The organism is Paucibacter soli, from assembly GCF_037482845.1.
Lineage (GTDB): Bacteria > Pseudomonadota > Gammaproteobacteria > Burkholderiales > Burkholderiaceae_C > Paucibacter_B > Paucibacter_B soli.
Map to the genome: position 1 here is coordinate 226,372 of NZ_JBBHJW010000009.1, position 56,225 is coordinate 282,596.

The 56,225-nt window shown below is 59.8% G+C and carries 58 protein-coding genes (1 of these 58 running past the window's edge); 47 read left to right on the forward strand and 11 right to left on the reverse strand.

Annotation, left to right across the window (positions count from 1 at the left end):
- Positions 1-4: 4 nt before the first annotated feature.
- Complete coding sequence (locus tag WG898_RS19075; RefSeq protein WP_339604366.1) at positions 5-847, reverse strand: hypothetical protein; 843 nt, start codon at positions 845-847, stop codon at positions 5-7.
- Between the two features lie 47 nt (positions 848-894).
- Positions 895-1,368: a hypothetical protein gene (locus WG898_RS19080; RefSeq protein ID WP_339604367.1), complete on the reverse strand. Its 474-nt coding sequence runs from the start codon at positions 1,366-1,368 to the stop codon at positions 895-897.
- Positions 1,369-1,547: 179 nt separating this feature from the next.
- On the opposite strand from WG898_RS19080, the gene WG898_RS19085 reads away from it, so the two are divergent.
- The 19 genes from WG898_RS19085 to WG898_RS19175 all read left to right on the forward strand — a co-directional run bounded on the left by WG898_RS19085 (position 1,548) and on the right by WG898_RS19175 (position 23,107).
- Complete coding sequence (locus WG898_RS19085; RefSeq protein WP_339604368.1) at positions 1,548-1,826, forward strand: hypothetical protein; 279 nt, start codon at positions 1,548-1,550, stop codon at positions 1,824-1,826.
- A 58-nt stretch (positions 1,827-1,884) separates the two neighbouring features.
- A complete protein-coding gene (locus WG898_RS19090) occupies positions 1,885-3,114 on the forward strand; it encodes a hypothetical protein (protein WP_339604369.1) in 1,230 nt (409 codons plus the stop codon).
- Between the two features lie 128 nt (positions 3,115-3,242).
- Positions 3,243-6,011 (forward strand): hypothetical protein, encoded by a 2,769-nt coding sequence (locus WG898_RS19095; protein ID WP_339604370.1) that lies wholly within the window; start codon positions 3,243-3,245, stop codon positions 6,009-6,011.
- Between the two features lie 17 nt (positions 6,012-6,028).
- Positions 6,029-6,991 (forward strand): deoxynucleotide monophosphate kinase family protein, encoded by a 963-nt coding sequence (locus tag WG898_RS19100; protein WP_339604371.1) that lies wholly within the window; start codon positions 6,029-6,031, stop codon positions 6,989-6,991.
- A gap of 607 nt (positions 6,992-7,598) precedes the next feature.
- A complete protein-coding gene (locus WG898_RS19105; RefSeq protein ID WP_339604372.1) occupies positions 7,599-9,512 on the forward strand; it encodes a P-loop NTPase family protein in 1,914 nt (637 codons plus the stop codon).
- A 122-nt stretch (positions 9,513-9,634) separates the two neighbouring features.
- On the forward strand, positions 9,635-11,005 hold the full coding sequence (locus WG898_RS19110) for a sigma-70 family RNA polymerase sigma factor (RefSeq protein ID WP_339604373.1): 1,371 nt from the start codon (positions 9,635-9,637) through the stop codon (positions 11,003-11,005).
- A gap of 192 nt (positions 11,006-11,197) precedes the next feature.
- Positions 11,198-11,626 carry a TcpQ domain-containing protein gene (locus tag WG898_RS19115; protein ID WP_339604374.1) on the forward strand — a complete coding sequence of 143 codons (429 nt, stop codon included), beginning with the start codon at positions 11,198-11,200 and terminating at the stop codon, positions 11,624-11,626.
- Positions 11,613-13,175 carry a secretin GspD/PilQ domain-containing protein gene (locus WG898_RS19120; protein ID WP_339604375.1) on the forward strand — a complete coding sequence of 521 codons (1,563 nt, stop codon included), beginning with the start codon at positions 11,613-11,615 and terminating at the stop codon, positions 13,173-13,175. Before WG898_RS19115 ends, WG898_RS19120 begins: the two co-directional genes overlap by 14 nt.
- 11 nt (positions 13,176-13,186) lie before the next feature.
- Entirely contained in the window at positions 13,187-13,699 is a 513-nt protein-coding gene (locus WG898_RS19125) for a hypothetical protein (protein WP_339604376.1), read from the forward strand.
- On the forward strand, positions 13,696-14,943 hold the full coding sequence (locus WG898_RS19130) for a hypothetical protein (protein ID WP_339604377.1): 1,248 nt from the start codon (positions 13,696-13,698) through the stop codon (positions 14,941-14,943). The genes WG898_RS19125 and WG898_RS19130 overlap by 4 nt, the downstream gene beginning before the upstream one ends.
- Positions 14,944-14,958: 15 nt before the next feature.
- Positions 14,959-16,608: a GspE/PulE family protein gene (locus tag WG898_RS19135; protein WP_339604378.1), complete on the forward strand. Its 1,650-nt coding sequence runs from the start codon at positions 14,959-14,961 to the stop codon at positions 16,606-16,608.
- A 2-nt stretch (positions 16,609-16,610) separates the two neighbouring features.
- Positions 16,611-17,690 (forward strand): type II secretion system F family protein, encoded by a 1,080-nt coding sequence (locus tag WG898_RS19140; RefSeq protein WP_339604379.1) that lies wholly within the window; start codon positions 16,611-16,613, stop codon positions 17,688-17,690.
- 107 nt (positions 17,691-17,797) lie between these two features.
- Entirely contained in the window at positions 17,798-18,376 is a 579-nt protein-coding gene (locus WG898_RS19145; RefSeq protein ID WP_339604380.1) for a type 4 pilus major pilin, read from the forward strand.
- Between the two features lie 12 nt (positions 18,377-18,388).
- Positions 18,389-18,787 carry a hypothetical protein gene (locus WG898_RS19150; protein ID WP_339604381.1) on the forward strand — a complete coding sequence of 133 codons (399 nt, stop codon included), beginning with the start codon at positions 18,389-18,391 and terminating at the stop codon, positions 18,785-18,787.
- 22 nt (positions 18,788-18,809) lie between these two features.
- Complete coding sequence (locus tag WG898_RS19155) at positions 18,810-19,451, forward strand: hypothetical protein (RefSeq protein ID WP_339604382.1); 642 nt, start codon at positions 18,810-18,812, stop codon at positions 19,449-19,451.
- A gap of 94 nt (positions 19,452-19,545) precedes the next feature.
- Positions 19,546-20,709, forward strand: a complete 1,164-nt coding sequence (locus WG898_RS19160) for a hypothetical protein (protein ID WP_339604383.1) — start codon at positions 19,546-19,548, stop codon at positions 20,707-20,709.
- Positions 20,710-21,799: 1,090 nt separating this feature from the next.
- A complete protein-coding gene (locus WG898_RS19165; RefSeq protein WP_339604384.1) occupies positions 21,800-22,069 on the forward strand; it encodes a hypothetical protein in 270 nt (89 codons plus the stop codon).
- 52 nt (positions 22,070-22,121) lie between these two features.
- A complete protein-coding gene (locus WG898_RS19170; RefSeq protein ID WP_339604385.1) occupies positions 22,122-22,334 on the forward strand; it encodes a hypothetical protein in 213 nt (70 codons plus the stop codon).
- Positions 22,335-22,423: 89 nt separating this feature from the next.
- Positions 22,424-23,107 (forward strand): lytic transglycosylase domain-containing protein, encoded by a 684-nt coding sequence (locus WG898_RS19175; protein ID WP_339604386.1) that lies wholly within the window; start codon positions 22,424-22,426, stop codon positions 23,105-23,107.
- Positions 23,108-23,116: 9 nt separating this feature from the next.
- Here the strand turns inward: WG898_RS19175 and WG898_RS19180 are convergent, their stop codons facing one another.
- The gene (locus tag WG898_RS19180) at positions 23,117-24,769 is read right to left on the reverse strand and encodes a type II toxin-antitoxin system HipA family toxin (protein ID WP_339604387.1); all 1,653 of its coding nucleotides are present in this window, start codon (positions 24,767-24,769) and stop codon (positions 23,117-23,119) included.
- A gap of 132 nt (positions 24,770-24,901) precedes the next feature.
- On the opposite strand from WG898_RS19180, the gene WG898_RS19185 reads away from it, so the two are divergent.
- The 4 genes from WG898_RS19185 to WG898_RS19200 all read left to right on the forward strand — a co-directional run bounded on the left by WG898_RS19185 (position 24,902) and on the right by WG898_RS19200 (position 27,634).
- Positions 24,902-25,210 carry a hypothetical protein gene (locus tag WG898_RS19185; RefSeq protein ID WP_339604388.1) on the forward strand — a complete coding sequence of 103 codons (309 nt, stop codon included), beginning with the start codon at positions 24,902-24,904 and terminating at the stop codon, positions 25,208-25,210.
- A 58-nt stretch (positions 25,211-25,268) separates the two neighbouring features.
- Positions 25,269-25,652: a hypothetical protein gene (locus WG898_RS19190; protein WP_339604389.1), complete on the forward strand. Its 384-nt coding sequence runs from the start codon at positions 25,269-25,271 to the stop codon at positions 25,650-25,652.
- A 97-nt stretch (positions 25,653-25,749) separates the two neighbouring features.
- Positions 25,750-26,109: a hypothetical protein gene (locus tag WG898_RS19195; protein ID WP_339604390.1), complete on the forward strand. Its 360-nt coding sequence runs from the start codon at positions 25,750-25,752 to the stop codon at positions 26,107-26,109.
- A 184-nt stretch (positions 26,110-26,293) separates the two neighbouring features.
- Complete coding sequence (locus tag WG898_RS19200; RefSeq protein ID WP_339604391.1) at positions 26,294-27,634, forward strand: RNA-guided endonuclease InsQ/TnpB family protein; 1,341 nt, start codon at positions 26,294-26,296, stop codon at positions 27,632-27,634.
- A 27-nt stretch (positions 27,635-27,661) separates the two neighbouring features.
- Here WG898_RS19200 and WG898_RS19205 read toward each other — a convergent pair whose 3' ends face one another.
- Entirely contained in the window at positions 27,662-27,910 is a 249-nt protein-coding gene (locus WG898_RS19205; protein ID WP_339604392.1) for a hypothetical protein, read from the reverse strand.
- Here WG898_RS19205 and WG898_RS19210 point away from each other — a divergent pair.
- Positions 27,899-28,285 (forward strand): hypothetical protein, encoded by a 387-nt coding sequence (locus WG898_RS19210; RefSeq protein WP_339604393.1) that lies wholly within the window; start codon positions 27,899-27,901, stop codon positions 28,283-28,285. The genes WG898_RS19205 and WG898_RS19210 overlap by 12 nt on opposite strands.
- Positions 28,286-28,339: 54 nt before the next feature.
- Here WG898_RS19210 and WG898_RS19215 read toward each other — a convergent pair whose 3' ends face one another.
- Entirely contained in the window at positions 28,340-28,846 is a 507-nt protein-coding gene (locus tag WG898_RS19215; RefSeq protein WP_339604394.1) for a hypothetical protein, read from the reverse strand.
- Between the two features lie 197 nt (positions 28,847-29,043).
- Between WG898_RS19215 and WG898_RS19220 the strand changes: the two genes are divergently transcribed.
- From WG898_RS19220 to WG898_RS19285, 14 genes are all read left to right on the forward strand, one after another.
- Positions 29,044-30,045 (forward strand): hypothetical protein, encoded by a 1,002-nt coding sequence (locus WG898_RS19220; protein ID WP_339604395.1) that lies wholly within the window; start codon positions 29,044-29,046, stop codon positions 30,043-30,045.
- Complete coding sequence (locus WG898_RS19225) at positions 30,045-30,593, forward strand: hypothetical protein (protein ID WP_339604396.1); 549 nt, start codon at positions 30,045-30,047, stop codon at positions 30,591-30,593. Before WG898_RS19220 ends, WG898_RS19225 begins: the two co-directional genes overlap by 1 nt.
- Before the next feature lie 247 nt (positions 30,594-30,840).
- Positions 30,841-31,755, forward strand: coding sequence for a DNA cytosine methyltransferase (locus tag WG898_RS19230; protein WP_339604397.1), 915 nt, complete (start codon positions 30,841-30,843; stop codon positions 31,753-31,755).
- Positions 31,756-31,792: 37 nt separating this feature from the next.
- Positions 31,793-32,179, forward strand: a complete 387-nt coding sequence (locus tag WG898_RS19235) for a hypothetical protein (RefSeq protein ID WP_339604398.1) — start codon at positions 31,793-31,795, stop codon at positions 32,177-32,179.
- 48 nt (positions 32,180-32,227) lie between these two features.
- Complete coding sequence (locus WG898_RS19240) at positions 32,228-32,749, forward strand: LURP-one-related family protein (RefSeq protein ID WP_339604399.1); 522 nt, start codon at positions 32,228-32,230, stop codon at positions 32,747-32,749.
- Positions 32,750-32,893: 144 nt separating this feature from the next.
- Positions 32,894-34,882 (forward strand): single-stranded-DNA-specific exonuclease RecJ, encoded by a 1,989-nt coding sequence (gene recJ / locus WG898_RS19245; protein ID WP_339604400.1) that lies wholly within the window; start codon positions 32,894-32,896, stop codon positions 34,880-34,882.
- 7 nt (positions 34,883-34,889) lie between these two features.
- Complete coding sequence (locus WG898_RS19250) at positions 34,890-35,531, forward strand: hypothetical protein (RefSeq protein WP_339604401.1); 642 nt, start codon at positions 34,890-34,892, stop codon at positions 35,529-35,531.
- Positions 35,532-35,714: 183 nt separating this feature from the next.
- Positions 35,715-36,473, forward strand: coding sequence for a hypothetical protein (locus WG898_RS19255; protein ID WP_339604402.1), 759 nt, complete (start codon positions 35,715-35,717; stop codon positions 36,471-36,473).
- Positions 36,474-36,484: 11 nt separating this feature from the next.
- Positions 36,485-37,441, forward strand: a complete 957-nt coding sequence (locus tag WG898_RS19260; protein ID WP_339604403.1) for a hypothetical protein — start codon at positions 36,485-36,487, stop codon at positions 37,439-37,441.
- Between the two features lie 10 nt (positions 37,442-37,451).
- The gene (locus WG898_RS19265; protein WP_339604404.1) at positions 37,452-38,642 is read left to right on the forward strand and encodes a hypothetical protein; all 1,191 of its coding nucleotides are present in this window, start codon (positions 37,452-37,454) and stop codon (positions 38,640-38,642) included.
- 9 nt (positions 38,643-38,651) lie between these two features.
- A complete protein-coding gene (locus tag WG898_RS19270) occupies positions 38,652-39,443 on the forward strand; it encodes a hypothetical protein (RefSeq protein ID WP_339604405.1) in 792 nt (263 codons plus the stop codon).
- An 11-nt stretch (positions 39,444-39,454) separates the two neighbouring features.
- On the forward strand, positions 39,455-40,021 hold the full coding sequence (locus WG898_RS19275; protein WP_339604406.1) for a restriction endonuclease: 567 nt from the start codon (positions 39,455-39,457) through the stop codon (positions 40,019-40,021).
- On the forward strand, positions 40,018-41,715 hold the full coding sequence (locus WG898_RS19280) for a 3'-5' exonuclease (RefSeq protein WP_339604407.1): 1,698 nt from the start codon (positions 40,018-40,020) through the stop codon (positions 41,713-41,715). The genes WG898_RS19275 and WG898_RS19280 overlap by 4 nt, the downstream gene beginning before the upstream one ends.
- On the forward strand, positions 41,712-42,395 hold the full coding sequence (locus WG898_RS19285; RefSeq protein WP_339604408.1) for a GNAT family N-acetyltransferase: 684 nt from the start codon (positions 41,712-41,714) through the stop codon (positions 42,393-42,395). The genes WG898_RS19280 and WG898_RS19285 overlap by 4 nt, the downstream gene beginning before the upstream one ends.
- Before the next feature lies 1 nt (position 42,396).
- On the opposite strand, the gene WG898_RS19290 is transcribed toward WG898_RS19285, so the two are convergent.
- The 5 genes from WG898_RS19290 to WG898_RS19310 form a co-directional block, all read right to left on the reverse strand.
- Positions 42,397-42,849, reverse strand: coding sequence for a hypothetical protein (locus WG898_RS19290; RefSeq protein WP_339604409.1), 453 nt, complete (start codon positions 42,847-42,849; stop codon positions 42,397-42,399).
- The gene (locus WG898_RS19295) at positions 42,846-43,634 is read right to left on the reverse strand and encodes a hypothetical protein (protein WP_339604410.1); all 789 of its coding nucleotides are present in this window, start codon (positions 43,632-43,634) and stop codon (positions 42,846-42,848) included. The genes WG898_RS19290 and WG898_RS19295 overlap by 4 nt, the downstream gene beginning before the upstream one ends.
- A complete protein-coding gene (locus WG898_RS19300) occupies positions 43,631-44,119 on the reverse strand; it encodes a hypothetical protein (protein ID WP_339604411.1) in 489 nt (162 codons plus the stop codon). The genes WG898_RS19295 and WG898_RS19300 overlap by 4 nt, the downstream gene beginning before the upstream one ends.
- A complete protein-coding gene (locus tag WG898_RS19305) occupies positions 44,119-44,763 on the reverse strand; it encodes a hypothetical protein (RefSeq protein ID WP_339604412.1) in 645 nt (214 codons plus the stop codon). The genes WG898_RS19300 and WG898_RS19305 overlap by 1 nt, the downstream gene beginning before the upstream one ends.
- A gap of 495 nt (positions 44,764-45,258) precedes the next feature.
- Positions 45,259-45,927 carry a thermonuclease family protein gene (locus WG898_RS19310; RefSeq protein WP_339604413.1) on the reverse strand — a complete coding sequence of 223 codons (669 nt, stop codon included), beginning with the start codon at positions 45,925-45,927 and terminating at the stop codon, positions 45,259-45,261.
- 109 nt (positions 45,928-46,036) lie between these two features.
- On the opposite strand from WG898_RS19310, the gene WG898_RS19315 reads away from it, so the two are divergent.
- Genes WG898_RS19315 through WG898_RS19325 form a run of 3 tightly spaced genes read left to right on the forward strand, consistent with a single transcriptional unit; the run spans position 46,037 to position 48,398 of the window.
- Entirely contained in the window at positions 46,037-46,558 is a 522-nt protein-coding gene (locus WG898_RS19315) for a hypothetical protein (RefSeq protein WP_339604414.1), read from the forward strand.
- A gap of 5 nt (positions 46,559-46,563) precedes the next feature.
- Complete coding sequence (locus WG898_RS19320; protein ID WP_339604415.1) at positions 46,564-47,586, forward strand: HAD domain-containing protein; 1,023 nt, start codon at positions 46,564-46,566, stop codon at positions 47,584-47,586.
- A gap of 2 nt (positions 47,587-47,588) precedes the next feature.
- On the forward strand, positions 47,589-48,398 hold the full coding sequence (locus WG898_RS19325) for a hypothetical protein (protein ID WP_339604416.1): 810 nt from the start codon (positions 47,589-47,591) through the stop codon (positions 48,396-48,398).
- A gap of 237 nt (positions 48,399-48,635) precedes the next feature.
- On the opposite strand, the gene WG898_RS19330 is transcribed toward WG898_RS19325, so the two are convergent.
- The gene (locus WG898_RS19330; RefSeq protein WP_339604417.1) at positions 48,636-49,118 is read right to left on the reverse strand and encodes an HD domain-containing protein; all 483 of its coding nucleotides are present in this window, start codon (positions 49,116-49,118) and stop codon (positions 48,636-48,638) included.
- 324 nt (positions 49,119-49,442) lie between these two features.
- Between WG898_RS19330 and recA the strand changes: the two genes are divergently transcribed.
- From recA to parC, 6 genes are all read left to right on the forward strand, one after another.
- Positions 49,443-50,486, forward strand: coding sequence for a recombinase RecA (gene recA / locus WG898_RS19335; protein ID WP_339604418.1), 1,044 nt, complete (start codon positions 49,443-49,445; stop codon positions 50,484-50,486).
- A 160-nt stretch (positions 50,487-50,646) separates the two neighbouring features.
- Positions 50,647-50,934: an MbcA/ParS/Xre antitoxin family protein gene (locus WG898_RS19340; RefSeq protein WP_339604419.1), complete on the forward strand. Its 288-nt coding sequence runs from the start codon at positions 50,647-50,649 to the stop codon at positions 50,932-50,934.
- Positions 50,935-51,106: 172 nt separating this feature from the next.
- Complete coding sequence (locus tag WG898_RS19345) at positions 51,107-52,552, forward strand: PKD domain-containing protein (protein ID WP_339604420.1); 1,446 nt, start codon at positions 51,107-51,109, stop codon at positions 52,550-52,552.
- A gap of 109 nt (positions 52,553-52,661) precedes the next feature.
- Entirely contained in the window at positions 52,662-54,626 is a 1,965-nt protein-coding gene (locus tag WG898_RS19350) for a DNA topoisomerase IV subunit B (RefSeq protein WP_339604421.1), read from the forward strand.
- The gene (locus WG898_RS19355) at positions 54,626-54,988 is read left to right on the forward strand and encodes a hypothetical protein (protein WP_339604422.1); all 363 of its coding nucleotides are present in this window, start codon (positions 54,626-54,628) and stop codon (positions 54,986-54,988) included. The genes WG898_RS19350 and WG898_RS19355 overlap by 1 nt, the downstream gene beginning before the upstream one ends.
- Before the next feature lie 36 nt (positions 54,989-55,024).
- Positions 55,025-56,225, forward strand: the 5' portion of a protein-coding gene (parC, locus tag WG898_RS19360) for a DNA topoisomerase IV subunit A (RefSeq protein WP_339604423.1). Its footprint extends 1,109 nt past the window's final position; 1,201 of the gene's 2,310 nt are visible here — the first part of the coding sequence; it begins with the start codon at positions 55,025-55,027; its stop codon lies off the right edge, out of view.

Sequence of the window (56,225 nt, forward strand, 5' to 3'; positions counted from 1 at the left end):
TTAATCAGTAGCCGTTGCTTTGTCGCATGTTGCCCACTCGATTCGCTTCGGCGGTGTAGGCCTGACTCTGAGCCTTCAGTTGGTTATCCCGCGCTTCCAGCATCTGGAATGAGACCCGGTTGTCGGTCGACAGTTCGAGCATAGCGCCCGAGATCTCGACGTAGCGACCAACGGCCCGCGCTTCGATGCCCTCGGCTCCATTGTTCAACTTGGCCACGGTTGTGGCGAAGACGGCGCGGCGCTGCTCGAAGTCGCGACGGGCCTGGGCCTCATTCTCAAGAGCGGACTGAAGTCCAGGGTTGTTGCGATTCCCATTGGCGCGCTGGCCAGCTTGGTCGACCTGCCACAGCGCTTTCTTCCATTCGTACTTGGCATCCAGGGCCCCCTTGGACATGCCGTCCAGGGTTTCTCGTTCACTGAACGACAACGGCGCCTTGGCGGATTGACGTTCGACGGCGTAGCCACCGGGCTGGTTGCTACCGTAGCCGTAGTTCGCGGCCTGCGCATAGCTCGAATCTTGCGACCGCGCAGGCTTGGGGCTGCAAAGCCAGTTACCGGCCGCTGCACCACCGAGCGCCCCGAGAGCCCCACGCACAATCTGCTGCACGTTGGTCTTTCCTGAAGCTGCACCCAGGACACCACCAATGGTCGTGCCAACCATGGCGCAGTTGCTAGGGGTGAGGGGGCCTTGCTGTTGAGCGTGAGCGCCTTGCGATGCGAGTGCTACGGCAACCAAGACACCAAAGGCGACCAGGGTCTTGGCGCGCGCGACAAACTTCGAGGATACCTCCTCGATTTCGACGGCCTGAAAGAGCACCGTGTTCTGAAGACGGCTGAGGGCTTTCATTGACTATTTCCTTTCGGACTATCTGACTGGATGTTGGGACTGAAATGTCAATGGGCTCGCTGCATCACCTGGTCCATGAAGGCCAGGAGGAGGCGGAGCCGGCGCTCGAGAATGTCTGTAGGGATCAGGTCGTAGAGAACTGCGTCTTCGGCCATCTCGCCGGCTTCTGCCTTTGTGATGCTCTTCAGATCGCACTCGACCATGGCGCGTGCAAAGATGCCGATAGCACCCTCATGGCCCTTGAGATCGATGTCATGAACCAAGCCTGCCGAGTCGGAGAACTCCTCATCGGACTCGAAGCACTTAGCCAGTGTGAGTACGACACCCACATCGACAGTCACGCGCATGATGGATGCCGCGAAAGCCTTGTTGGTTTTCAACTGTCGACGAAACAGCTCGGCCACATGCGGTGGCTGAGCCGCCAGGACCTCGTTGACACACTCGACAATGATCCTCTCGCTCATCACGAGAGAATCACGTACCTGTGCGGCCAGGTTGGATGCTTGGGCTTGTTGAGTCATAAATATCCCTGCTGCGCGAGTGCGCGAAATCGCGCAAAATACGTGTTGCAGTGTGCAGTATATCTTGTGTGCTGCTGTCGTCAAGCAATCAACGCGGCAGAAAGGCGCCCTTGAAGACTTTGATGGCATGTGATATCTGCCCTCAACGCCCCTAAATGGCGCAAACCAAAGGAATCATCATGCTGAACTTGAAAACATGCGCATTCGACGGCGGTGTAGCGACCGCAGTCTACATGGCGGACGCTGGCCCCTTGATCGAAGGTGGAGAGCGACTGATGGTCCCGATCAAACTCATCGCCGGCGCCGACGGCGCCACTGCTAGCGCAGAGTTTGGCGCGCTGGCAGCCTCGGCAGACGAAGATGGCGCACTCGAGGACCTAGCCAATTTGCTTGAGAAGACCGCCGCGGCAATCCGGGCACGTGGCGAAGCGAAGTTTGGTATTCCGATCTACGGCTAAGACCTCTTTGCCAGCTTGCCAGCGCGAAGCGTGGACAACCTACTGCACCAGCACCAGAATGACCCAACAACAAGCTATCCAGGCCTCCGGCCGCACCACCTCCATGGAACAAAGCGCAATGCGTGTCGGATACAGCGTTCTCTGGGCCGGCCCGCCTGGCGACCTCGAGGTTTGCCTCGTCATGCCTACCATCGAGGCTCCTCTTGGCGCTCATTTTTTGCGAGATCAGCGGGAGCTTGTCATCGAGGGCGCTTGTGTCGCGTTGGCTTTGCCAAGTTTGCCGGCGGATGTAGCAAGGCTCATCTCGGTTGACTTGACGCGAGTTTTGCTGGTGGGCGTCGACACTCTTTCTAGCGTCCGCTTTTCTTCTCGCTTTGATCGCCTGGTATCAGGTTTGGCGGGTGGTGAGCAGCAGACTCCAGCAAGCCTATTCAATGACTTCATGACCCGCGCCGTCCGCGGTGGCGATTTGAGGGTTGAACATCGCCGAGTTCGAACCCGGCAGCCTGAGAATGAGGCCTTCGTTCGCAAGGCCTTGGCAGCAGTTGAGCGCCTAACGTCCGGTACCGAGATCAGCGCGAGCATCGCCGAGTTGACGCTTGGGCAGGCTACTCCGGGTCGCTCCAATTTGGCCTCGGCTGCGGCGGCGTATCTAGCTTCTCATCCGGTGCTGGCTCAGTATCTTGGCGAGCCCGCGGACAGCGTAGGCGGGTCAAATTCCGTGATATTGCCGTTGGAGCTATTTTCGCTGCTGCATGCGTACGCCTTCCACGAGATCGGACAAGGGCTCAAGGCTATCCCGGACTTTGGAGCCTCAGCTTCTGTCGTTGCTGCAGCCTTGTCGGGCCAAAGTGGTGTCATCCGCCCCCGAGTCCTGGGTGCTGCAGACTCCGTATTTGCCCAGAGCTTTGCTGATGTGCATGCCATTTCGATGGCGGCCGCTGTTGATGGGCTGGAGTCGGCCAAGACCATGCTCGCAGAAGTTCGTCGGCGCCGCGCCGCTAGCGGCGACTTCGCGGCTTTCTCACTGGCCCCGCTGTCTCACGATACGTCAATGGCCCTCGACATCCTCTCCGGTGAGTTGAACCGGAACCAGGACTTCAAGTGCATTTCACGCGATCAACTGTGGGGTCAGAGTCTCTGGATGGCTGCGGAGGGGCTCGGGGCCTGGATGGTGCGCCATGGCGCCAGTTCCAAAACTGCTGCCGCAGTAGTCCAAGCCCTCGAGATTGCTGGTCAGATTGTCGCCAGCGCCTCGGGCGGGGTCGAGCGAAAACCCACAGCCTGAGCGGTCTAAGCACGTCAAGGGCGCTATAGCGCCCTTTTCTGTTCATGCTTTGATGATATACTGTACACAGCGGCACACATTGTCGCTTAGCGCCGGCAGTTGTTTTCCGAACTACCGTGGTCCAGCCCATGAGCAGCCAATCCTCTCAGGCCGGCGCTGAAGATATCGACGCAGCCACCATCGACGGTGATGTGGTCGGAATTAGCCCTGGGCACGGGGAGCTTGCAGCTCTTCTCAGTTGGCATCACGCCTTCAAGCGAGACCAACTGACCGCAGGTGTTTCATTTGAGCCCGTGGGCCTGGATTTGGAGCCATCCGCAGTGATGGGCTCGCTCATGCAATACGCGCGCGAGCATCGAATGCAGCTCAGCGGCTCCGGTTTGATTCTCGATCTGGAAGCGCAGGCGCCAGCCCCCGCATTCCCAACCCTCATCGATCTCCACGACAAGTCGAGACACGATGCGACGTCGTACGCACCTAAAGACTATGCCGATGGGAGCTCTGCAGGCCGCCATATCGGCGAGATCGTTGAAGCCTTCCCGAACTCGCGCCAGGCCTGTTGGCTCCTGAATGCCACGATGGTTCGAGCTAGTCTTCAGATGGCGACGTTTGCCTATGGCGACCCCGAGGTCAAGCTCAATCAGGGCGACCGACCGCATCAGGTGCTCTTCACTTCTTCGGATCGAGTCGAGGCGGTGACCATTGACAAGTCCACGAGCCCACTTTCATTTCATCGCGAGGTGCGCAAGGCGATCCAGGGAATATGGCGCAGCCGCTTGGCTGCAACCGCCAACCAGGTCTCGAATGAGTTTGCGGATTCGCTCGCAGAGGCTGGGCTCCAACAGGCGCACGTAGCAAGGCTTCGGTCGTACGTCTTGGACTTCCTCAATGATGCCGAGCCCTATGCAAAGCTGAGGAGCTCTTCGGCCGCATTCATCAACATCCGGCGTATCTCCGAGGCCTGCGTGCCTGTGGTGGAGTCCCTGGATAGAGTGGCCATCCGCAATGCCCTTAGGCATGGCGCCTCGGGCTTGACTTGGAACGGTTACGAGATCCACCAGGCGCCGGCAATCAAGGAAGAGATCGCCGCGTTCGAAAACCTTGGCGCCTTGGCCTACTCCCGCTATTCGGCGGGTCTTCTTGAGTTGCTGAGTGCGGCCAGCTCACGACACGTCGGCTTCGGATTTGGCTTCGCCGGCGACCCTGCCGACTCCGCGAGGGCGGAGGCCCGCTTCACTGGCGAATTCATGAAGTCTCTTTCAGAGGGATGCTCTGAACAAGTCCTGGAGACCCTTGCTGCTTCGTCCCCTCGATATTTTTGCGGGATTGCTACCAGCCACCAGGGGCGCCCCTCACTGGCAGAGCATGTTTCGGGACCGCGGGGCCTCGACAACCAGGACTACTTCGCAACCGCTCAGGTGGCCGGGGCTCGCCTGGCGAATGCCTTGAACCAGGTCGCCGCTTCTTCTCGGGCTCGGGCCTTTCTGCCATGGACTCGAGTCCTGATGTCCGAGTCGGCTTATGAGCTCATGACTGACCCGTGCAGTGACGAGGCAGCGAGTCGCGGACTCTCCGGGCTGATTCAGTACGCAAACACCAGGCGCTCGAAGGGGGATGTATCCGATCAGGTCATTTTCCAGCTGCCCTCCAGGGATGAGCTGCTGGACGCCCCGGATGGATGCCTTGTCGCTTCGATTCAGGCGATGCGCTTCGACAACCTGGCGCGCTCTGCTGCCGCTGGTACGCGGTCCGCCCTGAAGCTTGTCACCGACTTCCTTGCGGCGATGGCGTCTAGTGAGTCGGCGCGCATTCGAAAGACGCCAACGGAGACCTCATCAAAGTGGACGCCCAAGCTTGCGGCGCTGCGCTTGCTCAATGACATGGAGCCCAACCTCGAAAGCGGCTTCAGGCTCGGCCTCCTTCATCCCCAGGGTCGCGTCAATCTTTGGTCACAGGCAACGGTACTTGGTAGAACCAACGAAGGCTTTTCTCGCGGCCGGCTGGAGCACGCAACTGACAGCTACTTTGCTTTTGCTGTGCGCGGCAAAGGAACTCCCGAGGGTGTAGCTCCACTGGTCTTTCAGATCCATGTGCCAGCCGATATGCGATTCAAACCGCTGGCCAAGTCGTCTTCCAAGAAGGATCCAGCATTCAACCTCGAGCTGACTGACATCGCCGGAACAGGTATCACCAAGGCCATGATGCGAGTGGGCCCCTCCCCTCTGAGCGAGGCCCTGCACAGCTCGCTCGCCGATGAGCAAAAGCTTGAGCTGGCTCGGATGGCCAAGAACCTCAAGGCGACGATTGCCCGGTTCCCACTGCAGGCTGCTTGCCTGTTCCCTGCCGCGGCCGTATTCGTGCTCGCTGGTGGTCGACTCAATGACTCAGGTCGCCTACCCGTTCTTGGCGGGTCAACCGCCCTGAGGCTCGCCAGGTGCACTCTCGGTACTGGCAACCCGGCGGCCATGGAACTCATTTGCCGGAATGCAGGCCGCCCTGCGGCCGTGAGCGCCTCTGGTGTTGGTCTGCTGGATATCGCGTTGGAATGCCCAGACGCGAGTCACGCCGAATCGGCGCTGCGGGGCCTAAAGGCCAACGGCAAGCTAGCAAGCGGTGAGTTGGCTCAGCTGGTGCAGCGCAGTCTTGGAAAACTGACCGAACGCCACCCGACCCTACTTTCCGCCGCTCTCGAGCTTGGGGCAATCGCTGACCCCCAGATGCTTAAGGCCTGGACGAGTTTGCATCCGCATCGCAAGACGCCAGAGCTGTCAGCTCAAGTAGATGCTGCCTCCATGGCAGCCGTCATCGCCACTCGCCTGTCCGCCGCCAATGACACCGGTGACGGCACCAATCAATCACCCCAGCCAACTGCGCGCCGGCGCGCGCGGGCCCTCTAAATTTCCGAAAGGACCGTATGCAAGCCCCCGACCAGACCCAACCCACGAGCCCGAAGCGACTTCTCACGACCGCGCAGGGTGCAAAAGTCATCCTTGGCGGCACGAGCCCGGAGGCCTACTGGGGATTCAGCTTCGACTACTTCGTCACGCGCCTCCAGGAGGTCATGATGAAGAACATCGGCAACCCGGCCGAGGCGCCCTGGCGCCGCCACATCGACTTCACCACCCAGGACTTCCTGGAGCTGGAAAACCTGGTCAATGGCATGGACTTCGTAACCAACCCCGCTCACCTCCTGGACCAACCGCTGGCCACCAGTTTCGTGCGCCGCTGCGACCTGGTGGGGATGCACGGGGGCGTCAACGGCATCGGCGTAGGCAAGGACACGGTCGCCAACGCGATCAAGCCGGATGGTTTCATCCCCATGTCATTTGCGGACACGCTCAAAGCCTCCCTGAGCATGACCTACGGGCTGCCGATGAGGTTTGTGACTGACCGTCACCTCAAGGAAGTTCCGCTGCCAGGGACAAAATTCACTCCCCGCCGATTGATGCAGCTCTGGGGAACGGAAATCGGCCGGTCGATCCAGCACGATCTTTGGCTGAAGCGCCACCAACTGCGGGTCGCCTCGGCCATGCATGACCTGCCACGCATCGCCCAAGAGCACCCGGAGCGGATCTCTTCGACAAATGGCATCCGCGTTTCGGTCCCCGATGTCCGGTTTGCTGACGAGGCTGCCTACGTTCGCGACCTGGGCGGATTCATTGCCTGGATCTCGCGCCCGAGTTTGGCTACCGTTGCAGCCAAGCTCTCCAATGGCCACGTGTCCGAGGCGGGCATCCCAACCCACCCGACTGACATGAGCCTGGTCAACGAGGGAGCGATGGAGGCTTTCCAGGCCCGGGCCAGGGCGGAGATCCTGGATCGCTTCACGCCCGCGCCGTCTGTAGCACCGCGCCGCCCAGCCCCTCGGGTCCGTTGAGAAAGCCCCCGAAGCGAGGCCTAAAGCTTGCGGCGGAGTCTAGCTGGGGGCTTGGGCGTCTCAGCCGGGGGGCTCACCTGGCCGATGATGCTTTGCATCGAAAGGCGCCGAACACTGGCACCGATTTCGTTTGACATCCGATCCTCGAGCTCGCCATTGCCAAAACGCCTGGCGTACCAACTGGCCGAGTGACCGCTGGCGTCTGGTTGGTCGTAGTCGGAGCCTGCGTTCACAAGTGCTGAGGCAGCACGTGACTTACCCCACCAGTAGGCCAGCATCAACGGGGTCCGCTGATACACATCGCCTGGCTCAGACGACTTCAGCAATTCGCTGAGAACTCCGGACGAGTCCATGGACTCGATGAGCTTGCCGTCGTCATTGCGGATTGCACTCAAGAGTGCATCCCAGTTTTGTGCGTGAGGGTGTTGCATTGCTATGGTGTATTAGATATACTGTACCACGTTGATTCTTATACGTCACCCGGCCGAGGCCCTTGCCTACGTGCCAACCAGGTGCGCATTGACATTCACTCTACCCCTCGCGGACCGGTTCACCGAGTCCATTGAGATGGGCCCCGTCAACCTAGCTGCGCACCCTTGGAGATCCCATGTCGGATATGACCTCGAATAACGCCGATGCCCAGAGCCCGTTCGTCAACTTCACGTCGGACCAGGCTCGCCAGCACTTGCTGCTGGACATTGCGCGAACCTTCAAAGGTGTCGACACCATCGTCGATGCCAAGATCGATGCTCATGCGGCCCAGATCGCTGGCCATCCCGATGTGAAGCGCATCCCGGCTCGCATGAAGGGAGAGCCGCGTGTGCCGTTGTATATGGAAGGCGAACCTGGCGTCGGCAAGACGACCCTGATTCGTGCAGCCATCATCGACTTCTGCAAGATCGTGGGCCTGAACTTCGTCGAGAACCCTCCCGACGACTACCAGTTCACGCCGAACGACTTCTACTACGCGACGGTCAATCTGTCCGGCAAGACCAACACCATGGATATCGGCGGACTCCCGTCCAAAGGTGAACTTCGCCCCCAGGTTGGACAGGACGCGCGGCGTCGCTCTTCTGACGCTGGTAGCTGGGTCCTCGAGCAAGTGTCTGCGCGCTCCAAGATGGGCGCCGGCATGGGTGGCCTGCAGATCGCTGAAAGCGACGAGTACAACAACGGTCCCTTGCGGGTTCGTGACGTCACTTTGAAGGGTGAAGCCGACAAGGTCTCTCTGGTGGTGAACTCGCTGATCCGTCAGTTGATGGCTGAATCGAAGACCAAAGGCGCCAGCCTGAACTTGCTGCAGAAAGAAGACTCGCCTCTCAGCGACCGTCTGTCTATTCAAGTGAGCGTTGGCACCGCCGGGACCCGCATTACGACGATGGTGCCGCAAGAGGTGGATGCTGAAGCCGAATACGTGGCCGAGATGCTGCCGAACCGTCGCTTTGCGATGGCAAACAAGGCGCGTTTTTGCCTGTTCAACTTCGACGACGTGGCCAATGCGTCCGAGGCGGTGCGCAACGTGCTTCTCGAAGTGGCTCAGAGCAACCGCTACTCAGGTGTCATGGACATCGGCAACGCGCTTGTCACCTTCACCGGCAACATGGGCGCAGAAGACGGTACCAACACCCAGTCCGAGCAGTCTGACGCCGAAGTGACCCGCGTCTTCAAAGTTCGCGTTCGCGATACACCCAAGGATTGGGCGCGTCGTGTTGCAACGAAGTATGCCGAGGTCGGTGATTGCCTGTTCTCGGCATTCATCCATAAGCACGGAAATGAGGCGGGTGTCTTCCGCGACGCTATCGGCGACAACCGCACTGAGCGCGGCATCCCGAAACCCAACTCTCGCTCGCTTGAGAACGCTCTGGCCAAGGTCCTGCCATTCTTCATCATGGCTCGCGAAGGCGGTGTTAGCCCGACGGTCTTCCAGAACGAAATCGAAGTCATGGTCAAGGGTACGGCTGGCGCCCATGTGGCCAAGAAGTACAAGGCCTTCGTGATGGGCATGCTGACCGAGGCCATCCCTCTGGCTGACCAGATGATGGAGACAGGGAAGCTCGATGAGGCGAAATTTGGCAAGTATTGCGGCGCAAACGCCAAGGCCTCCGAGCAAGACTTCACTTTCCGTTTTGGCACTGCCGTGGCTGACGCATTCGTCCATCGCATCGCGTTCTCTGACGAGGCGCGTGCCACTGGTAGCGACAAAAAGGCTCTGGCCTCTTTGATCGACCAATCCACTGCCCGCATGTGCGTCGGTTTGGCTGCCATTGAGCCTGGTCAGATGACCTACACCCTATCGCGTGTGATGTCGCGCCTTGGTGGCATCGCGAAGCTGGGCTCTCATGACGGTGTCGAAGTGAAGCTGGAGCAGGACACGATCAACGCAATGGCGAACGGTTTCGCTCGCAGCGTGCAGGCCGGCAACTGGCATGCCGACATGGTTGAGTCAGCCAAGTCGGATTTCATCTCGACAGTTTCTGGCTCCAACACCACGAAGAAGGCAAAGAAGGCCTCCCAGCCTTGATCGGACAAATCCAGGGGAGTTGCGCTCCCCTGGTCTAGCGCTTTCTGCGCCTGAACGAGATTTCAATTCAAGCCGCACCCATCGCGGCATCGACTACTGACTGTCCTCGTACAGGAACTCCGATGAAAGCCTCTGCCATCGAACAGCCCAAGACTCGCGCCAAGCAAAAGACAAAGCCGGCATCTGCCGGTTGGTCGCAGCTGGCCCTTTTTGGCGACGACAGCATTGATGTTGTCAACATGATTGACCAGCTGGACACGGCTGAGGGTGAGGTGTTGGTGGCCATTGAGGCTGATCCGACTATTCTGGCGGGAGCATCAGGCGAGGCCGCGGTCGGGATCAAGGACGCGCTGACCCTGGCTCGATTCATGAAGTCGGCTGGCAATCCCGAAGGCGTCGTTCGCGAGGCCCTGGAAGTCTCGAACGCCGGCTCTTCTGTGGTTCTTGCACAGATGGCCAAGGTTGAGGCCATAGTCGATGAGGCACCAATCGATCTGGACACCGACGATGAGTTCGAAGAGATCGTCGATGGCGAGCATGATCTGGGTGACGACGTTGTATTGAATGCTGACCCCGAAGGCGCTGACGGTGAGCGTCAAGAACGAAAGTTCGACCACGCAAGCGAGGCATCTTCAAGCGCGCTTGCCTTGCTGATGAAGCGAGTCCGGTTGGACCGATATGCACCCCTCACGGCCGAAGAGGAGGCTGCTCTGGCCGTCAAGATCCAGGCTGGCGACATCGAGGCGCGCAACGAGCTCGCGCAGCACAACATACGTTATCTGATCTCTCACGCTCGACGTTTCTTGTACACCGGCCGTTCGCTGGAATGGCTTGTAGCCGCTGGTCAGGTCGGCCTGATTACGGCCGCTCAGAAGTTCGATCCAGCTCGCGGCCGATTCGTTGCCTGCGCCCAGCAATGGATTCGCCAATCAATCCAACGCGAGCTCGGCGGCGACAATTTGATGAAGACTCCGGCCTACATGCAGCCGAAGGCAAACCGACTGCGTCGTGAAGCCGCTGTTGCCACTTCCGACATTGATCGAGCAAAGCTGATTACGCAGGCCGAAAGCCTCGAGCGGGAGATTAAGGCGCGTCGTTCGACTCAGGTCAGTATGGATGCCAGTATTGGCGGGGATTCCGACTCGGACTCGGGCAGCATGCACAACTACCTCGAGGCGGAATGCGAGGGTCCCGAAGAGGAAATGGAAAAGCGCCGCCTAGTCAGCCAACTGATGAAGTTCGCCGGCGAGCTGCCAGACGCGCGCCTCAAGGACATCTTCCTCATGCGTATCGGCCTGCATCCGGAGCACTTTGGTGATCCTCGCACGCTACAGGATGTTGGCCAGCACTTCGATGTCTCTCGTGAGCGGATTCGCCAGTTGTACGTCGATGCGGCTGAGAAGGTCGTCCAGAAGGTCGTCAATTGGGCCAAGGGCGAGGACAACTTGCCCGAAGGCTTCCGCAAGGGAATCATGAATCCCGGCCGCGGCTGATCTCCCCACTTCCCATAAAGGGCGCACAAAGTGCGCCCTATTTTATTGGTAGAGCGACATCACATTCGATTCGGTTTGACAAATCGTGTCACACTGTGTATGGTATATCTTGTACGCGCTTGGAATGCGCACAGGACCCGGGGCGATAGACCCTTTGGTCGCTCACGACGGTCACTTCTAACTCTCAAACACATGCACTCTCCTTTGCGAATCATCATTGCATTTGCCGTCGCGGCAACAGCAATGGCGGGAGCCTCCGCGGAACCTATCACCATCATTGCTCCTGCGCCTCTGGCGGCGGCATCCGGCGTTTCATCGCAACCATCGGCTGTTCCTGATGTGGTTGGAGCGCAGGCCGCACCTAAGTCGGTGCCCTGGTCCATTGAGCGTGGCGAACGTATCGATCTGGCCCTGCAGCGCTGGGCGGCCACCGCTGGCTGGAGCCTCAACTGGGTCCCTCTCGTGAGTTGGGAGTGCCCGGCTCGCGTTGAATTCAACGGCGACTTCACCTCTGTCGCCATTCAGGTCATCGAGGCACTGAATCAGGATGGCAAGCGCCTGCGCTTGCGGATCTTCGATAGCGGCCGTTACATGGAAGTCGTGTCTGATGCTGCCAACTAAGTCCCTTCTCTGCGCGGCCCTGTCCGCGTCGCTGCTGCTCTCGGCTTGTTCGACCGCACCCTACCTTCGGCCGGGCGAGCGTCCGCCAGAAGAGGCTGTGAACCTGGCTCAGACTCAGATGGTTAAGGCCGCTGCTGGCTCACGAGGTGCGGTGGACCGCTTCTCTGGTCCGAAGCTGGCTGGCAAGGAGGTGCGCATCACTGCTGCGGCCGCGCCTGCCGCCAAGTGGCTAGATGAGCCCTTCATCTACGTGTCAGACGCTCAGAACCTTGTGGAAGTGCTGCAAAGCGTTTCCGAGCAGGTTGAGCATCGTGTTCGCGTTGGTTCGATGGATGATGACTGGGCCGATGGACAGAAGCTCAAGCTTCCATTTGCGGTTGACTGGCGCAAGGGAACATTGAGCTCGTTCCTGTTGCATATCGCCGGTCGCCTCAACGCAAGCTGGCGCGTCGTCGATGGTGACATCGAGTTTTTCCAGAATGAAACGCGCTCGTTCCAGGTTTCTTTGCCTCCTGGTTCACGGACTATGAATAGCTCCTTGACGCTGGGGTCAGCCGGTGGGGGCTCGTCTGGAGGCGGTAGTGGGGGTGGCGGCGGAGGTGGAAGTGGCGGCGGCTCTCAGTCGACTGTCAGCAGCTCACTCACCATCAACACCTTTGAAGCGGTGCTCAATGGAGTGAAATCGCTTGTCAGCGGTGAAGCAGGTGGCGATCAAAAGAAGTCTGGCAAGTCCAGCCAGGTGGTTGGCAATCCGGAGTTGGGGCTCATCACCGTAACGGGCCGTCCAGCCATGCTGGAACGTATTGCGCGCCATATCGAGTCGATCAACGACCGCGTCGCCCAGAACGTTTTTGTGCAGATCAAGGTGATGTCGGTCTCGATCAATAAAGACGACTACGTTGGACTGGGCCTGGATGGCATCCTGACCCGCGGGCTGAGCAAGGTGTCCCTGGAATCTCCCGCTGCGAAACCATCGGGCAGTGGCGCGCCGGGCTTCCTGACCTTGTCACGCACCGGTGGCGGCCTGGCCGGCTCGGAGGTCGTATTCGGCCTTCTTAAGCAGGCGGGCGAGGTCGCCATCGTTCGCAGTGGTCAGGTGATCGCGGCCAACGGACAGCCGGCAGGGATTCAGGTCGCCGACGAGGTGAACTACCTGGCGCAGGTGTCTACCTCTGTCGTTGCTAATGCAGGTGCGCAGACTTCGCTGACGCCGGGCAGCCGCACTGTTGGGTTCACTGCCTCGGTGCTGCCGCTCATCATGGCAGACAGTCGCCTGCTGCTGCAGTACACGCTGAACCTTTCCAGCCTGTTGGGGCTGACGCAGAACTCGTCTGGTGGTCAGACGATCCAGACGCCACAAATCTCGTCGCAAACCCTGCAGCAGCAGGCCTACGTTCGCGATGGCGAGTCCATCGTCCTGTTCGGTTTCGAGCAAGACCGCTCGGCCGCTGACCGCTCTTTGGGTATCGCTGGTGGCGGGTCCAACACCTCACGCAATCGTCAAGCCATCGTTATTGTCATGGACGTCGCACGAGTGGGGAATCGGTGATGAAAAAAAGCATGAACAAATTCTTCCTGATCCTTGCCAGCCTGCCCATGGTGGCCTCGGCCGCCGACACGGTCGGTAGCCGGCTGGATGCAATGTTGGACTTGAAGGCTCGCACAGAGCTGACTCGTCAAGAGAATGCACTGCGTGAAGAAATGATGCGCACCGGCGGATTGACACTGCCTAGTATCGTTTCAATTTCCGGTTCGTCATCCAACCTGGTGGCCCGTCTTCAGGTCAGTACCGGATCGCAGCGCGTCTTCAGTGTCGGTGACCATGTTGGCAACGGCTACAACATTGTGTTCATCAAGCCAGATGAGGTGCTGGTGGCCAAGCAGGCCTCCAAGGGAGCGCCCCTGAAGCTGATCTCTCTGTCCTTCGCGCAACCAGATACGACATTAGCTTCTGGCCGCCCATCAGTTCCTCCGCAGGCGCAATTCCCGGGCGTAGGCCCCGCTGCTGCAATTCCGCCTCTACCGACAGTGTTCAGCGTCGCACCTCCTGCTCCCGCAGCTCCGGCCAAATGAGCAGCGCAGTTGCCACCCAGTCTCTGGACATCGCTGGACGCCAGCTGCTGATCGGTGGCGCATGGCGCCTGGCCGACAGTCCTGCGGACGTTAAGGCTGTGCGCTCCCGGTTGCAGCCCGGCGGACTCGTCTTCGAGCTGCTGCACACGAGCGACCGCAGCGTTGTTGTCTATGCACGACCCAAGCGGCTGAAGAAGAATGCGGCAAGCGGCGGCGCCATCGTTGCCACTTTGGTGCCAAACGTCTTTGTTTGCCACCACCTGGATGCGGCAACTGTTTGGGTTTTTGCTGCTGTCAATGGCCATCCTCTTCCTGGCTTTGACAAGGTCGTGCGTCAGTCTGAGGTGGTGCAGATACTGGCTGAGGCTCGTCTCAGCGGTCAAGAACTCAAGCTGATTGGCGACGATCCGGCCGCGGACATGACCCTGGCCAACCTGCTTGGCGGCGCCGATGCGGCCTCGTGGTCTTCAGCCTCGTTAAAGACTCGCAATCCATGGATTTCCCCGGCTTTGGGCGCACTCAGTTGCGGCGTTGTCGTCGCGATCTACTTCTACCTTAGTGGTCGAGCACCTGAACAAGTAGCCGTAGTTGCGCCGGTTGTACCGGCCCCTGCAGTTGTTCGACCCCCACTTGCGCCCGCATCGGTGCCTGCTTCTGCTGTAGAAGTACCACCTGCTGAGCCGGTTCGCTTCTCTGCCTCCAGCGCAATTCGCGAGGCATTGTCTACGGTCCGCGAGCTTCCAGTCTCCGTGAAGGGCTGGGTCCCCACTTCAGCTGTCTGCAGGGTTAGCACCTCCGAGTGCGTCATTTCATGGACATCAACGCCCGGCTCTTTGCCAGAGAGTGCCAAATTCATTCCTGGCGTTGAGCTGAGTTTGGAGTCGGCCCTTGGGAAGCAAGTCAAGAGTCACCTGCGAATTGACTTCAAGCCATCAGGCCGCATCGTCATGCTGGATGAAGGTCGCCTTCTGAGTTTTTACTCCCTGGACACGAATCTTTTGTCCTCACCGGTGCCGTATACGGTTTCGGTCAGGCGAGCCGAGCGGTCGAATGGACCGCGTGGTCAGCAGGTCGTCGGTATCGACGCTTATGGACCACTTTGGGCTTGGGAAAAAATCGTAGAAGCCTTGGACATATCGACCGTCACCCTCGATGAGGTGACATTGAGTCAGATCACTACAAGTGATCCGCAACTGCGCCTCGCAGGCACCGCTTATGCCCTTCCGGCTTCACAGCAGCACTGATTGAGAAGATCTCCAATGAACTCTCCCGTACAAGCTCTCGAGCATTTGGCAGTCGCTGCCGCTGCCGCAACTCCCGTCGCTGTGGATCGGACTTTGGATCTCATCACCCGCCTCGAAGATGTGCCAACTGGGGCATTGCTAACGCAGGAAGATGGCGAGCTCGAGTTGAACGAGCTTCGTCGCCTGGATGTGGTTGTGATTGGTGTGTCACAGGGCTTCTCCATTGGTCTCTTCTCGGAAGATGTCTTTGGCCAAGCCCTGATGTATGACGTCATTGCTCAGGCCAAGGCAAATGAAATCGCCGTACAGCCGCGAATCGCTACCAAAGAGGTGATTCGCCTTGTCTATGAAGGCTCGGAAAAGGCATCAACTCTCGCCCCTTCTGACAGCACCAGTATTGAGCTACTGATCCGTAGCTTGATCGACGATGCATCAAATCGCAAGGCCTCGGATATCCACATCGAGACCCGCGACAACCGAGCTGATGTGCTGTTTCGAATCCACGGCGAACGCATCAAGATTTCGAGCTGGCCTTACGACACAGCAAAGGCAATGGGGCAAGTTCTGTACGGCGTTCACGCCGACGTCCAGTCCAAGAAGGTTGGCTGGGATATCTATGAAGTTTCCGAGGGCTCAATTGATTGGGTCACCGGCCGCAATGAGCGCTTGCAGCTTCGATTCTCGTCATCGCCGATCTTTCCGACCGGCAACTTCCACATCGTCATTCGTCTCATGTCGACCAGAGCGCAGCCGCGCAGTCTGGGTGCCCTGGGCTACGCTGACTCCCAGCTCAAGCCATTGAACACGTTTACCAACGGGTCTGGTGGCATGGTGTTGATGGTCGGCCCTACCAACAGCGGCAAGTCGACCACGATGCAAAGCATGATCGAGAACCTATACCAGGTACGTGGTCGTGAGACCAAGGTCATCACCGTCGAGGATCCGGTCGAATTAGTGATCCCTGGTGCTTGCCAAATTTCTGTTGGCCGCCAGCGTGTTCAGCAAGGCGAAGGCGACGAGTCGGCATTTACCTCCTTTTTGCGCGGGACTCTCCGGCAGGACCCTGACGTTGTCTTGGTCGGTGAAATCCGAGACCCTGACAGCGCAAGCATCGCCTGCAATCTGGCCCTGGCTGGACGCAAGGTGTTTGCAACCCTGCACACCAACTCAGCACTTTGGGCGTTCTCTCGTCTGCGTGAGATGGGGGTCCGCCAAGAGTTACTGACGATGCCTGGCTTCATTGCTGGCATCTGCTATCAGAAGCTTGTGCCGGTGCTCTGCCAGCACTGCGCTGTATCAGATGCGCCGATCAAGGGCCAGGATCAGCTCCAGGACTTCCTGCTGCAGCACATCGGACCCAAGACTCATGTCAAGCGACGAGGAGCCGGCTGCGAGCATTGTGGCAATCTGGGCATTACCGGGCGAACACTTGTTGCTGAGATTGTGACACCCAATCGGAATCTCTTGTCCGCTTTTGCGGACGGCGACTCGGCCAAAGCAGAATCCCTGTGGAGATCCGGACAGGGCAACCCGTCGGTAAGTGAGGGGATGGTGACCTCGCACGATCATCTGGTCTCAAAGATCCTGGCTGGCCTGGTCTCGATTGCCGACGCCAAAAACTACATCGGCGTCGCCGACGAATACCATTACACGCGAGGTGCCTGAGAGTGTTCAGCGGCAACTTCTTCCTGAGGATGCGCTTCGGATTCACGGCGCGCATCTTGTTCTACGAAACCTTGCGAGACTTTGTCCGCGAGGACGTGGCTGTCTACGAGGTCATCAAGCGCATTGAACTCGCGGCGAACCTGTTCAAGGTGTTCCCGGTCAAGGTGCTTCAGATGATGATGAGCTCGATGCGTGGTTCGCAGCGTCACCAGGATGCCTCACTGGGTGCTGCGATCCGGCCATGGGCGCCAGCGATGGAGGCTTCGTTGATCTCCGCCGGCGAGCGAATGGGGCGAGTTGATGTAGCACTTCACGAAGCTGTTCAGCTGATGAAGGCTCGGCAGCGAGTCCGTGGCCTACTCCTGGCCAAACTGCCCTACCCCATCATGCTGCTACTGATGGTGGCCGCTGTGCTGGCCGGCCTGAGCCATTTCATGGTCCCGCTACTTGAGCAAATGCTGGATCGCGGTCATTGGCCCGCGACAGCGAAGCTGATCGGCTTCTTGGCTGACAACAGCGGTTCCATCACAACGGTTTTGGGCGTCTCAATGTCCGTCTTCTCGTTGATATTTGTTCTATCGGCGCCGCGCTGGACAGGCCCTGTGCGTGACTTCTTCGACCGATACATACCGCCCTGGTCGCTCTACCGCGAGCTACAAGGGTCTATGGCTCTTATGGTCATCTCGATGCTGACCGCGTCTGGTGTGCCAATGGGCGCAGCGTTTGAGCTGCTTCGCGAGAATGCCTCGCCTTGGGTTGCCGATCACATGTCCCGCATCATGATGCGCATGCGCTCCGGAAAATCCGAAGCCTATGCACTTGCTGGCAATGGCGGTCATGGAACGATGTTCAACGCCTACACAGCGTGGCAGATCAGCCTGTACTCGGCGAACGCCTCGATGGCCAGCAAGCTGCGGAGCCTCTCCGAGTCCAGTTCTCAGCGAGTTGAAGGCTCGATTTCCAAGTTTGCGAACATTGTCAAAGCCGTGATGATGGTTTTGGTTGCAACCCTTCTCGTCCTGACATACGTGAGCTACATGACCGTCTCCTCGAACGCCGGCAATGGCATGGGAGGGCTCTGATGACGTGAATTATTCACACCCCTCAACTGAGTGATTCGACAAACCGCTGCGTATCTGATATACTCTACAACGCTGCTTTACATTCCTCTTATTGAAAGTACAGGTAAATGGACAAGTTCAACATCCGTCGCAACGAACGCGGCATCACCCTTCTGGAAACCCTGCTGGCCCTGGCCGTCGGCTCTGCCGTTGCCGTCGGTGCGGCAGTCTTCTTCACCAAGGCCAATGGCGACGTTCGTGCTCAGCAAACCGCTGACGGCGTGAACCAGATCATCACCGGCATCAAGGACCGCTACGGCGCCCTGGGCGGCTATGCTGGCATCAGCAATGCCAGCGTGATTGCCAACACCCTGGTTCCGAAGACCTTCGCCGTCAGCGGCGCGGTCATCACCTCGCCCTACGGCGGCACGAGCACCATCACGGTTGCCCCAACCGATACCAACTCGACCTTCACCGTGACCGTTACCGGCCTGCCGACCAGCGCTTGCTCGGTCCTGGTTTCGCGTGTTGACTCGGCCACCACCGGTATTGGCGGCGGCGCCACCGCTCCGGCCGACACTACGCTGACGAGCGCTACTACTGCGACGACCATCAAGGCCATTGGCGGCAACCTGGATGTGGCCAAGACCATGACCCAGTGCTCCGACGGCGGCGCACTGGTGCAGGTGATCGCTAAGTCGCAGTAAGCGAAGCCGGCAATGTCCTACCTCTGGATTGCCTCAGCAGCATCTGCAGCAGCAGTGCTGGGCATTGCCGCCTCACAGTCAATGTCGAAACCGATGCCGTCGCATGTGAAACCGATGGCGTCGGGATTCCAGAGTGAGCGCATTCTGGATAAGAATTTGATCGACAAGGCGTTGATCTTCGCGGTCACGGCCAAAGGCGCGGGCAACTTTGCCGGTACGGCAGCATTCCCTGCGCTCGCCGCATCTGCGAGTTCCCCATCTGGCCTTCTGGCGGGTGGCTACTCCTCGCAGTGGACCGCTAAGTACAGCGGTTCCGTCTTGACGGTTTGCTACCTCGGCGCCTCGAATGCTGTTGTTGATGCTGTCTCAACCAAGGTGAGCGGCGTGACCGCTAAAAATAGTGGCTGCTAAATCGTCAATGCGTGGCGGCGCGATGGTTGAGGTCGTCCTTGCGACCTTCGTCATTGGTGCTGTAGGGGTGATCTGGGCCGATCAGTCCAGCAAGAACAACAAAGCGGTCGACGCCCGAAATGTTGGCGAGTACATGGCCGCATTCCAGTCGGCGGCCGTGTCCTATGCGACAGAAAATAACGCCGCAATCCTGGCGGCGGCGGCCGACGGCACTGGAGCTGCCACGGCGTGCGTTGGCAACTATGTCAACGGCACGACTTTCGACACTTTGAACAACGCCACGAAGCACACGTGCGCCGTCGATGTCAGTTGGCTGATCTTCAAGGGCTACCTGCCACCGTCGTTCAAGACGACCAACAAGCTTGGCCAGGCTCCGGCCGCTGTATACCGACGCGTCTACAACGGAGCAACGGCAACACCGAATCTCGAACTGATTGTCGTCGCGGCCTCTGGCGTGGGCACTGCCACCTACGCGAAGTCCAAGTCCTTCACCAACATGCAAGAAGCGTACGCTGCAGCGAACTTGCTTGGCACCAACATGGGTGTTGTTCCTGCCGATGCCAATCTAGCTGGATGCGTTTGGGATCCAGCAGTCGCGACGAATCGCTATGCCTGCGGCACGCAGGGCGCATGGAACGTCAAGCTCTCCGACTTCGTCAACTGAAACAGTGGATCAGTTCAAAGAATAATTTGGCGCCTATGGCGCCATTTTTACTCGAATTACTAGTAACCGACGTGTTCTGGTTGGGACAATAAATATGAAGCATCTGCAATTCTTTTTTACCCTTCTTGCAGCGGGATTTAGTTTCGCCAGCAATGCAGCGCCCGTCGTTGTTCAGAAGGGCAGTATTTCAGGATACGTGTTTATTCCCGGCACATCTGTTCAGGCCGCAGGTGGTTCATCGAGTTCTTCATCCTCTGGGAATTGCTACTTCTCACCAACAACAGACCAGACGTTTTCATTCTCTTCGCTTCCGGCTGAACTGTTTCCGCTGGCTGTTGACTACAAGATGGTCGGCGGCGGCGGGGGCGGCTCAGAGAACAATGCATGGGGCGCAGGCGGGGGCGGCGGTAGCTCCGCTATCTTGGTAGACGGCGCCCCAATTGCCGTGGCCAATGGCGGAAATGGCGCGGACCAAGGACAGGGGGCAGGAACGTCTGGAACAGTAGTATCTGGCCGGATGCAAATCAATTCAGCCAATACGGTTAGATTTATTGTTGGAGGAGGCGGTGGGACTGTTATTGCCAATACCGGCTACTATTACTACGAAAACTATAGCAATAATCAACGTCAATATTACTACGGTGGATCTGGCGGGGGTGCTGGTTACTTTGGAGGGGGCGGCGGCGGTAGTGGCCAAAGCTCGGCCGCAACCAACAGAGGAAAGGGCGGAATCGGCGGAGGAAGTTCGGGCGGCGCTGGTGGCGCCGCTGGCGCCTGGATTTCCGGGAGTAGCTGCTTAACTGATCCGAACTGGAGTTGCACTAAAAATCCTGGACTGGCGGGAACTTCAGGAGTTGGTGGTGCGGGTGGGAATAACGGTTCAGGCGGGTCCCCAGGGGGATCCCAGGTCGCTGGCGGAGTTGCAAACGGTTCGAATAATTATAACTCGTACAGTTCAACCTATAGCGGTTTTCTTCCTTCTGGGCCTGGCGGTGGCTTAGGTTCTGGAGGAGGAGTCAGTGTTTATTATCCATCATCGACAACCTCCACGAATTATACGATCCGCGCCGGATCCAACGGACTTCCAAGCCAGACCAATTTCTCCTCGTTCGGCTCCAATACATTTACCAACGGCGGAATCTCCGGATTATCCCTTGCAGGCCTTGCAGGAGCCGGAGGAGATCCAGCGAAGCAGTTGGGTTCGTCTGGTGGGCAAATTGTTCTTCGCTACTCCGCCCCGCTTTGCAATGCATTCTGAATTCGGCGCAAACAACCTTGGTGAATCAATGACCAATATCAATCTGTTAACCCGAGCAATGCTGAGTTTCGTGGTAGCTTTGTTTGCATATCCAAGCGAAGCCGCCCCCGTTATTGTTCAAAAAGGTAGCATTTCTGGGTACGTCTACATACCAGGAACATCCATTTCCGGCTCCAGCGGATCCGGAACTGGTTCTGGCTCATCCGCGGGTCAGACTTGCTATGTTGACTTCAACAATATCTCACCTGACTACACAGTCTCATATCCAAATAATCCAACGGGACCTACGTTAACTCTCAACTACCTGCTTGTCGGTGGAGGCGGTGGTGCTGGCGGAAACGTCTACTCATATCTAATTGGTACACACTACTACTTGGGAGGGAATGGCAGCCCTGGCTATCAAGCCACCGGAACTGTCACCTTCGCACCTGGTGATACCCTAAGATTAATGGTGGGCGGTGGAGGCGGCGCAGGCTCGAGTGCCACGAACGGAAGCTCAGAACAGTACAACACCTATACAGCCGGAGGGAGCGGCGGCGCTGGCTATTACGGTGGTGCTGGAGGTATTGGCGCAAGCCTTGCGCCACTTGATCCATATAGTTCAGCCTCATACAACTCGCAGGTCGCCCTTAAAACGCCGAGCGGCGGCGGTGGAAGCACTGCGCTCATCAAGAACGGCGCGCTTGTGGCAGCAGCACCAGGCGGGCAAGGCGGTCCAGGAGCAGTTCTTGGAGCCGCTGTGACTGGGCCGGCATTTCAAGGCGGCGGTGGAGGTGGCGATTCGAGCGGAGGAGTTGCTCCGGCTCCTAACCCAACAAATTGGACATCGACATACACAAACAGTGCTGCATATCAAGGTCAATCCGGTTCTCTAGGCGCTGGTGGACGGGGCGGAGCGCCTTACGCGAATGCATGCCCGGCAGGCAGCGGACTTGGGGCTGCTTCTTTCGCATGTAGCAGCAACAATTCCCCTTACTACCGGTACGGCGGAGGCGGCGGTAGCCTAGGATCTGCCGGCGGTAGCACCTCCACGTGGTGGTCTTCAATTGGCTCTACTGGCACTTGGGGTACCATGGGCCCAATGGGAGGAATGTACAATAGCAATCCTCCCCAATCAGATGGCAACTGTTCCGCTACATATATTGGAGCTGGGGCTCAATCTCAGTATCAGGTAAACAAATATAACTCCTACACAAATTCTTGTGGCAGTGGGGTCGGAGCATATTCAGGCGCTGCAATTCAAAACAACAGAGCTTCATCCTGGGCAGGTGTTGGTGGTGTCGCAACTCAACAGTTTTCCACTGGTGGAAATTCTGGCGTCATCATCATTACCTATCAAGCAGGGACGTGTATTTTCTGACGTCGTATAAATGCCTACAAAGCCGACAAGTGTTCGTAAGAAACAACCGGGAGTGGAATCTCCCGTTGTCTCCGGCCGACCAGGCACAAAGACGACAGCCTGGCGCAATCTTGACAAGCCTGGCGCCAAGGCGAATTTCCATGTTGTCGTCCATTTGCGCGGCCAGACAGAGCATGACTTGCTTGCGCTGACTCCGGAGCGCATAAAGGCCCTTGGTGAACAGTTCCTTGAGATCCACCGGAAAATTACCGATCCCGAAAAATAGTAGAAGGCCTCTATAGGCCCGTAGCAGCGGTGTATGTGATATACTGTCCGCTGTCATAATCTTGCTGGGGGATGCCCGGCGAAACTTGCATGGCACTCATTGCCCCTCGCGTGTCCCTTGATTCGGCGCGCTCATTTCGTATCCGCCCTACTCTCCTTTGGGGCCTGATTCTTACGGTAGCAGTGGGCTCGGCCTCCAGCATGCTCAACGCCCAAGCCGCGGCATCCTACGAAAACAAGGATCCAGTCATCCAGAGCCCGGAGGATGATGCGCATCAAAAGAAGCTGGCAGAACGCCTTGCGTTGTCCTCCTACATCTCAGAGCGATGGAATGTGAAAGAGGAATCTGCCAGACGGGTGGTTGACATCGTCAACTACGCCGCCTTAGCTCACGAACTTGACCCTCTGTTGGTCCTTGCCGTCGTTGCGAGGGAGTCGGCCTTCCAGTTCACTGGCAACCATTTTGACCACAGGCTCTCGATCCCTCAACAAGAGATCGATCCTGATACGGCCCATGGTCTCATGCAGGTTGCCGGCCGGTTCCATCCTGAGAAGATGCCTATCGACCAAGAAGGCCGACGGCGCCTCACGACGGACGAGGAGAACGTGTTGATTGGCTCACAGATCCTGAGCGAATACCTGGCTCTCGAGCGAGGAAACGTCGAGCGAGCACTGCAGCGCTACAACGGCAACCTGGTCGACACCAAGCGCCGCTTTGCTTCGTATGTCCTGCGCGTAAAGAGTGACTTCGAGCGCGCCATCTCGCAGGCCTAAATTCTTGATTCAGCGTGGCGCCGCCCGCCTCGGAGAATCCTCTGCAGCTTTGGGTTGCTGTTTGCCATTTAATACGGCCTGCAAGTTTGAGCTGACTGCTTCGAGTTCAATCCAGTTTCCAGAGTCGTGGCGTCCTCCTTCGAGGATTGCATTCGCCGCGGCCGAAAGCGGCGCCGTCATAACGAGCTCCGCTGAATTCTCGTAGCCTGCGCCACGAAGCAAATGCGCCAGGCGAGCAGCGTCGACGCTCATTTTGACCAGGCCCCGGGAAAGCTTCGTGAGCTCATCAGGCGTTGTTGGCTGGCCGGCCAGGATTCCCATGGCCCGCTCGGCCACAGCACTTAGTAGGGACAGCTCAGACTTGGTCTTTGAGTCCAACGGCGTCAAAGCCTTTGACCGCTCTGGAAACGGAATGCCGCAACCCACTTCGGCCGCCATCAAAGCGAACATCTGGTTGAATCGATTGAGTCCGATGGATTCGACCATTGCGGGCCAGTGCTCTTCAATAGTCTTTGCCACCTGTTCAACAAGACCGAATACATGCTCCTTCGTCACTCCGAGTTCGGAAGCTATTCGCTCCCACAGCTGAGCTGATTTCGGATCTTTCAGATTGATGTTGGCGCGCGCCTGACCAAAGATTGCGGCTTGATGCGGAGCTGATCCCGAGACTGGCACCATGTCGTAGGCCGGAGTCAGCGCCCATGAGCCAGACGCTTCAAGTCGTAGTTCGTGGTTTCGTAGGTGATCGTCGGTGACATTGAGACCGATGTTGAAGGCCATGCGGCGTAGCAACTCATCTCGCTGAGCTGGCCAGGCTACCGGATCCACAACCCTCTCCAGCACCTTGAACATGTCCCGGTAGTCCCCTTGGCCAGCTTCCTTCGCGCCGGTCAGCGTCATCATGGACGCCTTGTGATGTCGCCCGTCGCTGCACCGGTCGTACCTCTCAGTCAGGAATACGAATCCCCCCTGGGTGTCCGGGATCACGCGCGTGACCGGAACTTGAATGCCACATCGCGCAGCAAGGACCGAGGCCGCATGTTCCAACACTGTGAACTGGATCCCCTCTCCAGGGCGATCAAACTTAGCGATCCAGTGGCGTCCCTGGGCATCCTCGTACGAGGCCTTTGGCATCACGCCACCGTGCGAAGCAACCGCTGGGTTCCGGACACCACCCAATCCCATTTTCTCGAGCTTGGACATGAACTCCATGCACTTTGCGCGCACGACCTCGAGCTCGTCTAGACCCCTGCATGGGCGCTCGTCTTCTCGGGCCTGGATGAAGAAGCTCAGCGCGCCAGTGGTTCGGGCACCCATCCAGAACAGGCGCTCAACCTCACGCATTTGGCGAATTTCCGGATATTCAGCTTGAAGCACCGCCATGCCCCACTGGCCAGGCATAGCGTCAGAAAAGACTTGGTGCATAAGTCCGGGCGAAACCTGCGGATCCAGGACGAACACGCGCTCACCGCGCCGGCGCCGATCTTGAGGATCGACCGGCAGTCGATAGTTCAAGTTGATGGGATCGAGTGGGGGACCGTCGTATCCCGGCAGATAGATAAAGTAGCCGAAAACCTGATCGGTATCGAAGCGAATCACACCCACCGGAAGAGTTTTCCCGGCGTGATCCAAGGATACATAGATTTGCTTCATGGTCGACATCTCTGGGAACCCCTTGGGTCCGCCTGAAGGCGTTGCGCTTGCTGAGGAATGTCGATTTGCCGCCACTTGCGGATTCTAGGCTATACGATCATAGAGCTTGACCATCCAGGTTCATGTACTATACTTGATATCATGCACACCATCAACCCAATTCTTCAAGAGCAGGCTACTGCTTCGCTCAAGCAGATCGGGCTTCACATACAACGCGCCCGCAAAGAGGCGTTCCGTGAGTCCCGAGAGGCTTTCTCGCAACGACTCGGCTGTGCGCCCATGACGCTTGACCGCCTTGAGCGTGGCGAGCCTGGAGTGGCCGCGATCTACCTGGTTGCGGCCCTGCAGGCCATGCAGGTCCTTCACGATGCTGTTGCGGCCACGTCGCCGGCGCTGCTCATTGCCACAACAATTCCACCCCAATTCCCCCCGGGCTTCGCAGGAGGTTAGATTGCACGCAACACATGCCCTCCCAGGTAGCGACCTGACTGCGAAGGTAGCCAAGGCCTTGCGCCTGATCGATCTGGCTGTCGAGGAGGCCAAGGGTCTGCTTTCTGGCCAGGCGGACAATCCTGAGATCACTCGCGTCGGTGGCGGCGGTTCCTTCACTGTGGGTGCCGCGGCGCTCTCTGCTGCCAACAATTGGAGTGTGGCTCGCCATGATTGGCTGGCCCAGTACCAGGTTGCCCGGGAGTTGCTGACTCAGCACCGCTTTGCGGCACTGCGTGACGTGCTGGCTGGCAAGGGGTGTGAGACTGATTCGTTGGGGAAGGTTTCATTTGCTCCCGAGGTCGTTGCCGTCATTCGGAGGGTGACGGGGTCGCTCGATCTCAAGACCTTTTTGGACCCTGGCTCTGAGGGCTCGTCTCCGATGAGAAAGCTCCGATTCTGAAATCTGGTGGTTGCAGGTGGAGCGTGTATGTAATATCTTCATTGCATGCCAATGCGAATTTCGCGGGTGGCCTGAAGTTGACACCATAGGAGTCAGAATGCACAGCAAGCGCAACAAGCACCAGCCCCGCCAGCTTCATCAGCAGACGGCCGACGCGCGCCCTGCCCCGATCAGCACTCAAGTCCAGGCCCGGCGCCGTCCTCAATTCAAGGCGCTGGTGAGTCAGCCTGTTGCCCACAGCCCCGCGTCAAACAACAGCAAAGTCGCCGGCGAGTCTCCGAGCCATCCGCCGGTTGGCTACGCCCTGGTCGATGACGCCTTCTACGAAATCGCTCCTCGCGACATGGTCTACTTTGGTGGCCGCCACCCGTACTGGATGTCCGCGCGTCGCGCCGGGGAGATCGGCTCCATGCGGCGCTTTTCCATGGCTATCGCGGTCGCACGACACTTCGCATGACAAGTTCAGCAGGGGCGGTCTAACCACCAACCTGCGCCTGGAGACTCCTTCCAAGCGCTTCGGCCGCATGCGGCCTGGAGGCGAAGCCGCAGAGCTTGGTGGGAGAGGAATGGCGCCGCGCCTGGCGCCCTGCCAGGCGTGCACTTGCGTGAATCCTGCAATGTGATATCTCGAATACGTGACCTTGGAAACCCTGCCCTCTCTCGATGACGCCGGCGATTCGCCTCGGCGCAAGCGCGAGCCGCGCTCGCGTGTCGGCGTCTCGGTTCGTGTGCTGCGACTTCGGGTGAAGGACAAGCACTGCGGGTTCTTCGCTCAATGCGCTCGCGAGGTGAACCAGGTCTTCAACTTCGTCAACGATCTGGGCCAGAAAGTTCTTGAGCGCGAAGGCCGGTGGATGTCCGGCTTCGACTACTGGCCCTACCTCAAGGGCGTCACCCGCGATGGCGCCTGTGGCGGAGCTGGTGCGGCGCTGATCCTGCCCGTACAGACGGTGCAGGAGGTCGCGGAAGAACAAGCTCGGCGCCGGCGCCAGCACGGCAAGCGACGTCTGGCCTGGCGCAAGAGCCGCGGCGCCAGGCGCTCGCTCGGCTGGGTGCCCTTCAAGGTGAAGACGCTGGAGCTGCGTCATGGCCAGGTCCGCTTCGCGGGTCAGTGGATCTCGCTGTTCGACAGCTACGGCCTGAAGGGACTGGCGTCCGGGTCGCTGGAGCTCCGCGCCGGCTCCTTCTCAGAAGATGCCCGCGGCCGCTGGTATCTGAATGTCTCCATCGAAGTGCCGAACAACGAGTCGTTCGTGGGGCCACCGGCGCCGCGCGCCGCCGGCACTGTCGACGGCATCGGCATCGATTTGGGCCTAAAGGATCTGGCCGCCTGCAGCGACGGCCGCAAGGAAGAGGCTCGGCGGTTCTACCGCGACCTGGAGCCGGCTCTGGCTGCGGCTCAACGCGCCGGCAAGAAGGATCGCGTCAAGGCGATTCACGCCAAGATCGCGAACCGCCGCAAGGACGCCTTGCACAAGTTTTCCACCGCGCTGGTGAAAGATCACCAGCGCATCTTCGTTGGCAACGTGAACGCGTCCGCCCTGGCCAAAACGAGCATGGCGAAGTCCGTGCTCGACGCCGGGTGGTCGACGCTCAGAACCATGCTGCAGTACAAGTGCGATGACGCAGGCGTGTGGTTCGAGGAAGTCAACGAAGCCTATTCCACCCAGACGTGCAGCGCCTGTGGCGAGCGCACAGGCCCGAAGGGCCAGGCCGAGCTCCACATCCGGCGGTGGACTTGCCTGGCCTGCGGCGAGCAGCATGATCGCGACGTGAACGCGGCGCGCAACATCTTGCTCGCAGGACTGGCGGCCGTTGCCGCGCGGGCTGCACCTGGTGTGGCGGAACAACCCGCCCCGTGCCGGCCTGGTCGAAAGACGAAAGTCTCTAAGCCAGCCGAAGCACGGGTGTCGAATGAGGCCGGGCTCTGCCCGGCTGGGGCCGGGCATGGCCCTCTTGCAGAAGGAATCCCCCTCCAATGAGCAAAGCTCTTTGGTGGCGGGAGGATGTCAAGTTTGGCTTTGGAGGCCCAGGCTGGTATCGAGGCGGAAATGGCGAGGGCGCGTGAAGGGCGGTTCGTCCCATTGGGCATAGACGAGCCATGCACGCCCGAAGAATACTTTGCAGACGAGCACGATTGCTTTCGAGAGCGCACTCGGGATGCCTACTTCGGCGTAGCAGACCTTGATCTGCGCGCCCAACTGATTTTGGCACAGCGCCAGCGCGAGGCGCACACTCTGCAGTCCATGGATGACCATGTCGCCCGCAACAGGCTTGAATTGGCAAACGCCAAGAGGGAAGCCGGACGACAGCCGGTTCTTTGGCCGACGCTAAAGGCCCTTGGGGCTCTCGCTATTGGCTACTCTCAGTGGGGAAGCCTTGGTGGCCTCGCTGGAGCTAGTGGCGGAATCTACTTTGGCATTCTCATTCGAGACGACGCAAAGGCCAAGGCAAAGGCTGCAATGAGAGTTGCGGAAGCGTGTCTGAAGGCTGCCGAGTCAGATCGGGAGAACCTTCGTCTAATGCCTGAACTCTTCTCGAGGGATGAGCAACTTACAGGTATTCGCGATGCTCGATTGGACCGCGAATCCGGCTTCGCAAATCTACTCCTCAAGAAGAATGGCCAACTGTAGGAACCCTTGATCTCAGATTCAAGCGTCCCTCTTGAACTCGGCCGATATGTGAAGTTACGGAGTCACCTCAATCCCTTCGGGCGACCAATCCAGCATCGAGCTCACGTAAGGCTCGTCGTTCTCATCGACTGACATGCCCATCGCGTCCTGACGGAACTGGATGCGCGCACGGTGTGCAACTCCCACGGGCAGACTCGAGTCAAAGCCCCATGTTACTGCGTCAAGACGCCATTGTCGAATGCACCGTGCGAGTTCCATCTCGCCAGCCTGCGTGTTTGCCATGACGAATCCGCGGATCGAGGCGATGTCCTCTTCGCTGTAGCCATAGAACGCAGAGACCGAAGGAAGCAAAGCCTCCCACTCCCTGACCTGACCAGCTCGCTCACGCAGCACGACCGCAGGGCGTGCAAAGCCGAACTGGGGCACCCAGTCGGAATGATCGTCGATGCTCCGCTTGGCGGCCTGAACTGGCGGCTCCTCAACTGCGCCCAAGCCTGCGATTACTCGAGCCTGGCGGCGCTTGGTTGCAGCCATCCGATCACGAAGCGATGTTTGTTCCATGTTTTGCAGATATCACCTACGCTACAAAAGAACAAGTGCAATTCTGGCCGACGCACCATTGAGAACTGTCTTCCGCTCACATCAATTTAGCAACTGCACTGCGTATGCTATAGTGTATTCACCGCTGTGGATAGTGCTCTGCGGACACATTGAGATTTTTGCTTGCGCCTTGTGAGCTCCTTCCTCAAGGACCGTAGATGTCTTCGCAGACTGTCGACCCTATCACCAGACCGGATCTTCTGCTCAACTTGAGCAGCGCCTTGCCTCATCCTGTCCCGTTCTTCGTTGGTGACCAACGCAAAAAGGCGGTCTCCTTCCTTGTTTCCGCCATCTCAGAGCAGCGCTTGCTCTCGGTGATGCAGCTGGTTAACAAGGATCCGAGCCTCGCCTTTGAAGTCCTGCCCATGCCGATTCAGGCTGGCACTCTCCAGACGGCTCCGGTTGAGTTCCCTCTGGCGTGCCTCAAGGCCGGCCTGTCTGCAGGGTATGTCTTCGCGATCTCCAAAGGTTTCGATGTCGATCAGCTGCTGCAGCATGAGACGACGAACCTCCTCCAAACAGCGATCTCACTCGGCAGTACCGGCCGCGGAAACCCTGATCCCGACCTGAGTTTGCTACTCAGTCTAGGTGCGAACCCGGCGGCAATGCCATCCAAGGATGCGTTGTACACAGCCGTGTCCAACGCATTCCCCGCGAAGTCCAGTGTGTTCAATCCCGGTGCCGTCGCAATGCTCCTGGATGCCAAGGCTGACTTCGGATACTCGAGTGATATCCAGTGCCCTTTTTCCATCATGGTGATGTCAGGGGCCTGGGAATCTGACGCCGGCGCCGCGGCGATCACAAAGCTAATGGCCAAGCTCGTGAATGCGAAGCTGGACCCAAATCGTCAGACCGGAGTCCCGCCTATGTCTCCGCTGATGCGCGCGCTGGGTCAAAAGTCCACACCCGCGGTCATCGCGCTGCTTCGCATTGGGGCCAGCACGGAACCTGAGCACCTCAAGGGCAAGGAGTTCTTCAAACTGCTGGAGGCGAATGGTCTCCGCGACCTGGCGCCCCAAGTTCAGGCGGCCATGATGGAAGCGCAGATCAGCAGATCAACTGCCACGAGTAAGGCGGCCGCTGCCGCCTCAGCTGAGCCCGCCGAGGGCGCTGCAACCCAAGCGCTCAGATCTCGCCGCGCGCGAGTTGGGGCCGTTTGATGGTCCAGGTCGATCTCTCTAGCGAGTCGCACCGAGCTGTGGCCCATTCCGATCCTGCCAAGAAGGAGGTAGGTACGGAGACGTCGCCGCCAACTCTGGCCCAGGTCTTTGGACTCGATATCTACTCCCGTACCGTCGAGTTGCTGAGCGCCTACGGATACAAAGCCGAAGTGAGGCTGTTTCGACTGTCGGCCGAGATCGAAGAGCGCACTGTGGCCGTCTACGTCCAGCGCGGCGATGAGCGCCTGGATTGGCATGTACAGGGAGCCAGTGCTGTTCCATTGGCATTCCGATACCGCACTGAGACCCGATCTCTTGGCGATATCAGCCTGTTTTCCGGATCCGGCGTGCCTGAAGTGTTCGCATTCCTTGCTGCATTGACCACGACCGACGGCCGCCGAACCTACCTCTGCCCAAACCCACTCAAAGAGTGGGACCCTCATTCAACATGGGCTGGTGAAGAGGCCTATTTGAAAAGCCACTTTGAATTGATCGATGAACTCGGTCGCAAGGCCCTGCCACAGATCCGCAACAGGACTTTCAAGTGAACTCACTACCCATTGCAATGAACTCATTGCAATCCGTATTGAATCGAGTCCGAACTCAAATAGTCAAAATCTAAAGTCGCTTCCAGAAGAAGCTCAGATCCAGGTTGCGCATCAACCCGGTCAGGAAGTTATGGATGAATTCTCCGTCTTGCGTAAATCAAAGGATCGCCGACACCAAGCTCGCCGGGGTATCGCCGCAGAACGCGTCGACCTTGCCGATGTTTCGTGTATGTGATATCCGACAACGATGAAAGCAATCGATCTTTTTGCGGGCGCCGGCGGGTTTTCGACCGGGGCCCAAATGGCTGGCGTTGAAGTGGTTTGGGCGGCCAACCATTGGCAACTTGCCGTGCAATATCACGCCGAGAATCATCCTGGTGCTCTACACATCTGCCAGGACCTCCATCAGGCAGACTGGAGTCTTCTGCCTGGTCACGACATCGGAATGGCGTCGCCTTGCTGTCAAGGTCACAGTAAGGCACGTGGCAAAGACCGGCCCCATCACGACCTCCAGCGCTCAACCGCCTGGGCTGTCGTCAGCTGCGCCGAATACCACCGGCAAGAGTTCTTCGTCGTCGAGAATGTGGTCGACTTCATGGACTGGGCGCTCTACCCGTCTTGGCTCGATGCAATGCGTCGGCTTGGCTACGCTGCATCGGAGAACATCATCGACGCGGCCGACCATGGAGTGCCCCAGCATCGTGAGCGACTGTTCATGGTCTTCAGTCGCTCGCGTTCACCTATCGATCTGAAACTCGAGAAGCGCCCGCACATTCCCGTTGACTCAGTGATTGACTGGGACTGCGCTGACTGGACGTCTATCGACAAGCCTGGCCGCAGTCCCGCCACATTGGCTCGAGTTGCTTCCGGCCGTGAGCGCTTTGGCCGTCGATTTGTTATGCCGTACTACGGGTCCGGTTCCGGCAAGACGGGGCGCAGTGTGCATCGCCCTATTGGAACGATCACAACGCGCGCTCGCTGGGCGATTGTCGATGGCGACCGCATGCGCATGCTGAACCGCAATGAGACAAAGCGCATCATGGGCTTCCCTGAAGAGTATGCCCTTCCGCCGACGCTAAAGGCGTCGACCCACATGCTAGGCAACGCGGTGTGCCCGCCGGTGCCGGCGGATATCTTGACGGCCTTGGCCGCCCGCGGTTGACCATGAAGTTTCAAACAAACTGGCAAAGGAGTGCGTGATGACAGGCGCAGAACTGGTGAGTCGCTTTGCCGACTACACGCGACAGGCTGGGCACCCTAAGCTTGACTCGCGGGATCGCCGAGCGACCTTGTACGGGCTTGACGAAGTTGTGGCCAATGTCGACCGGAAGACCGTGCTGCTTCCGATCTATGGCGAGGCCCAGTGCCCGACTTTGGATCGAGTGCGAGGTGCTGATTGGTATGCCACTGTCGAGATCCCTGGGCAGGGGGTGCAGTTCATCGTTGGAGTCGGCGATCCATTCGTCACAAGCCCAGCGAATCCGCTCCCCACCAAGGATGGCATGGTCATCGCCGTTCCGTACCGCGTGATCCAAGCCGGCATGGAGTCCACCAATCGCGCACAGCGCCGCGCCATGAGCCGCTGATGCGCACAAGTTCAATTCAACTGATGACCGACAGGCCCCTGCCCCAACATGGCTCGACAACTATCCATCGCCAACAGGCTCCTCTCTTGGAGGGAGCGCTTCAGTATCGAGGACGAGAACGGCAAAGTCCTTTACGAAACCAGCTGGCGCTTGCGCTCGTGGCGGACGTTCTGGCACGTCAACAAAGAGGGTCGAGAGGTTGCGAGGTTCCGCCGCAAGCTGCTGGCCTGGCGGCCGACGTGGATGGTCCATATCGGCGAGCACCAATTCCTGATGCGCCGAGACTTTGCATGGTTCAGTCGCTCGACGCACGTCATCGGAGGCCCATTCCATGGTGCCAAGCTGTCCGGCAACATTCTGGACTCGAGCTTTAAGCTCGAGCGAGGCGCCCAGATCATTGCGCAAGCCGACGCCAAGCTGCTGACCCTACGCAACCGCCACACAGTCGACTTGAAGCTGGACAGCACCGACAACGAGCTACTTTGCGCGGTCATGATGTCGCACTTGATGGTGCAGAAGGCTCAGGAAAAGCGGGAAGCACAGTCCTCGAGCTCCATTGGTATCGACTGAGCTAACTCGAGACCATCCAAGCCCGCCCTTCGGCGGGTTTTCTCCGCCCAGCGCCTGGTCTCGCTTGAATATGGACAGCGTATGTGATATTCTCTACGCATCTAGTGGCATTTTCAAATACGTCCGTTTAAGCGGGCTACATCCATGCCTACTCCCGTTTCTCTGATTCAGCGCCAAGGCAGCACCCTGGCGGCCATTCGGCTTCGTCAGCGCGGCATCAGCGATCTGCTCGCTCGCATCTACGCGGCACGCGGCGTGACCGATGCCAAGGATGTTCGCGGCGAGTACGTTGATCTCTTGCCTTCTAGCTCCATGAAAAACGTCGCCGAGATGGCTAGTGTCCTGGCCGACTGCGTCGTGACCCAGAAGCGCGTGCTGATCGTATCCGACTATGACTGCGATGGCGCCACCGCCTGCGCGGTCTTGGTGATGGCCTTTGGCGCCTCCGGCATTAACTTCGGCTACCTCGTGCCTGACCGCATGAAACATGGCTACGGCTTGACGCCGGCCATCGTTGATGAAGCTGCGGCTATGGAACCCAAACCGGATGTCATCATTACAGTCGATAACGGGATCTCGTCTACGGCTGGCGTGGACCGTGCGAATGAACTGGGGATTGAGGTGCTGGTTACGGATCACCATTTGGCGCCGGACGTTCTGCCCAATGCCAAGCTGATCGTCAACCCGAATCAACCTGGCTGCGACTTCCCGTCTAAAAACATCGCTGGATGCGGCGTTGCTTGGTACGTCGCGCGCGCTTTCGTCGAGGAGTTGCGATTGCGCGAAATGGACCCCGGCTTCGATCCAGCTGAGTTGCTGAGCTATGTGGCACTGGGTACGGTTGCTGACGTCGTGAAGCTCGACCGGAACAACCGAATCCTCGTTTCCGAAGGGCTGAGGAGGATCCGTTCAGAACAATGCGCCCCCGGGGTCATCGCGCTCGCTGGTGTTGCAGGCAAGTCCATCGGCAGCTTGACCTGCTCTGATATCGGCTTCGGCATTGGCCCGCGAATCAACGCGGCCGGCCGCCTGGCTCACATGGGCGCCGGCATCGAGTGCCTGACGACGCTGGAGCCCGAGGTGGCGGCCAACCTGGCTCGTCAGCTCAATGCGACAAATGAGGAGCGCAAGGAAATCCAGCGTGAAATGGTCGACCAGGCATTGATCCAGGCTCTGCGTTTGGTCATGCGCGATTCTCAGTCCGGCGTCGATGAGTTTGGCCGACGTTCGCTGGTGGTCTTCCACCCTGACTGGCACGAAGGAGTCGTTGGGGTGGTCGCTGGTCGCCTCAAGGAGGATCGTCACCGCCCCACGGTTGTGATGACCAACGCCCACGATGGGACCATCAAGGGTTCAGGTCGCTCTATTCCAGGTTTCCACCTGAAGCACGCGCTGGACGAGATCAATGCGAAGCACCCGGGCGTCTTGCTGAAGTTCGGTGGCCACGCCATGGCGGCCGGCATGACCATTGCCGGAGACAAGCTCGAGGAGTTCCGTGAGGCACTTGAAGCCGTTTGCCAGGCCGGCCTGACGCCGCAGATGATGACCAAGACTCTGCAGCACGACGGCGAGCTGCCAGCCAGCTGCTTCAACATCAAAGACATCTTCGCCCTGTCCCAGGAGGTCTGGGGCCAAGGGTTCGAGGAGCCGGTCTTCTTGAATCGCTTCGACATCACCGACTCCAAGATCATTGGCCAGGATCGCTCGCACCTCAAGATGAGCGCCAAGATCGGCGACACCGAGGCTGATGTCATGGCGTTCGGGCAGGCCGACCTGGCGGAATGCATTGCGCCGAGCATGACGGTCGCCTTCAAGCCTCAGCTGAACACCTTCCGCGGGCAGACCAAGCTGACGATGCTGGTCGAGCTCATGCCGGAAGACATGAATCCCACGCTGTCACCCGCTTTGCGTGAGCGGGAGTCCCTGGTATCGGAAGCCGCGGAGGCCTCCGAGGGCACTTCGCTGGACCCGGGCCAAGGTCGCCCGAGCCCGGTCCAGGCCCAACCGGTTGCGATCACGGAAGCGATCCCTGCGGCCAACGAGTCTGCTGTCGACGCTGCCGCCACGGTTCCGGCCGAGCTGGTTGCGAGCGGCGTGCCGGCTCGGCGCCAGCGTCGCCTGGCTCTGCGCTGAGGTTGGCATGGAAAACGCATTGCGACTCTGGCATGGCGCCCAATCCTGGGAGCCGCCTCCGACCATCCGACCTCCCAAGAAGGGCCAGGCCGAGCACGGCGCCGGCATCTATTGCTGCGCCCACTACCTGACTGCCCGCAAATACGCCGCCGGCGGCGGCTTGGCCATGGACATCTTCCTAAAGCCCAACCTGCGCTTCTTGGAGGACATCAAGGTCCAGGTGAGCGACCTCATCGAGGCCGCTCGAAGCATTCCGCGCTTGCGCGCCAGGGACCAGATCATCAGTGACTTGGAGCGCTGCGGAGCCAGAGCCTCCGTCCCGGGTGTGGTTGGTCTGAATGTCCTGGTCAACCTGGCCGTCAACTACGACGCCATGATCGGTCAGCCGGCGGTCGAAATCACGAAATTCATCGTCAGCCGTGGTGCTGACGCGAGCCTCTACGAGCGCACCAGCGGCGACGACTGGTTGGTCATCTTCAATCCGGAAGTGATTCTTGCGGCGCGCAAGCGTCCGAGCGCCACCATCGATCTGGCTGAGTACGACCGGCCACGCGTCCGGGACCAGCTGGAGCGGCTTCGAGTTGCGACTGAGACTCCGGGGCGCACCGCCCAGGAGAGCGCTTCAGTTGCACGCGGGGCTCGACCGTAGCCTTCTCTGCAGACTTGTTGATAGCTCTGGGCTCCTCGGTCGGGTGAGCTCGGCTCTCACATCTTGCGAACCAACTGTGTAGGCGATATACTCTACACTGCATTACCGCGCCTCCAGCGCATCATTTTTCCCCTTGAGTCGGCTCGCATTTCGCGAGCAGCCCTTCACATGCCTGGAGATCGCATGAATCCCGCCAATTCCCCCGCACCCATCGTCAAGGTCACCCTGCTGCACACGCTCGGTGCGGTCAGTGGCTACAAGCCAGGCGAAGCACTGGACCCGGACCGCGGTGGAATCAAGGAAGCCATCATCACCTGCGCTGCCACCTATGGTGACGGCCCCCGCGGTGACCTGCTCCGCTCTGACCTCCCGGGCTCTGCCTGGTCGAGGATTGAGGCCGAAGGCGCCTTCCCCGAACTACAGGCCATCCTGACGAAGGGGGCAATTGATCTCTTGGACGGGCACATCCCTCAAGTCGTTGTCACCTTAGACGGCAAAGCCATCTCCGGTGCCGAACTGATTACCTCGGACGCCGATGTTGTTCTGGCCCTGCAGGACCCAACCAAGCGTGCGCTACCGGTGCCTCGATTGCTTCCGTTCCAGCTGGGTGGCTCTGCTGATGGCGCTATTGGTGTCCTGTACAGCCCCAACGCCGGCGGCGGCATCAAGCTGCACTCGATGCACTCGACGCTTCGCGAAGCCCATGTCGCCGAGGAGATCTTGAAGCAGGCGGGGGAGCAAAAGACCGGTCAGCTGAACATCGTCACACCTGTGACCAAACTGATCGCGGCCGCCATGTCCGGCAACTACAAGCCGTTGGACCCGTCCGTGATCGCTGCGGTGGTTCAGCGCGCCGGCGCGTCGGAAGCTGCTCGCCAGCACCCGGGCCTGATGCCCTCCCCGCTGTCCATGGTCCCTCCATCGCCTTTCGCTCAGAACTGATCGGCCCAGCCATGCAACTCGAATTCTACGCCGCCCTCAAGCCCGAAGCCGTTCGCTGGCTTGCACATGGACACCGCGGCGTCTCCAGCAACACGCTGTTCGCCTTGATCTATGGCATCCAGACGGGTGTGGACGAGGGGAGCCGCATGGCTCCAGCGGACTCGGGCGATTTTCGCCGCTGCCGCCTCATGGCTGATGACATCCCAGGCGCGCGTCAGCGCATCCTGGGCATCACCGATATCCGCGCCATCGGCTACCAACGGGATCGAATTCTTACCGTCGTCAAGCACTGGGACGCCCTATGCGCACTGATGGACAGCGAGTCCCCTGACTGGCGTTCCCCTAAGGCAAGTTCGCCATCTCCCAAGCTGAATGCAGTCCTTCGCCACCTGGCCAGCGGTGCGATGGACCGTGTTGCGGGACTGCCTGAGAGTCAGCAGGCCACCATCTCCGGCAGTGATGAGGTCGACATCCGAAGGGGGCTGTTCCTGGAACGAGAGCTTTCTCTGAATGGCGTCGATGCTCAACGGGTCAAGCGGACCCTCGAGCACTTCCAGGCAATCCCGGTTGAGAGTCCGGACCTGGACGGGAAGACCTGTCTTCACCTCCTCAGGGGCTGCCTGGCCGGCGTCATGAAGATCGGTCAGATCGGCAGCGATGCAGCAACCCAAGATCGAGCCAAGAAGCTGATAGCTGGCTACGCGGGCCTGGACAAGTATCCGGTTCCTCGAAATGAGAAGGCGACCAAAAGCATTCGCTACCACCTGAATAGCGTTCTCACCTTCCTTTGGAGGGAGTCTCACTTTGACCTGGACACGGCCGAGGCAAAGGAGGCCAGGCTTCAGTTCGAGTCGATGACCCGCCTGCTCGACGTCGCGTCCAAGGCCCACCTGGCTGCCAGCTCGCCCAACACGACTGGCGAAGTCCAACACAAGGTTGGTCAGAAGCGTCGCGTCGCCACCGCTTAAAGAGGATCAAATGACCAAGCCAAGCTTCGCAAGGCGTTTCTCGCTCGAGCAGTTCACTGAGCTGAATGCCGCTTGCCGTGCCGCACTGACAGACGCCGGCGGCGGCGTTCACTCAGGCCCGGAGCATGAAGAGCGACGCGCTCGGTGGAATGCTGCAGAAGTCGCGGCGCGCGAAGCATTCGGCCTCTTCCTTGGTGACCTGAAGGCGTTCGGCCTGGCCAAGATCCCCTTCATTGAAGGTCGCTGCTTCCGGATGGGCGACACCTGGAACCGATTTGTTGCCGGTTCTGAGGCGGACACCAAAGATGAGTTTGCGCAACTCGTTGAGTCGCTGAGCTCGTCGCTGGTGACCATGCATCACCTGGTTCTCCTGCCTCACGTGGATGTGGCGGAGGCTTACCGTCAACTGGTGGGTGACATCGACAAAGGCGACTTCCAGTGGCATCGAGTTGGTGGCCACGGAAGCTGCGACGCAACAGGCAACACGCTTGTGCTGTCCTTTGACGGCTGGCAGCCAACTGCCGGCGTCTTCGATCCAAAAAACCGCGAGAGCCGATACACGGCATTGACCTCTGACAGGCCTGTGCCCGGCGTCGAGCACCACGTGATCCAGGCCCCCAGCGGTGAGCTGCTTGTCTTCGACTTGATCGACTTGGAGGCCTTCAAAGATGCCGTCAAGGATCCTGACCACAACTCACTGGAGACAAGTGCAGGGCTCTTGAAAGCTGCATCCTGGTATGCGCAACAGCATGGCTTCATGTCGACATTCGTTGGCAGTCGGTCGCCTGAGATCATTCAGAAGGGTGACGGCCTGGTGATCGCCAACGTCGATGAGCGTCACCTTGTCGACGGTGAAATCAAGGGCCATGTCGAGACCGTGCGATGGTGGGCGACTGCCATCGACAAGGAAATCCTGATCGACATCGTCGCCAAGTCGATGACGCGAACCCAGGCTGAGGCTCAAGTCGAGGCCTACATCGAAGAGTACGCCCCCACAGCTCTTCGCGTGCGCCCTGGTCAGCTCCACGTTTATCACACGGCAAATCACGAGCTCATGGCCAGCATGCACACGCCAGGCCTCAGCACCGCTGGCCTCGACGAAATCCTGGTCGTCATCTCCGAGCGCGAGCTCACCTGGGCTCCCAGGGAACTCCGCTCCGCAAATCCTGAATCGCCGCACTCCAAGTTTCGTCCGTCCTGAAAGTCCACTATGTCGAACCAGCAACACTTTGCGACTGAGGCTGCACGAAAGCTCTCGGGCTTCACGTACACAAACCTCTCTTCGTCCGGCGCCGGCGTTGATGCGTGCGAACTCTGGCGCTGCCAAAAGCCCGGGACGACCAACGACGCCTTCGATATCTGCGTGACCCACCGCGGTCTTGCTGTCTTCGGCGACATCGATGGTCTCCTCTTCCAGGCCGGCTTCACAATGAAGCACCTGGCGGGCGACGACGTGGCCTACATGCACGGCAAGCTCGAGGCGCAGTGCAAGGAGAAGGAATTCGACCCGAATGCCTTCCAAGGACTCGTTCTGAGCTTCTCGGAGACGGCCATCGAGGACGCCGGGCTGATTCCTCCGCGGCATCCTGAAGAGCAGTCGTTCGCCGCCCTGCACGCCGGCGAAAAGCGCGGCAGACGAATCAGCAGCAGCGAACTCTTCGCTTGGTGGCGTCAGCACGGACTCAAAACCGTCGACACATCCGAGGCAAAGCTCTCCCAGATGAAGGTCTTGGACGGCGTCCGTGAACTGCTCGACCAGGCATCGAGCGTGAGCAGCGTCGAGGAAGCTTGCGGGTTTCTTGATGTCTGCGCCAGCGAGCCGGACTCCTTGGTTCCGAAGGACTGGTCCTCAGACGTCAACTTCCACCGACCCTGCCGCCATCTGGTCGCGCGCCTGCACATGGTCAATCAGGCCGCCAAGGCCATCCAGGCCCTCCTGAATGAAGATCGGGCGGATATCTCTGCAAGCGCTGCCTCAACCGCTCGGGGTGCCCGTCCATGAGCTGGGCATCCATGACGCGCTTCGCTTCTCGCATGGTGAACGGCATTCGCCTGATTGGCCATCGCCGGCACAAGCGCAACGTCAAGACATCCAGAGTCGTCTTGGCAAAGCTCGCCAGCTTTGAGCACGAGGGCGCAGTCATCAACTACCTGCGCAAGGTCGATCCCTACGTGGTGGAGGAAGTCGTCCTCAGCCTGCTCGAGGAGCGCGGGATCTTCGTGCTCCGCAACACCTCCTACTCCGGCGACGGCGGTCTTGACGGTCGCTTCTGGTGGCCTGGCCAAGGCTGGCACGCCATCCAGTGCAAGCGTTACTCGAGTGCGATCAACCCGGCTCATGCGCGCGAGTTCCAGTCCATCGTGTCGCGCCGCTTCAAGGGCGGTGTCTTCGTGCATACCGGCCGCACCGGCGATCAATCCCAGGAAGCCCTGGCGCCGGCGGGCCTGTTCCTGCTGTCAGGCTCCCTGCTCACCCGCTGCATCAAGGGCGCATCCCCCTTGGCGCTGATGGCAAGCCGAAAACAGGCTCGAGCTTCCTCTCGAAGGGAAGTCCAGCAACACGTCCAAGCGACCCAATGAGCAAGATCATCCCCACCCCAGAGCTGGTCGCTATCGTCCAGAGTCGCGCCAAACTGCTTGTCGTCAAAGCATTTGCCGGCACCGGCAAGACGACCGCGCTGACCATCTACTCGAGCCTGCGCAAGAAGGCACGAATTCTCTACCTGGCCTACAACAAGCCGATCCAAGAGGCGGCGCAGAAGCGCTTCCCCGGCAATGTGGTGTGCAAGACCACCCACGGCTTGGCCTTTGCCCAGTATGGCCGCCCCTACGCGGACGCCAAGAAGCTGGGGAATGTGCGGGCTGGCGATGTGATGATGGCTTTCAAGTGGGATCCGTCAACCGCCAAGGCAGTCCTGGATGTGGTGAACAACTTCATCTACTCGGCCGATGACGAAATCTCTAGCAAGCACATTGGCCACGGCTTCGGCGGGAACCAGGACCTGATCCTGGATCGCGGTCGCGAGCTGTGGGAGTGCATGCAGTCGTTCCCGAGCGAGCCGACCTTCAACGAGCGCATCAAGATGACCCATGACGGGTACCTCAAAATGTACGCGCTCTCGAATCCGGATCTGTCCGAGGACTACGACATCATCCTGCTCGACGAGGCCCAGGACTCCAACCCAGTGACGTCAGGTCTCGTCTTGGGTCAGAAATGCACACGCGTCCTGGTTGGCGACACCCATCAGTCGATCTATCGCTACCGCGGATCAACCGACGCGCTCGAGGCAGCGGCGGCAATGGAAGGCGCCGAGGTGAAGTACCTCACGACGTCCTACCGCTTCGGCCCCGACATCGCGACTCTGGCCACAGCTCTGCTGGCCGGCTACCGTGACGAGCAGCTGCCCCTGCAGGGCGCCGGCGCCGTCAAGCGGATCTCGCCGGTGGTCGACCGCAACAAGCCCCACACGGTCATCTGCCGCACCAACGCCAAGGTCTTCTCCATCGCAGCGGGACTCATTGGCCAGAAGAAGACCTACAGCTTCATCGGCGGCGTTGAGAACTACCCCTTCGACCGCCTGGTCGACGTGCAGAACCTGGCTGAGGGAAAGCTCTCGGCCGTCAAGGACGCGTTCATCAAGCAGCTGGGCTCGCTGGCGGCACTCCAGGACTACGCCAAGAAGACCAACGACCTCGAGTACGGTGCGCTCCTCGGCATCCAGAAGGAATACGGCCCCCGCATTCCATCGCTGGTGGCCCAGATCAAGCTCGAAGCGCTCGCCTTTGAGAAGAACGGCCGCGGCAAGGCCATGGTCGAGCTCACCACCGGCCACCGGAGCAAGGGTCTGGAGTTCGAGCAGGTCATCATGGCCGACGACTTCGAAGACTTCGTCACCGAGGCCGGCCACCCCAAGCTGCTCGACAGCGACGAGCTCATCGAGGAGATGAACCTCCTCTATGTCGCCGCCACCCGCGCGACACATGCCCTCGAGGTGAACAGCTCCGTTGCTCGGGGTCTGTCCGCCCTGGGACAAACCGATTTCATGTTCCCTGACGACACAGCCCCCAGTACCTGGGTCGACTCTCTGCTGGACAGCCCCATCGTGAAGCGCCAGGAGGTCCTGGACTTCGCCGGCAAGGATGCTGGGGATCCGAATGCGGGCAGCGAGGAGCGGGACATCGTCGACGAACTCCTGGCCGAGCAGATCGGCAACAGCTCCTCAGTCGGGGCTTTCGCTGCCAGAGAAGCCTTCCCCCGTTCATTGCGTCCATGACGCGTAGCAAGCTCTCTATCGCGGCCCCGATGTCAATCCGCCCCCTCGAGCTGGCGGATGCCGAGGCGCTGCTCCGCCTGGTGGCCAGGAACGAGAAGCGCTTTGCCGCCGGCGGCCTGGCCATGCTTCCGAGCTCCACCGAGAGCTTCAAGTCATGGATTCAGCAGACCTCCGGCATGCGGCCGCAGTCACTGAAAGTGGTCTATGGACTCTGGGTCCAATCTGATGCCGGATTCAAGCTTGCTGGATTCGTTGGAATCGAGACGCTGAACTCGTTCTCTGGTTCGGGAGTCTGGTACGGCATCGACATTGACCACCAGGGGCGCGGGCTGGCCAAGACCGGCGCCCTGCTGGCCATGGTCGACTTTGAGGCCCGCGCGGCCGCGGCCGGGTTCGCTCGAATAGTTCGTTGGGTGCTCCACGTGCACAAGAGCAATGAGCGCAGCGCCAGGCTGGGCGCCCAACTGGGATTCCAGCGTGACGAGATCCTCGACTACACGCGTCGGCTCTCACTTCGGGGTGGACAAAAGTTCCAGGGGTACCTGTCTACCAGGACTGCCAAGTCCATGGCCGAGGAAGCGCAAGCGCGCGTGCTCCAGATGACCATGCAGGCGACCGCGCGGACGACGCTTGCCAGCAACGACGACCAGGTCAAGCCTCGTCGCCGCCTAAGCGCCTGATTCAGGCCGAGAGTCCGATCAAATCCACGCAGTGCAGATTGGTGGCGATCACCGCTGCAGCCGCATCCACTTCGCCCTGCGGGCCTGGACGGTAGTTCTGCGAGGCTTGCGACACCGGCAAAATGACCACGGGCTCATGGCCAAACTGGTCTGCGGTAATGTCGACCACGAAGTGCCCGTGGCCCTCGATCTCGGCCTCGACCCAGTAGTGCCCATTCCACTGCCCTCGGCTGTCCCGCGCGCCGAGTTGAACGGCCCCATCACCTCCACGGACTCGGGCCCGGGCGATGCCAAAGCGATTCAAGGTCGACGCCACCAGGATGCTGGCGTAGAGACAGGCTCCCTGAGCAGCTGATCGACCGGGCTCTGGCGCCAGAAGGCCGGGCTCAATGGCGCGACGGCTGAGCTCGGCGGCCTTTAGAAGGCTTGCAACGGGGTCGGTGGAGTCAATCACGGGCGTAGACGACGGGGCTCTTTCGGCTCCTCGAGAGGTTTCCCTTCTCGATCCACCAGGCGACCGTCCAGGTAGACATTGACCTGGCAACCGTTCATGCCGGTGTGAGTCCCACCAGTTCGCTCGAGCGCTTGGGCGCGGTCCTTGTAGGAGACCTCCCACTGCGACTCAGCTGACGGATAGCCGCGATCCTCGTCGTCATTCGTCCACGCGCGGCCGAGGATCTTGCCGGCTTCGATGGTTTGAAGGTGGTAGTCGTGACGGGCTTGAACCATGTTCGCGCGCGCGGCCAGGGCCGCCTGATAGACATCCTTGAGGGCCCGGGCATCCAGCAGGGCATGGTGTCGGAGCAGCTTCATCGAGCGCTCGTGTTTGTCAAAGGCCTCGGCCCATCGATCACTGTTTTCGTCACCAGTGACTATTTTAGCGATGTCCAGGACACTGAGTCGTGAGCGGAGCTCATCGAAGAGGGCGGACTTCTGGAGCGCATCGACGACCAGGTAGAGGTCGGTCGGGTAGTCCGCGCACAGGACCAGTTCGCCATCCAGCGAGATCAGGAACTGCGCGAGAGCCTCGCCGGCTTGAGCGTAGTCGGTCACGACCGTGGCCGGATGCTGGCCGAACTGAGGGAGAACAATGTCCTGCACGAAAGGCGAGGCCTTCGCGTGCACCTTGGGCGCGCTCACCTCCAGGTAGAACTCCGCTCCATTCTCAGCAACCAGTCCGGCGCTGAGCATGAGCGGGTTCTTGAAGTCGGTGAACTCGGTGTCGACGAAGACCTTCACTCGCAACTCCAGAGGCGAGCGGTTTCCTTGGCGCTGACTCGCGCCGCCTCAGCCAGGCTCTTGATCTGCGGATCCGCGGACATGGCCGCTACCTTGCCATAAGTTTCTGAGACACGCACCAGGCGCGCGCTGGCATCCTTCATGGCCATGTCAAGATGCTGCAGCGCGACCTCGCGCCCGGAAGCGCTGAGTTGGTTGCGCAACAAGGTCAGCTGCCGCAGACCTTCGGCCGTGGCCGCAACCTCCTGAGCCACGGCCCCGGCCATCATGGCGGCGCCGACGCTACCCGCGGTGGCGGAGCTTTTGTCGATGGACATCGATGACACGGCATCGTGGAAACCGTCTATGGAGGCGTTGGCCGTGCCGATCACCGACTCGAGATCCGCCGGATAGAGCGCTCTAGCGCAGGCGAACGGCTGGGCGGCGAACGAGCATGCGGCCGCCAAAGAGAGTGCAAGAACGCACAGAAGCTTGGCGCGGCGCATCACAGACCCTTCAAGACACGGGAATCTTGGCGCGCCCAAGCGGCGGCCGCCTCGGCGCGAGCGTCCTCTTGGGCCTTGATGGCCTTGGGCAGCTCGACATGGTCTGCCATTTCGACGACCAGATTTACCTTCCGACTCGCATCGGTCCAGTGGACGCTGGCGCGCGTCACCACACCTGAGAGCGATTTCGACCAGCGGCCCCAGGTGGAGCTATCTGAGGGCTCCGGGCCTGGGCCATCCGCCGGCGGCGTCGATGACCACGCCAGAGAGACGCTATGCATGCCTTCGCTCCCGCGATCCAGCAGGGCGCCATCAGTCGTCATCACGAAGGGGGCGCCAAAGCGAGCCTTCAATGAAGCGATGACCTGCTCCGGAGATGGGCGCACGCTGAACGTGGCCGTGCCTTCCCAGGTCATGGTGACCTTGGCGCGCCACAGCTCGGAGGTCGGCGTGAAGTACAGCTCAATCAGCTCCTGTCGATCCTCCTCCTCATGCAGGAGGTAGTCCACTCGGTACCGGCCGGCATTCAGGTTGCAAGAGGTCGTCGGCGAGGGAAGCTTGAAACCTTCCTTGCGGCGTGCGCCATAGGCTGGCAGCAGCTTTGCGCAAGACATACCGATCTGGAAGCCACGTAGCGTGGTCATCCCAGCGGAGCTGGGCTCTGGCGGGCTGGCGAGGGGCTGGGCGATAGCTTGGGTGCCGGCGGACAGGAGCAATGCTGCGGCCAGGGCGGCGGTGATTGAGGTTCGCATATTGGATTCGTGACCAGTGACGTAAATAGATCAACCTCGCTCGCGCTGACGTAGAGAAAGCTCTGCAGCCAAGCAATCCTGGAGGTCTCTTAGATTCCTGAGCGTGAGATGCGGAGCCAGCTGATCCAACAGGGCTTTCGTGAATGAGGCGGAGTCGGCGCTTGCGCTGTCGATACCCGCTTCAGCCAGAGCCCCCGACCTTGCCAGCCCGCAACCCAGATCCGTCGTTCGTTCCCAGGTCAGGGTGACGCGCTCAAATGGGCTATGGAAGATTGGCGGTGCAGAAGCGATTTCGCCGCCCGGCCCGAAAGGCTCGCGCGGCGGGTTTGCAGCACCGTAGGCCTGCAGATCGACTAGGTCGCGATGTATCGGCGGCACGGAGGCTGCTCAGTTGGGGCAGTTGTTCTTCTGCCAGCACTCGCTGCGCCATTCCCATGGAGGAATCGGGCGCGCCCCAGCCCAGAGGCCAATCCGCCTGGCCTGAGCCTCCTCCTGCAGACGCAGGAACGTCTTGTCGCGCAGATATCGGCCATTGGCGGCTGTATTGGCCCAGGCCCAGCCATTGCGCACGAGCTCGGCGTTCACATTGATGCCGTCCACCGTCAGGTCACAAACCTGGCGGCCGTAGCGGTCGTGGTCAGGGCAGCTCGCCGAGACCATCTTGCCCTTGACCAGAGCGGAGAGGAAGCGAGTCGCGGGTTCATTGAAGGGCTGCCCAATGCGACCGGTTTCCTTGTTGGTGTGCGAGGACTCGGGTGCGTCGATGGAGGCCAGGCGCACCTTCACCTGCTCGTTCGACGCCGTCAGCACGATGACCGTATCTCCGTCGTCGACGTAGACAACCTTGCCGCCCTGGAAGCCGCCTTGACCGGTTGCAGTTGCGGAAGGCTTGCCACCGCCAGAGATCGCGTCATTGATGCGGCTTGAAACCTGGTGCTCGACGACCTTGGCGGCCACATTTTCCAGAATGCCGGCTCGGGCCATGAATGGAGTGGCCAGCAGCGCGCAAGAGAGGGCAGCTGCGTTGAGGCATTTGAATGCTGTGTTCGATTTCATGCGGGATCTCGATTGCGGTAGTGTATAAGATATCTCTTCCAGTCAAGCCTGTCAAGTTGCAGGTGTAGATGGTATGCTATATGCTGCGAGCATAACTTTCGGGCCTTGTATGACCTCCCTGCACGCTCCCACATTTCCAAACGGTGCGCACGACATCGAGAAGCTGCTGAGCATTCTTGGCCAGTACCAACTCGACCCCTCGATGAACAGAATCGAGCACGAGGGGTGTGGTGTATTTCGCTTTCAGGGGAACTTCCTGAAGCTGAGTCACGCCTTCCAAGTCCGATCCAATGACGCAGACCTGGTGGTTCGGCTCTATGAGGCCATCACGGCAAATCGAAGTCGCGCGGACTACCTGGCGGATGTAGCCTACCGTGAGGGCGCTGCCCTCGACTATCACGCGGGGCTGCAGGCCACAGGCAACGATGAAGCTTTTAGGTCTGCCAAGCGTGAATGGGCAGCCGTCCGGCCGCACGTAGCCGGAATGGTTGCTGGCGACCCCAATATCGATTCTGAGTTGGCTGCCCGCATGCCAGGACATCAAGTAGTTCGAGTTGTTGATCGCGGGGCTAACAATGATGCAGTCAAAATCCCCGCCTGTCCGTCGACTCCTCGTCGCTCGCGACCATGACGGTTGTGACTACTCTGGCCCCGGGCTGCAAGGCCATTCTGGCACTCGACATCGACGGAATCTTTCACCCGGAAGGGTGCCCTCCAGATGAGGAGTGGGCGCACCTATGGCGCTTCGAGGAAGCTCTTCGGGAAGTGCATGGTGTCGCCATCGTCATCAGCTCCGCTCGCCGGTGCGGCACCAGTCTGGCGGATCTCAAGTCCCATTTCTCGCCTGACATTGCGGCCCGCATTATTGGAGTGACGCCGGACCTCTACACACCTGGTGCTCAATACACCCGAGGCCTGCGCCAGTTGGAGATCGAGACCTGGATGCTGTCCAATGCGCCTGGAATTCCGTGGCTTGCACTGGATGACCGAAAAGGCCTGTTCCATGAAGATTGCAATTCTCTCCTGCTAGTGCGCCACGCAGACGAGGGAGGTATCGGTTTGCAGCATGAGCATCTCGAGGAGATGATTCGACGCCTCACGATCATGTCGACTGCCTTGCAGGCGGCGCACAATCAATCTCAACTCCCGACGCCAATGAGCACCAAGAAGAGTTACGTCATCATCATCGCTGTCTCACATGATGGCGCCGACTTCGTCCAACTGGTGAAAGACAAGGGGCCAGCCCACCTCATCGGCAAGCGCACCCATCCAGGCGGCGGCATTGAGACTTTCGATGAGTCGCCGCGTCATGCCGGGAAGCGAGAAATCTTCGAAGAGGCCGGCCTCGACATACCACTGGCATCCTTCGAGTTGGTCGGTTCTGATATCAACGACGCACGCGATTTGCACTTCGTCTTCGCTGTGGCCGACATTTCTGGAGCCAATAGTCAAGAATCCGAACTCATTTCGGTTGAGAGCATCGACGCGGCCCTGAGTGCCGCGAACGGCCCCGACGCCGGTCTGTACGTTGATGACTTCCTGGACACCATGGCCAAGCTCATGCCGCGCATCAACACTCTTCGCGATCAAGCGAAGGAGTCCAAGGGTTTTGATTCGCAAAGCAAACATGGCGCCCGTCGCTCCAGCATGAGGATGTAAGCATGGAACTCGGTCTTCAGCTTCACAAGGTCAAAGGTGGTCGCGTGTTTGTCCGCGCAGCCCAGGCACAATCTCACTACGACAGCCCGGTCCGTCGCGACAAATCGCACTACAAGGGTGCAGTGCTGCTGATGGGGATGATCGAACTCCCCAAGTCTGCGGACGTGGAGAGGATGCACTCCGTCCGCCTGAATTCCAACCTCTGGATGGACATCCGCAACGCCGCGAAGCCGAACTGCTTCTACGGCTCGAAGGACATCGCCGAGATGAGCATGGGAAACACACTCGAGCAATTCGGCTACCACGCTCACCTCTTGCCGGACAGCTTCGACGTCTTTGTGCGGGCCTCGATGCTGCCTCATGACGATCCCGAGCTGCGATGGGCACTGATCGCCGGGGCGGTGCAGCACCGGCTTGATGCTTTGCCGACGGATGGCCTGTACGAGTTCTCGGACTCGACCGAAGGCTTCCGACTCATCAGCGACAACACCTACAACGGCGAGGCGATCTCTGGCATCTTCCGTCACCCGATCTGGGGTCCTGGTGGCGACTTCGGCGTGGCCACGTGCCTGGAGCCCAAAAACTATCCCGCCTGGCTAGCAGAGGAGCGCTCGCGCAACAAGAGGCGTGAGCCCATCTTCGCTGAGTTCGCCAAGGAGATGGCTGAACGCTGCCCTGAGCAGCTCTTCTACAACTCACAGTACGCCGCAATGAGGGCGAGAATCTCCGATGAGGTGATTCGATCCGTTCTGGATCGCGAAGAGTTCGAGATGCAGCGCCCCGTTGGATATCGGACAGGCGCTCGCCCCTGAATCACTGGGCGGAGCTCGTTGCCTCGATGGAATTAAACGCGTTTACGCAAACTCGTCAACTCGAGCCCTTAGACGGCTGATTCGTGCTCATTCAACGAGCAAGGTAACCAAGCCCGCGTGGTTGTTCATTTTTCGTCGAGTCGGCGTTCGTTTTTTGATCGGTTATCCACTGTCTTTGTGGATAACTTCAGCTTCGAACATTGCGTCTGAGATATTCTCTTCGCAGAGAGCATCCATTCAGACAAGCTGGCGCCTTTCCTGCTCGAGGTTCTCTCGAGCTTGGTGCTCAAGGTCTCTGTATGCGATTGGCGTCAGGAACAACTGAGGCCTTGCGAGCATTGCCTCGATGAACGCCCGGCGCTTGACTTTGTAGAGTTCGGGAGGCACCCAGCTGTATTCGATGGCCACCTGCTCGCAGTAGGTCGCGAACCTGGCCGGCGGCGCGCCAAGGATGCTCAGATCGATGTCGATCATCAGGCGTTCTGTGGCGTCGACAGACTCAACGGCGCCGTGCTTGGTGATTTCGACCAAGCGCGCAACGCGCGCGATCCTGCCCGTGTCCAGGCCCAGGGCGCCGAGCACTCTCTTTGCGGCCTCGATGCTGCGGTCTTCGTTGTCCTTGGCTTGAGGGTCGTAAACGAGGTCATGGAACCAGAGCGCAAGACCAACTTCATGGTGTTCCGGCGCACCCTCACCCCAGACGCGGAGGTGCCCGTGCATTCCGCCAGGTGCTCGAGCGTGTGATACGCCCGCCCCTCGCTCCGCCAGCCCGTAAGAACTGCAGCGCAGACTCTTCCGCCCGGGTCGCCTATACCCAAGGCCTGCTGGTGCGATGCCCAATCGGCTTGCAGCTGCCCTAAGTTAACACGGCACACGAGAGACTTGTCCATCATCTGCTGGACCCGGCTGAAGGGTCGGTTTGGTTCACGGTCCTCTGGCCTTGGCGGCATTGAAATGCGGGGGCGTGGCCAGATCTTGGATTGACTAGCGTATGTATGCTGCGTATAATATATCCGTTACGCGATCACATTTCAATACTTCCAGATGTCCGACTCTACCGAACGCAACAAGGCCCTCGCGGCCGCCATGGCCCAGATCGAGAAGCAATTCGGCAAGGGCTCCATCATGCGCCTGGCCGAAGGCGAAGTCATTGAAGACATCCAGGTCGTCTCCACCGGCTCGCTGGGGCTGGACATTGCGCTTGGTGTTGGCGGCCTGCCGCGCGGCCGTGTCATCGAAATCTATGGTCCCGAGTCCTCGGGCAAGACGACTCTGACGTTGCAGGTCATCGCTGAGATGCAGAAGCTGCAAGGAACCTGCGCTTTCATCGACGCCGAACATGCGCTTGACATCCAGTACGCTCAAAAGCTGGGCGTCAATCTGCAAGAGCTGCTCATCAGTCAGCCCGACACCGGCGAGCAGGCTCTCGAGATCGTCGATGCGCTTGTGCGTTCTGGTGGCGTTGACCTCATCGTGATCGATTCGGTGGCTGCCTTGACCCCCAAGGCTGAGCTCGAAGGCGAGATGGGCGACTCCCTGCCCGGCCTGCAGGCCCGCCTCATGAGCCAGGCTCTGCGCAAGCTCACCGCCACGATCAAGAAGACCAACTGCACGGTCATCTTCATCAACCAGATCCGTATGAAGATCGGCGTGATGTTTGGCAGCCCCGAAACCACCACCGGCGGCAACGCGCTGAAGTTCTATGCCTCCGTTCGCCTGGACATCCGCCGTATTGGCTCGCTCAAGAAGGCCGAGGAAGTCATTGGCTCGGAAACCCGAGTGAAGGTCGTCAAGAACAAGGTGGCCCCACCCTTCAAGACAGCCGAGTTCAACATCCGCTACGGCCAGGGTGTTGACCGTGCCGACGAAGTCATTGACATGGGTGTGAACTTCAAGATCTTGGACAAGTCAGGCGCCTGGTATGCATACCGCGGCGAAAAGATCGGGCAAGGCAAGGACAACTCGCGCGAGTTTCTCCTGTCGAACCCTAATGTGTTTGCCGAGATCGAAGCGCAAGTTCGTGAGAAGGCGTTTGGTGCTTTGCGCGCAGCAAGTGCTCCAGCCGCCACCGGTGAAATCGCAGACTGATGGGTTTGGACGGCTCTAGTGATGTTGCAGCCTGTCTGTCGGCTGGCATGGATCGGCACCTATAGAAGCCGTTTGGGATCAACCAGCTTCGAGCTGCGTTCGAGAACATTCCGAAGCGGTAGTGTTATGGTGTTCTGCAAGGAGATCAACAACATCTTCAATGGATGCGTGGCTGGATCAGCTCGCAAATGGCATGAGTCCTGACTTGGTTCACATCGCCAAAGTTCGGAGAATCCTTCTGGACCTGGGCGCTGAGATTGGTCCAGATGTGATATCTGCTGGCACCTTCAGCATGGGCCCCATCGAGCGATGGCTGCACACGCCGGTTGATGCCTTTGGCGGACGATCACCATTTGTGGTGCTTGGAGAAGTTGGAGGCGATGATCTTGTCCGATCCGTGCTCCAACAGGCGATTCAGCAATCCAGCGTGGATAGCTCCCCCCAATAGGGCGATCTTGCTGGCTGGCGGTGATCTTGTTTCTGGCTTGTCCAGTGCTAGCTCCCTTAGGACACGTTCTCCCGAATCGTCGAATTTTCAAGCGTAGCTAGCTCTGGAAGCCATGGTCGCGACTTGTCAAGACGTCGCGTATATGGTATCCTCTACACTGCACTTTCCGCTGATGACTCTTCTCGGCGGGACGGATTCCGGCTCCGATTACGCCGACATGGAGATTCCTCGAATGCGCATTTCTGCTTATCTGACTGCCGGCTTGGCCGTCATTGCTGGCGCCGTGCTTACCGCTTGTGGCGGTGGTGGGGCTGGTGGTGGCCTTCCTGATGCTAGGCCCTCTTCCGTGACGGTCGCGGTGACACAAGTCGCCTCAACGGTGCCTATGGGGAAATCCTTCATCGCTTCGGCAACGGCCACTTCGCAGCCGACGCAGATGCAAAAGATGTCCTGGACGGTTGCCAAGGTGACCGTCGGCGCGCCTGACCTCGGCATCAGCAATGGGGACTGTGCCGCGGCTACTCGCAACAACAAGACCATCAATGGCATTACTCAAAGCAGCTGGGCCTGTGATGCTGTTGTTTCAGCCCCAGCTTCCGTGGCTGCCGACTCGACGTATCGTGTCACTTTCACGGGAGTCGACATGAGCGGCAATGCCTCGGTTGACTCGCGCGATGTTGTTGTCGTTTCAACTGGCACTGGCGCGACGCCGCTGCCTCCCTCGGTCGTTACTCCTGCGGGTCTGTCTGTCGCTGCAGGTGCTGATGTCGGCGTGAGCTGCTTTGCCAACTCCGGCTTCCTGAATCCGGGCTCGAAGTACGTCTTCGGTTGGGTCGTGAAAGACAACCCTGCCGGTCTGTCTCTGGCGCTTTCGCCGCAGAGCGATGGATCGCTGTCCTTCAAGGCTCCGCTGGTCGCTTCTGCTGCTTCGGTCACCTTGCAGTGCCGTGTGACCGATGACAACCTGTCGATGACGACGTCGGACACGGTGGTCACCATTTCCCCTGCCGCTGGAGTCGTTGCGGTTGCAAATCCGGGTTCGACCCAGACTGTTGCCACCAACAACGTGGTGATCCTCGATGGTTCGGCCAGCACAGCCCCGGGCAACCCTGTCCTCTACTACAAATGGATCCAGGTTTCTGGTCCGTCGGTGGTCATGTCCAGTGCTGATGTGGCAAGGCCTTCCTTCATGGCCCCTCTGGTATCCGATACGACTCGCTTGGTCTTCCGGCTTGTGGTCTCGACCAAGTTCCCGATCAATCCGGAGGCGGCAGCGGCTTCAGAACAGTCAACGGTGGCGGTCTTCGTGACACCGACCCCGCCCCTGTCGCTGGTCGTGACCTCGTCGCAATCAGTCAAGAGCGCTGTACCAGTTGTTCTGAATGTCGCCGCAAGTCCGACTATCGGTGCTGCGCTGTATTACTCCTGGTCTCAGGTTTCTGGCCCTACGGTCACGCTGGCTGGCGCCAACACCGAGAAGGCGAGCTTCGTGTCGCCGGCCGTAGCTGGGTCTCCTGTCGGGCTGCGTTTCTCCGTCAGCGTTTCTCGCAAGCCCCTGGCTGCCTCGCTACCTCAAGAGATCGTGTCCTCGGATGTGGTGGTTCAAGTCAACCCTTGATGCCCTGCCGATGTAGAAGTTCCTTGGGCCGCTCTATGCGGCCCATTTCAATGGAGCTGAGCGCTCAGGAGGCTCCAGCACCATGAACCAATTGTCACGGAGCAAATCGATGGCCACCTCCACCCCAAAATACGACGAATCAGCCATCCGGGTCCTGAAGGGCCTGGAGCCGGTCAAGCAGATGCCGGGCATGTACACCCGCACCGACTGCCCGCTTCACATCATCCAGGAGGTCCTGGACAACGCCACCGACGAGGCCATTGGTGGCTACGCCAAGAACATCCGCGTGGAGCTGCTGGCCGATGGCTGCGTCCAAGTCGCAGACGATGGCCGCGGCATCCCGGTCGGCCTGCACCCTGAAGAAGGTGTGCCAGTGGTCGAGCTTGTCTTCACGCGTCTTCACGCCGGCGGCAAGTTCGACAAGGCCAATGGCGGGGCCTACAAGTTTTCTGGCGGCCTGCACGGCGTCGGCGTCAGCGTGACCAATGCCCTCTCCGACATGCTGCGCGTCGAGGTGACGCGCGATGGCCGGGCCTGGATGATCGAGTTCTCCAATGGCGATGTCTCGGTGCCACTCAAAAAGCTGGAAAAGGCCGAGGGTACGGGCACGAAGGTCACGGTCAGGCCGAACCCCAAATACTTCGACTCCCCTGCACTTCCTGTGGCCGAGTTGTGCGAGTTGCTGCACTCGAAGGCCGTCTTGCTGCCCGGCCTGACCGTCACCCTGGTCGACGCCAGCCGCCCGGGCGAAGACCCCGTCGAAACCGTCTTCCGGTATGAGAACGGCATGGCCGAGTACCTGGACGAGATGACTCACCAGGAGTCCCTGGTTCCCAAGATCACTGGCGCCGTCTTCGCTGGCCCAAATGACGAGTCCTTCTCAGATGGTGAAGGCGCAGCTTGGGTTCTCTCTTGGTACGAGAACGGAGATGGCGCTGGCCGTTCGTTCGTCAACCTGATCCCAACACCCCAGCACGGCACCCACCTGTCTGGCCTGCGCGCTGGCGTGTTCAACGCCATCCGCAACTACATCGATCACCAGGCGATGCTGCCCAAGGGCGTCAAGCTGACCGCTGACGACGCCTTCAAGTCTGCCCGATTCGTGCTGTCTGCGCGCATCCTCGAGCCTCGCTTCGACAACCAGACCAAGGATCGCCTGAACAGCCGCGATGCCGTGAAACTGGTTGAGCGCATGTCGCAACCGGTGGTCGAGGCCTGGCTGAATCACAACCCAGTTTTCGCCAAAGCCGTTGCCGAGATCGTCATTCGCCACGCCCAGGCTCGCCAGCGAGCCGCAAAGGTCCCGGAGCGCCGCAAGGGCTCCTCGGTGGTAATGCTCCCCGGCAAGCTCGCGCCCTGCGAATCCGAGGATCCTGCAGTCACCGAACTCTTTCTGGTCGAGGGCGACTCGGCCGGCGGCTCCGCGAAGCAGGGCCGCAGCAAGGAAAACCAGGCCATCCTGCCTTTGCGCGGCAAAGGCAAGAACTCCTGGGAGCAAGACAAGGACGAAGTCCTCGCCAACAACGAGATCCACGACATCAGCATCGCCATCGGCGTGCAGCCGCATGGTCCTCATGAAGAGGTGGACCTTTCTGGCCTGCGCTACGGGAAGATTTGTATCCTGGCCGACGCCGACGTGGACGGCTTCCACATTCAGTGCCTGCTGTTGACGCTCTTCCTGCGCCACTATCCGCGCCTGGTCGAGAAGGGGCACATCTACATCGCGAAGCCACCGCTGTACCGCCTCGATGCCGACCGCTCAGGCAAGAGTCGACCGCCACAAAAAATCTACTGCATGGACGAGGGTGAGCTGTCGATGTGGCAGGACCGACTGCGGATCGAGGGTTACACCAACGTCCGCTCGAGCCGCTTCAAGGGCCTGGGAGAAATGAACCCTCCAGAGCTGTGGGAAACCACTCTCTCTCCTGAGACACGGCGACTGGTGCAGGTTCAACTCCCTGAGGATCAGCGAGAGGAAGCACATCAGCTCTTCGACAACCTCATGGCCAAAGGCCAGGTCAGTTGGCGTCGCGCCTGGATGGAACGTCGCGGCGACGAAGTGGAGGCTGGTTGATGAAGCACCTCCTCATTGCCACCCTGGCCCTCGCGTCGTCAGCTGCAATGGCGCAGTACGCCTCGCCGCGCGCCGTGCAGCCCGCGGCTCCCACGCCAGCTCAGCGACCCGCGCCACAACTCAAGCCCGCAGCGCCGGCGGTTCAGCAGCCTGGTCAGACGGGACAAGGGGAAATCTCCCCCGTGTGCTTCGAGCCAATTGATCCGCGCGACACGGCTCTCACGGCCGCGCTGCATGCCAACAGCCTGCTCTGCCCGACCTCCACCAAGACAGGCGCTCCTTTCCGCTTGATTGGCGGCGGCAATGGCGAGATCCGCGCTGAATCCAAAGGGCCAGCGACGGTCTGGCACCGTGCCCGCTGATCGAAGCGCCCACAAACAACTCAGGAATCGAATCTCATGACTCTGGAAACATCCTTGCAGGCACCCCCATCCGATCATGCAGTCACCATTCACGAGCACGCTGAGGACGCCTATCTTCAGTACGCAGTGTCGACGGTCAAGAATCGAGCCCTACCCGACGTCGAAGACGGCAACAAGCCCGTTCACCGCCGGGTCCTCTACGCCATGCATGCGCTGGGCCTGGATGCTCGATCCAAGAAGGTGAAATCGGCTCGAATCATTGGTGAGGTGCTCGGGAAATTCCATCCGCACGGCGACCAGGCTGCCTACGACGCCATGGTGCGCCTGGCACAGCCCTTCTCGCTCCGCTACCCGTTGATCGACGGCCAGGGCAACTTCGGTTCCCTCGACGGCGACACTGCCGCAGCCATGCGTTACACCGAGGCCCGCCTGGCGCCCATCGCCGACCTACTGCTCAACGAGCTCGGCCAAGGCACGGTCGACTTCACCGACAACTACGACGGCAGCCAGCAAGAACCCCTCCTACTGCCAGCTCGCCTACCCTTCATGCTGCTGAACGGCGGCTTTGGCATCGCGGTGAGCATGGCCAGCGACTGCCCGCCGCACAACCTGCGTGAAGTCGCGGACGCAGCCGCTTTGGTTGTAGCGAATCCCGCGGCCAGCCTTGACGATGTGCTGAAGCACATCCTCGGACCGGACTTTCCCGGTGGCGGCCAACTGATCTCGACTCCCGAAGAGATTCGAGAGGCCTACGCCACTGGCCGGACTCCTTTGCGCTGCCGCGCTCGCTGGACTCGTGAAGATCTGGCGCGCAGCCAGTGGCAGATGGTCATCAACGAGTTGCCGTACCAAGTCTCGACGCGAATGATCCTCGAAGAGATCGAGGAGTTGACGAATCCGAAGATCAAGGCGGGCAAGAAGACGCTGACGCAGCAGCAGCTCAACCTGAAGCAGATCGCGCTCGAGTTCCTGGACAAGGTCACCGACGAGTCCGACAAGGACAATGCGATCCGCCTGGTCTTCATTCCGCGCACCAGCAAAGTCGACTTTGACCAGATGATGGCCTTCTTGCTGGCCAACACCAGCCTCGAGGTCTCGGTTTCGTTCAACATGAACATGATCGGCCTCGACGGCCGGCCCCAGACAAAGGGCCTGTTGCCAGTGCTGACCGAATGGGCTCAGTTCCGGGTGGATACGGTTCGCCGTCGTACTCAGTTTGAGCTGGACGGTGCGCTGC

Bases quoted from the DNA above. Each gene is read 5' to 3' on its own strand.
- WG898_RS19075 (WP_339604366.1), bottom strand. From the start codon at position 847: ATGAAAGCCCTCAGCCGTCTTCAGAACACGGTGCTCTTTCAGGCCGTC.
- WG898_RS19080 (WP_339604367.1), bottom strand. From the start codon at position 1,368: ATGACTCAACAAGCCCAAGCATCCAACCTGGCCGCACAGGTACGTGAT.
- WG898_RS19085 (WP_339604368.1), top strand. From the start codon at position 1,548: ATGCTGAACTTGAAAACATGCGCATTCGACGGCGGTGTAGCGACCGCA.
- WG898_RS19090 (WP_339604369.1), top strand. From the start codon at position 1,885: ATGACCCAACAACAAGCTATCCAGGCCTCCGGCCGCACCACCTCCATG.
- WG898_RS19095 (WP_339604370.1), top strand. From the start codon at position 3,243: ATGAGCAGCCAATCCTCTCAGGCCGGCGCTGAAGATATCGACGCAGCC.
- WG898_RS19100 (WP_339604371.1), top strand. From the start codon at position 6,029: ATGCAAGCCCCCGACCAGACCCAACCCACGAGCCCGAAGCGACTTCTC.
- WG898_RS19105 (WP_339604372.1), top strand. From the start codon at position 7,599: ATGTCGGATATGACCTCGAATAACGCCGATGCCCAGAGCCCGTTCGTC.
- WG898_RS19110 (WP_339604373.1), top strand. From the start codon at position 9,635: ATGAAAGCCTCTGCCATCGAACAGCCCAAGACTCGCGCCAAGCAAAAG.
- WG898_RS19115 (WP_339604374.1), top strand. From the start codon at position 11,198: ATGCACTCTCCTTTGCGAATCATCATTGCATTTGCCGTCGCGGCAACA.
- WG898_RS19120 (WP_339604375.1), top strand. From the start codon at position 11,613: ATGCTGCCAACTAAGTCCCTTCTCTGCGCGGCCCTGTCCGCGTCGCTG.
- WG898_RS19125 (WP_339604376.1), top strand. From the start codon at position 13,187: ATGAACAAATTCTTCCTGATCCTTGCCAGCCTGCCCATGGTGGCCTCG.
- WG898_RS19130 (WP_339604377.1), top strand. From the start codon at position 13,696: ATGAGCAGCGCAGTTGCCACCCAGTCTCTGGACATCGCTGGACGCCAG.
- WG898_RS19135 (WP_339604378.1), top strand. From the start codon at position 14,959: ATGAACTCTCCCGTACAAGCTCTCGAGCATTTGGCAGTCGCTGCCGCT.
- WG898_RS19145 (WP_339604380.1), top strand. From the start codon at position 17,798: ATGGACAAGTTCAACATCCGTCGCAACGAACGCGGCATCACCCTTCTG.
- WG898_RS19150 (WP_339604381.1), top strand. From the start codon at position 18,389: ATGTCCTACCTCTGGATTGCCTCAGCAGCATCTGCAGCAGCAGTGCTG.
- WG898_RS19155 (WP_339604382.1), top strand. From the start codon at position 18,810: ATGGTTGAGGTCGTCCTTGCGACCTTCGTCATTGGTGCTGTAGGGGTG.
- WG898_RS19160 (WP_339604383.1), top strand. From the start codon at position 19,546: ATGAAGCATCTGCAATTCTTTTTTACCCTTCTTGCAGCGGGATTTAGT.
- WG898_RS19165 (WP_339604384.1), top strand. From the start codon at position 21,800: ATGTACAATAGCAATCCTCCCCAATCAGATGGCAACTGTTCCGCTACA.
- WG898_RS19175 (WP_339604386.1), top strand. From the start codon at position 22,424: ATGGCACTCATTGCCCCTCGCGTGTCCCTTGATTCGGCGCGCTCATTT.
- WG898_RS19180 (WP_339604387.1), bottom strand. From the start codon at position 24,769: ATGTCGACCATGAAGCAAATCTATGTATCCTTGGATCACGCCGGGAAA.
- WG898_RS19185 (WP_339604388.1), top strand. From the start codon at position 24,902: ATGCACACCATCAACCCAATTCTTCAAGAGCAGGCTACTGCTTCGCTC.
- WG898_RS19195 (WP_339604390.1), top strand. From the start codon at position 25,750: ATGCACAGCAAGCGCAACAAGCACCAGCCCCGCCAGCTTCATCAGCAG.
- WG898_RS19210 (WP_339604393.1), top strand. From the start codon at position 27,899: ATGGATGACCATGTCGCCCGCAACAGGCTTGAATTGGCAAACGCCAAG.
- WG898_RS19205 (WP_339604392.1), bottom strand. From the start codon at position 27,910: ATGGTCATCCATGGACTGCAGAGTGTGCGCCTCGCGCTGGCGCTGTGC.
- WG898_RS19215 (WP_339604394.1), bottom strand. From the start codon at position 28,846: ATGGAACAAACATCGCTTCGTGATCGGATGGCTGCAACCAAGCGCCGC.
- WG898_RS19220 (WP_339604395.1), top strand. From the start codon at position 29,044: ATGTCTTCGCAGACTGTCGACCCTATCACCAGACCGGATCTTCTGCTC.
- WG898_RS19225 (WP_339604396.1), top strand. From the start codon at position 30,045: ATGGTCCAGGTCGATCTCTCTAGCGAGTCGCACCGAGCTGTGGCCCAT.
- WG898_RS19230 (WP_339604397.1), top strand. From the start codon at position 30,841: ATGAAAGCAATCGATCTTTTTGCGGGCGCCGGCGGGTTTTCGACCGGG.
- WG898_RS19235 (WP_339604398.1), top strand. From the start codon at position 31,793: ATGACAGGCGCAGAACTGGTGAGTCGCTTTGCCGACTACACGCGACAG.
- WG898_RS19240 (WP_339604399.1), top strand. From the start codon at position 32,228: ATGGCTCGACAACTATCCATCGCCAACAGGCTCCTCTCTTGGAGGGAG.
- recJ (WP_339604400.1), top strand. From the start codon at position 32,894: ATGCCTACTCCCGTTTCTCTGATTCAGCGCCAAGGCAGCACCCTGGCG.
- WG898_RS19250 (WP_339604401.1), top strand. From the start codon at position 34,890: ATGGAAAACGCATTGCGACTCTGGCATGGCGCCCAATCCTGGGAGCCG.
- WG898_RS19255 (WP_339604402.1), top strand. From the start codon at position 35,715: ATGAATCCCGCCAATTCCCCCGCACCCATCGTCAAGGTCACCCTGCTG.
- WG898_RS19260 (WP_339604403.1), top strand. From the start codon at position 36,485: ATGCAACTCGAATTCTACGCCGCCCTCAAGCCCGAAGCCGTTCGCTGG.
- WG898_RS19265 (WP_339604404.1), top strand. From the start codon at position 37,452: ATGACCAAGCCAAGCTTCGCAAGGCGTTTCTCGCTCGAGCAGTTCACT.
- WG898_RS19270 (WP_339604405.1), top strand. From the start codon at position 38,652: ATGTCGAACCAGCAACACTTTGCGACTGAGGCTGCACGAAAGCTCTCG.
- WG898_RS19275 (WP_339604406.1), top strand. From the start codon at position 39,455: ATGACGCGCTTCGCTTCTCGCATGGTGAACGGCATTCGCCTGATTGGC.
- WG898_RS19280 (WP_339604407.1), top strand. From the start codon at position 40,018: ATGAGCAAGATCATCCCCACCCCAGAGCTGGTCGCTATCGTCCAGAGT.
- WG898_RS19285 (WP_339604408.1), top strand. From the start codon at position 41,712: ATGACGCGTAGCAAGCTCTCTATCGCGGCCCCGATGTCAATCCGCCCC.
- WG898_RS19300 (WP_339604411.1), bottom strand. From the start codon at position 44,119: ATGCGCCGCGCCAAGCTTCTGTGCGTTCTTGCACTCTCTTTGGCGGCC.
- WG898_RS19305 (WP_339604412.1), bottom strand. From the start codon at position 44,763: ATGACCACGCTACGTGGCTTCCAGATCGGTATGTCTTGCGCAAAGCTG.
- WG898_RS19310 (WP_339604413.1), bottom strand. From the start codon at position 45,927: ATGAAATCGAACACAGCATTCAAATGCCTCAACGCAGCTGCCCTCTCT.
- WG898_RS19315 (WP_339604414.1), top strand. From the start codon at position 46,037: ATGACCTCCCTGCACGCTCCCACATTTCCAAACGGTGCGCACGACATC.
- WG898_RS19325 (WP_339604416.1), top strand. From the start codon at position 47,589: ATGGAACTCGGTCTTCAGCTTCACAAGGTCAAAGGTGGTCGCGTGTTT.
- WG898_RS19330 (WP_339604417.1), bottom strand. From the start codon at position 49,118: ATGCACGGGCACCTCCGCGTCTGGGGTGAGGGTGCGCCGGAACACCAT.
- recA (WP_339604418.1), top strand. From the start codon at position 49,443: ATGTCCGACTCTACCGAACGCAACAAGGCCCTCGCGGCCGCCATGGCC.
- WG898_RS19340 (WP_339604419.1), top strand. From the start codon at position 50,647: ATGGATGCGTGGCTGGATCAGCTCGCAAATGGCATGAGTCCTGACTTG.
- WG898_RS19345 (WP_339604420.1), top strand. From the start codon at position 51,107: ATGACTCTTCTCGGCGGGACGGATTCCGGCTCCGATTACGCCGACATG.
- WG898_RS19350 (WP_339604421.1), top strand. From the start codon at position 52,662: ATGGCCACCTCCACCCCAAAATACGACGAATCAGCCATCCGGGTCCTG.
- WG898_RS19355 (WP_339604422.1), top strand. From the start codon at position 54,626: ATGAAGCACCTCCTCATTGCCACCCTGGCCCTCGCGTCGTCAGCTGCA.